Origin of the sequence: Paracoccus aurantiacus (assembly GCF_007993065.1) — a bacterium.
Classification (GTDB): Bacteria; Pseudomonadota; Alphaproteobacteria; order Rhodobacterales; family Rhodobacteraceae; genus Paracoccus; species Paracoccus aurantiacus.
In genome coordinates, this window is the sequence record NZ_VOPL01000009.1 from 56138 (window position 1) to 112593 (window position 56456).

55 protein-coding genes and 2 pseudogenes (2 of these 57 running past the window's edge) are annotated in these 56456 nt (G+C 63.0%); 39 read left to right on the forward strand and 18 right to left on the reverse strand.

Translation table 11 applies throughout. The features are described from left to right. A protein-coding gene (locus tag FQV27_RS16625) for an AMP-binding protein (protein ID WP_147100742.1) crosses the window boundary here: on the reverse strand, positions 1 to 1320 show its 5' portion. 369 nt of this gene lie to the left of the window's left edge; only the first 1320 of its 1689 coding nucleotides appear in the window; the start codon lies at positions 1318 to 1320; its stop codon lies off the left edge, out of view. A gap of 143 nt (positions 1321 to 1463) precedes the next feature. On the opposite strand from FQV27_RS16625, the gene FQV27_RS16630 reads away from it, so the two are divergent. The 3 genes from FQV27_RS16630 to FQV27_RS16640 all read left to right on the forward strand — a co-directional run bounded on the left by FQV27_RS16630 (position 1464) and on the right by FQV27_RS16640 (position 4017). After that, on the forward strand, positions 1464 to 1952 hold the full coding sequence (locus FQV27_RS16630; protein WP_186827343.1) for a MarR family winged helix-turn-helix transcriptional regulator: 489 nt from the start codon (positions 1464 to 1466) through the stop codon (positions 1950 to 1952). Between the two features lie 206 nt (positions 1953 to 2158). Then, a complete protein-coding gene (locus FQV27_RS16635; protein ID WP_147100747.1) occupies positions 2159 to 3181 on the forward strand; it encodes a zinc-dependent alcohol dehydrogenase family protein in 1023 nt (340 codons plus the stop codon). Positions 3182 to 3192: 11 nt separating this feature from the next. Continuing rightward, the gene (locus FQV27_RS16640; protein WP_147100750.1) at positions 3193 to 4017 is read left to right on the forward strand and encodes an SDR family oxidoreductase; all 825 of its coding nucleotides are present in this window, start codon (positions 3193 to 3195) and stop codon (positions 4015 to 4017) included. A 127-nt stretch (positions 4018 to 4144) separates the two neighbouring features. Here FQV27_RS16640 and FQV27_RS16645 read toward each other — a convergent pair whose 3' ends face one another. Further along, positions 4145 to 6145 carry a TonB-dependent receptor domain-containing protein gene (locus FQV27_RS16645; RefSeq protein ID WP_222611722.1) on the reverse strand — a complete coding sequence of 667 codons (2001 nt, stop codon included), beginning with the start codon at positions 6143 to 6145 and terminating at the stop codon, positions 4145 to 4147. A gap of 420 nt (positions 6146 to 6565) precedes the next feature. Between FQV27_RS16645 and FQV27_RS16650 the strand changes: the two genes are divergently transcribed. The 3 genes from FQV27_RS16650 to FQV27_RS16660 are packed head-to-tail and all read left to right on the forward strand — an operon-like array spanning position 6566 to position 9171. After that, on the forward strand, positions 6566 to 7738 hold the full coding sequence (locus FQV27_RS16650) for an isochorismate synthase (protein ID WP_147100755.1): 1173 nt from the start codon (positions 6566 to 6568) through the stop codon (positions 7736 to 7738). Between the two features lie 19 nt (positions 7739 to 7757). After that, the gene (locus FQV27_RS16655; RefSeq protein WP_147100757.1) at positions 7758 to 8411 is read left to right on the forward strand and encodes an isochorismatase family protein; all 654 of its coding nucleotides are present in this window, start codon (positions 7758 to 7760) and stop codon (positions 8409 to 8411) included. Continuing rightward, complete coding sequence (locus FQV27_RS16660; RefSeq protein ID WP_147100759.1) at positions 8401 to 9171, forward strand: SDR family oxidoreductase; 771 nt, start codon at positions 8401 to 8403, stop codon at positions 9169 to 9171. The genes FQV27_RS16655 and FQV27_RS16660 overlap by 11 nt, the downstream gene beginning before the upstream one ends. On the opposite strand, the gene FQV27_RS16665 is transcribed toward FQV27_RS16660, so the two are convergent. Then, a complete protein-coding gene (locus tag FQV27_RS16665) occupies positions 9168 to 9401 on the reverse strand; it encodes a phosphopantetheine-binding protein (RefSeq protein WP_186827344.1) in 234 nt (77 codons plus the stop codon). The genes FQV27_RS16660 and FQV27_RS16665 overlap by 4 nt on opposite strands. A 10-nt stretch (positions 9402 to 9411) precedes the next feature. Continuing rightward, positions 9412 to 10992, reverse strand: a complete 1581-nt coding sequence (locus FQV27_RS16670; RefSeq protein ID WP_147100764.1) for a (2,3-dihydroxybenzoyl)adenylate synthase — start codon at positions 10990 to 10992, stop codon at positions 9412 to 9414. Between the two features lie 179 nt (positions 10993 to 11171). Between FQV27_RS16670 and FQV27_RS16675 the strand changes: the two genes are divergently transcribed. Next, a complete protein-coding gene (locus FQV27_RS16675) occupies positions 11172 to 12500 on the forward strand; it encodes a condensation domain-containing protein (RefSeq protein ID WP_147100766.1) in 1329 nt (442 codons plus the stop codon). Here the strand turns inward: FQV27_RS16675 and FQV27_RS16680 are convergent. Continuing rightward, a complete protein-coding gene (locus FQV27_RS16680; protein ID WP_147100768.1) occupies positions 12497 to 12796 on the reverse strand; it encodes a DUF2218 domain-containing protein in 300 nt (99 codons plus the stop codon). The two genes, FQV27_RS16675 and FQV27_RS16680, sit on opposite strands and share 4 nt — an antisense overlap. A 552-nt stretch (positions 12797 to 13348) precedes the next feature. Further along, complete coding sequence (locus FQV27_RS16685; protein WP_147100770.1) at positions 13349 to 14146, reverse strand: ABC transporter permease; 798 nt, start codon at positions 14144 to 14146, stop codon at positions 13349 to 13351. Between the two features lie 367 nt (positions 14147 to 14513). Here FQV27_RS16685 and FQV27_RS16690 point away from each other — a divergent pair, with 367 nt between their 5' ends. Both FQV27_RS16690 and FQV27_RS16695 read left to right on the forward strand, forming a co-directional pair. Then, the gene (locus FQV27_RS16690) at positions 14514 to 15578 is read left to right on the forward strand and encodes a KpsE/RkpR family capsule polysaccharide export protein (protein WP_246133148.1); all 1065 of its coding nucleotides are present in this window, start codon (positions 14514 to 14516) and stop codon (positions 15576 to 15578) included. 11 nt (positions 15579 to 15589) lie between these two features. Then, complete coding sequence (locus FQV27_RS16695) at positions 15590 to 16249, forward strand: ABC transporter ATP-binding protein (RefSeq protein ID WP_147100774.1); 660 nt, start codon at positions 15590 to 15592, stop codon at positions 16247 to 16249. A 39-nt stretch (positions 16250 to 16288) separates the two neighbouring features. Here FQV27_RS16695 and FQV27_RS16700 read toward each other — a convergent pair whose 3' ends face one another. From FQV27_RS16700 to FQV27_RS19200, 8 genes and pseudogenes are all read right to left on the reverse strand, one after another. After that, on the reverse strand, positions 16289 to 16645 hold the full coding sequence (locus FQV27_RS16700; RefSeq protein WP_147100776.1) for an aldo/keto reductase: 357 nt from the start codon (positions 16643 to 16645) through the stop codon (positions 16289 to 16291). Beyond that, positions 16642 to 16839 carry a hypothetical protein gene (locus tag FQV27_RS16705; RefSeq protein WP_147100778.1) on the reverse strand — a complete coding sequence of 66 codons (198 nt, stop codon included), beginning with the start codon at positions 16837 to 16839 and terminating at the stop codon, positions 16642 to 16644. The genes FQV27_RS16700 and FQV27_RS16705 overlap by 4 nt, the downstream gene beginning before the upstream one ends. Positions 16840 to 17442: 603 nt before the next feature. Next, entirely contained in the window at positions 17443 to 18426 is a 984-nt protein-coding gene (locus FQV27_RS16710) for a hypothetical protein (protein ID WP_147100780.1), read from the reverse strand. Positions 18427 to 18588: 162 nt separating this feature from the next. Beyond that, positions 18589 to 19311: pseudogene (locus FQV27_RS16715) on the reverse strand (DEAD/DEAH box helicase family protein); the annotation flags it as partial. Beyond that, entirely contained in the window at positions 19308 to 20426 is a 1119-nt protein-coding gene (locus FQV27_RS16720; protein WP_222611724.1) for a restriction endonuclease subunit S, read from the reverse strand. The gene FQV27_RS16720 and the pseudogene FQV27_RS16715, both read right to left, overlap by 4 nt. Then, entirely contained in the window at positions 20423 to 21868 is a 1446-nt protein-coding gene (locus FQV27_RS16725) for a class I SAM-dependent DNA methyltransferase (RefSeq protein ID WP_147100782.1), read from the reverse strand. Before FQV27_RS16725 ends, FQV27_RS16720 begins: the two co-directional genes overlap by 4 nt. Before the next feature lie 147 nt (positions 21869 to 22015). Then, positions 22016 to 22282 (reverse strand): annotated as a pseudogene (locus tag FQV27_RS19195) (SOS response-associated peptidase family protein); the annotation flags it as partial. Positions 22283 to 22306: 24 nt separating this feature from the next. Then, entirely contained in the window at positions 22307 to 22984 is a 678-nt protein-coding gene (locus tag FQV27_RS19200) for an SOS response-associated peptidase family protein (RefSeq protein ID WP_246133150.1), read from the reverse strand. Between the two features lie 214 nt (positions 22985 to 23198). Here FQV27_RS19200 and FQV27_RS16735 point away from each other — a divergent pair, with 214 nt between their 5' ends. Continuing rightward, positions 23199 to 24509 carry a tyrosine-type recombinase/integrase gene (locus FQV27_RS16735; protein WP_147100784.1) on the forward strand — a complete coding sequence of 437 codons (1311 nt, stop codon included), beginning with the start codon at positions 23199 to 23201 and terminating at the stop codon, positions 24507 to 24509. Here FQV27_RS16735 and FQV27_RS16740 read toward each other — a convergent pair. Next, entirely contained in the window at positions 24472 to 25065 is a 594-nt protein-coding gene (locus FQV27_RS16740) for a hypothetical protein (protein WP_147100786.1), read from the reverse strand. The genes FQV27_RS16735 and FQV27_RS16740 overlap by 38 nt on opposite strands. A 135-nt stretch (positions 25066 to 25200) precedes the next feature. Then, a complete protein-coding gene (locus tag FQV27_RS16745) occupies positions 25201 to 26169 on the reverse strand; it encodes a hypothetical protein (RefSeq protein WP_147100787.1) in 969 nt (322 codons plus the stop codon). 196 nt (positions 26170 to 26365) lie between these two features. Here FQV27_RS16745 and FQV27_RS16750 point away from each other — a divergent pair, with 196 nt between their 5' ends. The 6 genes from FQV27_RS16750 to FQV27_RS16770 all read left to right on the forward strand — a co-directional run bounded on the left by FQV27_RS16750 (position 26366) and on the right by FQV27_RS16770 (position 30439). After that, the gene (locus FQV27_RS16750) at positions 26366 to 26605 is read left to right on the forward strand and encodes a helix-turn-helix transcriptional regulator (RefSeq protein WP_147100789.1); all 240 of its coding nucleotides are present in this window, start codon (positions 26366 to 26368) and stop codon (positions 26603 to 26605) included. 11 nt (positions 26606 to 26616) lie between these two features. Continuing rightward, positions 26617 to 26769, forward strand: a complete 153-nt coding sequence (locus FQV27_RS18915; RefSeq protein ID WP_186827345.1) for a hypothetical protein — start codon at positions 26617 to 26619, stop codon at positions 26767 to 26769. Then, positions 26766 to 27650, forward strand: coding sequence for a helix-turn-helix domain-containing protein (locus FQV27_RS16755; protein ID WP_147100791.1), 885 nt, complete (start codon positions 26766 to 26768; stop codon positions 27648 to 27650). Before FQV27_RS18915 ends, FQV27_RS16755 begins: the two co-directional genes overlap by 4 nt. After that, positions 27647 to 28222, forward strand: coding sequence for a DUF6362 family protein (locus FQV27_RS16760; RefSeq protein WP_147100793.1), 576 nt, complete (start codon positions 27647 to 27649; stop codon positions 28220 to 28222). Before FQV27_RS16755 ends, FQV27_RS16760 begins: the two co-directional genes overlap by 4 nt. Before the next feature lie 271 nt (positions 28223 to 28493). Further along, entirely contained in the window at positions 28494 to 29795 is a 1302-nt protein-coding gene (locus FQV27_RS16765; RefSeq protein WP_147100795.1) for a site-specific DNA-methyltransferase, read from the forward strand. A gap of 44 nt (positions 29796 to 29839) precedes the next feature. Continuing rightward, positions 29840 to 30439, forward strand: coding sequence for a hypothetical protein (locus tag FQV27_RS16770; RefSeq protein ID WP_147100797.1), 600 nt, complete (start codon positions 29840 to 29842; stop codon positions 30437 to 30439). A 168-nt stretch (positions 30440 to 30607) separates the two neighbouring features. Here FQV27_RS16770 and FQV27_RS16775 read toward each other — a convergent pair whose 3' ends face one another. Beyond that, on the reverse strand, positions 30608 to 31327 hold the full coding sequence (locus FQV27_RS16775) for a hypothetical protein (protein WP_147100799.1): 720 nt from the start codon (positions 31325 to 31327) through the stop codon (positions 30608 to 30610). 72 nt (positions 31328 to 31399) lie between these two features. On the opposite strand from FQV27_RS16775, the gene FQV27_RS16780 reads away from it, so the two are divergent. Genes FQV27_RS16780 through FQV27_RS16820 form a run of 9 tightly spaced genes read left to right on the forward strand, consistent with a single transcriptional unit; the run spans position 31400 to position 39519 of the window. Beyond that, a complete protein-coding gene (locus FQV27_RS16780; RefSeq protein ID WP_147100801.1) occupies positions 31400 to 32002 on the forward strand; it encodes an elements of external origin in 603 nt (200 codons plus the stop codon). Continuing rightward, positions 31989 to 33980, forward strand: a complete 1992-nt coding sequence (locus FQV27_RS16785) for a phage terminase large subunit family protein (protein WP_246133151.1) — start codon at positions 31989 to 31991, stop codon at positions 33978 to 33980. Before FQV27_RS16780 ends, FQV27_RS16785 begins: the two co-directional genes overlap by 14 nt. Further along, positions 33980 to 34183 carry a phage head-tail joining protein gene (locus tag FQV27_RS16790; protein ID WP_147100805.1) on the forward strand — a complete coding sequence of 68 codons (204 nt, stop codon included), beginning with the start codon at positions 33980 to 33982 and terminating at the stop codon, positions 34181 to 34183. Before FQV27_RS16785 ends, FQV27_RS16790 begins: the two co-directional genes overlap by 1 nt. Before the next feature lie 2 nt (positions 34184 to 34185). After that, the gene (locus FQV27_RS16795; RefSeq protein WP_147100807.1) at positions 34186 to 35736 is read left to right on the forward strand and encodes a phage portal protein; all 1551 of its coding nucleotides are present in this window, start codon (positions 34186 to 34188) and stop codon (positions 35734 to 35736) included. A 3-nt stretch (positions 35737 to 35739) separates the two neighbouring features. Further along, positions 35740 to 37749, forward strand: coding sequence for a prohead protease/major capsid protein fusion protein (locus tag FQV27_RS16800; protein WP_147100809.1), 2010 nt, complete (start codon positions 35740 to 35742; stop codon positions 37747 to 37749). A 31-nt stretch (positions 37750 to 37780) separates the two neighbouring features. After that, positions 37781 to 38149 (forward strand): DUF2190 family protein, encoded by a 369-nt coding sequence (locus FQV27_RS16805; protein WP_147100811.1) that lies wholly within the window; start codon positions 37781 to 37783, stop codon positions 38147 to 38149. Continuing rightward, positions 38149 to 38463 (forward strand): head-tail joining protein, encoded by a 315-nt coding sequence (locus FQV27_RS16810; RefSeq protein WP_147100813.1) that lies wholly within the window; start codon positions 38149 to 38151, stop codon positions 38461 to 38463. Before FQV27_RS16805 ends, FQV27_RS16810 begins: the two co-directional genes overlap by 1 nt. Positions 38464 to 38473: 10 nt before the next feature. Continuing rightward, positions 38474 to 39097, forward strand: coding sequence for a DUF6441 family protein (locus FQV27_RS16815; protein ID WP_246133152.1), 624 nt, complete (start codon positions 38474 to 38476; stop codon positions 39095 to 39097). Next, on the forward strand, positions 39094 to 39519 hold the full coding sequence (locus FQV27_RS16820) for an acyl-CoA transferase (protein WP_147100814.1): 426 nt from the start codon (positions 39094 to 39096) through the stop codon (positions 39517 to 39519). The genes FQV27_RS16815 and FQV27_RS16820 overlap by 4 nt, the downstream gene beginning before the upstream one ends. On the opposite strand, the gene FQV27_RS16825 is transcribed toward FQV27_RS16820, so the two are convergent. After that, positions 39516 to 39755, reverse strand: a complete 240-nt coding sequence (locus FQV27_RS16825; protein WP_147100816.1) for a BRCT domain-containing protein — start codon at positions 39753 to 39755, stop codon at positions 39516 to 39518. The genes FQV27_RS16820 and FQV27_RS16825 overlap by 4 nt on opposite strands. 63 nt (positions 39756 to 39818) lie before the next feature. Between FQV27_RS16825 and FQV27_RS16830 the strand changes: the two genes are divergently transcribed. The 14 genes from FQV27_RS16830 to FQV27_RS16895 form a co-directional block, all read left to right on the forward strand. Next, positions 39819 to 40757, forward strand: coding sequence for a phage tail tube protein (locus FQV27_RS16830; RefSeq protein WP_147100818.1), 939 nt, complete (start codon positions 39819 to 39821; stop codon positions 40755 to 40757). 3 nt (positions 40758 to 40760) lie between these two features. After that, positions 40761 to 41198 carry a hypothetical protein gene (locus FQV27_RS16835; RefSeq protein ID WP_147100820.1) on the forward strand — a complete coding sequence of 146 codons (438 nt, stop codon included), beginning with the start codon at positions 40761 to 40763 and terminating at the stop codon, positions 41196 to 41198. Further along, on the forward strand, positions 41195 to 41437 hold the full coding sequence (locus FQV27_RS16840; protein ID WP_147100822.1) for a DUF7697 family protein: 243 nt from the start codon (positions 41195 to 41197) through the stop codon (positions 41435 to 41437). The genes FQV27_RS16835 and FQV27_RS16840 overlap by 4 nt, the downstream gene beginning before the upstream one ends. Further along, positions 41430 to 43883, forward strand: coding sequence for a tape measure protein (locus tag FQV27_RS16845; protein ID WP_147100825.1), 2454 nt, complete (start codon positions 41430 to 41432; stop codon positions 43881 to 43883). The genes FQV27_RS16840 and FQV27_RS16845 overlap by 8 nt, the downstream gene beginning before the upstream one ends. Then, positions 43880 to 44509 carry a DUF2460 domain-containing protein gene (locus FQV27_RS16850; RefSeq protein ID WP_147100827.1) on the forward strand — a complete coding sequence of 210 codons (630 nt, stop codon included), beginning with the start codon at positions 43880 to 43882 and terminating at the stop codon, positions 44507 to 44509. The genes FQV27_RS16845 and FQV27_RS16850 overlap by 4 nt, the downstream gene beginning before the upstream one ends. After that, complete coding sequence (locus FQV27_RS16855) at positions 44506 to 45393, forward strand: DUF2163 domain-containing protein (RefSeq protein ID WP_147100828.1); 888 nt, start codon at positions 44506 to 44508, stop codon at positions 45391 to 45393. Before FQV27_RS16850 ends, FQV27_RS16855 begins: the two co-directional genes overlap by 4 nt. Then, complete coding sequence (locus FQV27_RS16860) at positions 45393 to 45866, forward strand: NlpC/P60 family protein (RefSeq protein ID WP_147100831.1); 474 nt, start codon at positions 45393 to 45395, stop codon at positions 45864 to 45866. The genes FQV27_RS16855 and FQV27_RS16860 overlap by 1 nt, the downstream gene beginning before the upstream one ends. 2 nt (positions 45867 to 45868) lie before the next feature. Beyond that, a complete protein-coding gene (locus tag FQV27_RS16865; protein WP_147100833.1) occupies positions 45869 to 49831 on the forward strand; it encodes a baseplate multidomain protein megatron in 3963 nt (1320 codons plus the stop codon). Between the two features lie 18 nt (positions 49832 to 49849). Beyond that, positions 49850 to 50593 (forward strand): DUF2793 domain-containing protein, encoded by a 744-nt coding sequence (locus FQV27_RS16870; RefSeq protein ID WP_147100835.1) that lies wholly within the window; start codon positions 49850 to 49852, stop codon positions 50591 to 50593. Next, entirely contained in the window at positions 50590 to 51027 is a 438-nt protein-coding gene (locus FQV27_RS16875; RefSeq protein WP_147100837.1) for a hypothetical protein, read from the forward strand. The genes FQV27_RS16870 and FQV27_RS16875 overlap by 4 nt, the downstream gene beginning before the upstream one ends. Continuing rightward, positions 50999 to 51295 (forward strand): hypothetical protein, encoded by a 297-nt coding sequence (locus FQV27_RS16880; RefSeq protein ID WP_147100839.1) that lies wholly within the window; start codon positions 50999 to 51001, stop codon positions 51293 to 51295. Before FQV27_RS16875 ends, FQV27_RS16880 begins: the two co-directional genes overlap by 29 nt. 83 nt (positions 51296 to 51378) lie before the next feature. Beyond that, positions 51379 to 52047: a YcbK family protein gene (locus tag FQV27_RS16885; RefSeq protein ID WP_147100841.1), complete on the forward strand. Its 669-nt coding sequence runs from the start codon at positions 51379 to 51381 to the stop codon at positions 52045 to 52047. A 141-nt stretch (positions 52048 to 52188) separates the two neighbouring features. Then, a complete protein-coding gene (locus FQV27_RS16890) occupies positions 52189 to 52434 on the forward strand; it encodes a hypothetical protein (RefSeq protein ID WP_246133153.1) in 246 nt (81 codons plus the stop codon). A 323-nt stretch (positions 52435 to 52757) separates the two neighbouring features. Then, a protein-coding gene (locus tag FQV27_RS16895; RefSeq protein WP_147100843.1) for an NACHT domain-containing protein crosses the window boundary here: on the forward strand, positions 52758 to 56456 show its 5' portion. It continues 540 nt past the right edge of the window; the window shows 3699 of its 4239 coding nt (coding positions 1-3699); the start codon lies at positions 52758 to 52760; its stop codon lies beyond the right edge, outside the window.

Here is a 56456-nt window from a genome sequence, read left to right on the forward strand (position 1 = left end):
CGCCAGATCACCGGAATGCAGCCATCCATCCGCGTCGATCGCCTCTGCGGTCTTGTCGGGCATGTCGTAATAACCCTTGGTAACAAGATAGCCGCGAATGCAAAGCTCCCCTTTTTCGCCCCATTCGCATGGTTGGCTTGTCTCTGGGTTGATGACGCGAATTTCGGTATGGGGCAGCGGCGTGCCTGCAGTAGATATCTGGACCTCAAACGGGTCGTCATAGTTGGTGACGGTAATGATGGGGCTGCATTCGGTCATCCCCATTATGATCATCGGATCGGCGCCTGTCGCCTCTTTCAGTTGCCGCATAAGGCTTGGCGGGATTGATGTGCCGCCAGCATTCGCCAGCCGCAGGCTGTCTGTCCGGCGGTCCTGAAAGTCCGGGTGGTGCAGCATCCGGCTATACATCGTGGGAACACCGTTGATGATCGTCGCCGCATGCTTTTCCCAAAGTGCCAGCATCTTTTCGGGATCGAATGCGTCCATGGTGACCAGACAGCCGCCCGCCGCCAGCATCCCGATCACATTGCAGACGCATCCGGCCGTATGGAAAAACGGCATCGCGCTCAGCATTACGTCATCGGCCCGAAATCCTGCCCGCTCGCCCATGAGACGGGCATTATTTATGGTGCTGTGATGGGTCAGCATCGCCCCTTTGGGCCTGCCCGTCGTGCCGCTGGTATACTGGATCTGCATGACGTCATGGGGGCTGACGAGCCGCTGACGCGCCGCCAGCGCGCTTTCGCTGACATGCCGCGCAAGATCTGTCAGGGCGTCGAACGGAAGCGCGATGCCCTTCGCATCGCCGATGACCGCAAGCCCGCGAAGCTTCGGGTAGACCTCGCTGGATACCGCACCCTCCCTGACGTCTGATCCCGCAAGCATATCAGTCAGCATTTCGACGATACTCATCTTGCGATAGCGCTCGGCGAAAATCAGGTGAGTGGCCTGACCCTGACGCAGCAAATAATCCAATTCGATAGAATGAAACGCAGGATTTACGGTGATAAGAACCGCGCCGATCTTCGCCAGCGCATATTCCAGCAGCACCCATTCCTGTCTGTTCGGGGACATGACCGCAACATGATCGCCCTTATCCACGCCCCACCCCATAAGGCCGCGCGCAAGGTTGTCTGCAGCTGATTTCAGGTCACGATACGTCCACGACGCGCAGATATCGCGGTCGAAATCATAGGTGATGACTGCGGGCCGATCAGAATACCGTGTCGCCTGATCGTCCAGCAATTGACCGAGGGTCACGTCCAGCAACGCCGGCTCTGAACCTGTCACTGGCCAATATGCATCGTCTCGCGACGTCATCACGCTGCCTCCCTCTGGCCAGATCGCTTGCTCCGCCTCCTCAGGCAGGGCAAATTAAAGCGATCACACGATTCGATTGCGATTAGTTCGACTTCGAATAATATTCGCATCGAACATTCGGTCAAGAAAAAATGAGGCCCGACTTGCCGGAAGACCGCACCACAGCGACGCAGAATGACGAAGACGGCTTTCTGTCAGCTACCGCTCTGGATCAGTCGCTTGGCTATAAATTGCGTCTTGCTCAGATACTTGCCTATCGAAGTTTTGAAGAGCAGATGACCGACTACGGGGTCGCGCCGCGATATCTGGGGCTACTGGGGATCGTAGCCGAAAACCCCGGCCAAGCGCAGAACCGCTTGGCTGACTCAATCGGCCTGCAGAAATCCAGCCTGGTAACGATTCTCGATCGACTGGAGAAGGACGGCATCCTTGAACGGCGCGCTTCAGCGCAAGACCGGCGCGCGAAGACAGTCTGGCTGACGAACAAGGGCGAGCAAGTCGTGGCAGAGTTGTTCCTGCATGCCAGGGATCATGAAGCAAGGATGGCCGCCGGCATTGACGACCACCTGCTGGCCGACGTCGTGGCAGCCCTTGATGTCATGATCGCCAACCTTCGCGGCTTGTCTGATTGAAGCATTGGATCGTCACGACAGGATGCAACCTACAGCTTCAATCGCACATTTGACTGAAACGCCGACTTCAGGCTGAACATATGCGCTGCGGGGATCGAGTTCACACTTCTTCAACACACGCCGCGTTCTCTTGCTCGCGCGGCCGGAATACCCGCACAGCCCGATCCATCCCTCGCTCTGCGTCACCCTAGGAAAGGAAGAACAGAATGTATGCAACCGTCATGCACGGCCCCGGCGATGTTCGCTATGAGCAGGTCGAAGACCCGAAGATCCTGAAACCCACAGACGCAATCATCAAGCTTGCTGCCACGTGCATCTGCGGATCGGATCTGTGGCCCTATCGTGGCCTGTCCGATCAGGATGGGCCCGCGCATATGGGCCATGAATATTGCGGCACCGTGGTCGAGGTCGGCAGCGAGGTCCGCAACATCAAGCCCGGACAGTTCGTCGTCGGCAGCTTCATTCTGTCCGACAATACCTGCCCGCATTGCGACTTCGGCTTCCAGTCCTCCTGTGTGCAGCGCGAGTTCATGACCGGCGCGCAGGCCCCCTATGCCCGCGTGCCACTGGCCGACGGGACATTGGTCGCGACGAACGAAATTCCTGATGCCGATATGATCCCGCACATGCTGGCGACCTCCGACGTGCTGGGCACGGGCTGGTATGCCGCCGATGCCTCGCAGGTCCGCGAAGGGGGCACCGCAGTCGTCGTCGGCGACGGCGCTGTCGGGCTGATGGGCGTGCTGGCCGCATCCCAGATGGGTGCGGGGCGGGTTATTGTCATGTCCCGCCACAAGGACCGCCAAAAGCTGGCGCTGGAATATGGTGCCACCGACATCGTCGAAGAACGCGGCGAGGATGGCATTGGCCGGATCATGGACCTGACCAACGGCGTCGGGGCGGAATCGGTGCTGGAATGCGTAGGGATGGAGGAATCCATGCACCAGGCCATGGGCGTCTGCCGTCCCGGTGGCACCATCGGCTATGTCGGCGTTCCGCATGGCGTCAGCTTCGACGGGCAGCAATTGTTCTTCGGGCAGAAGCGGATGCTGGGCGGCCCCGCACCTGTGCGCCGCTTCTTGCCCGACCTCATGGATCGCGTGCTGGCCGGAAAGATCGAGCCCGGCAAGGTATTCGATCTGGTGCTGCCGATCGCCGAAGTGGCAGAGGGTTACAAGGCAATGGACGAACGTCGCGCCATCAAGACCATGCTGCGGGTCGAGGAATAAGGAGAAATGCGATGACCGATGTCACCGTCGTCGTCGGTGCTGGCTCGATCGGGCAGGCCATTGCCCGCCGGGTCAGCAGCGGCCGCCATATGGTGCTGGCCGATCTGAAGCAGGAAAACGCCGACAAGGCCGCCGAGGCGCTCGAACTCGCGGGGTTCGAAAACACCGCCACGACCGTTGACGTATCCGACCGCAAGTCGGTGCAGGAACTGGTCAAGCTCGCTAGCGGTATCGGTGATGTGAAGGCGCTGATTCAAGCTGCGGGTGTGTCGCCAAGTCAGGCATCTGCCGAGACGATCCTGAAGGTCGATCTTTACGGCACCTCGATGCTGCTTGAGGAGTTCGGCACGGCAATCGCACCGGGCGGATCGGGCATCGTGATCTCGTCACAGTCGGGCTATCGGATGCCCGCGCTGACGGCAGAACAGGACGAACAACTGGCCACAAAGCCGGCCGAAGAACTGCTGGAACTTGATTTCGTCAAAGCTATCGATGACACACTTCTGGCATATCAAATGTCGAAGCGCTGCAATTCCCTTCGCGTCCGGGGCGAGGCGATCAACTGGGGCAAGCATGGCGCACGGATCAACGCGATCAGCCCCGGCATCATCATCACCCCTCTGGCACATGACGAACTGAACGGCGAGCGCGCTGATTTCTACCGCGACATGCTGGCAAAAATGCCCGCAGGCCGCGCCGGCACCCCGGATGAGATCGCGGCACTTGCGGCGCTGATCATGGGACCGGAAGGCGGCTATATCACCGGCAGCGACTTCCTGATCGACGGCGGCGCGACCGCCAATTTCTTCTATGGACCTGACGCGAAGAGGTCATGACCGGCACACCAAGCCGCGGTCACGCCTGACCTGTCCCCGGAGCTTTGGCCCCCGTCGATCAGCGTCCTCCGCTATCTGCTGACGGTGCAGATGCCCCCGAGGTCTAAGCGCCCGGGGGCATCAAGGTTCAGAAGTCCATATTCAGTCCCAGTGTCACGGTCCGGCCCGGCGCATAAAGCGGCTGGACGTCGCGTGGGCTGTATTGGACGTAGCTGGAGCGCTCGTAATAGGTCTTGTCAAACAGGTTATCGACACCCAGACGAACGACCACGTTCTGATGGCTTTCGGGTCGCCATTCTGCATAGGTGTTCACGACACCATAACCTGCATGATCCGAGAACCCGGCTTCGGTCAGGTAATCGCCGTCCAGACGGTCGGCCAGTTCCAGCGTGCCGCCCACACGCAGATTATACTGCGGAATGTCCTGGTCGACGAACAGCGATGCGACAGTGCCGATCGGCATGGCATCGCCGCCACTGGGCAGCGCGTCCTCGCCGTCATACTCGACATTCGCCTTCGTCACGCTGGCGCCGACGCGGCCGCTGCCCCAGCTATAGTTGCCCTGAAGGGTAAAACCGCGGCTGCGATATTCCTCGGCATTGTCCAATGTGTAGCTGTCATCGCTTTCGCGGTAATAGCTGTTCGCGAGGTTCTTCAATCGCGTGTCGAAGAAAGTCAGGTTGCCCGTCCAATCGCCCTGCGTCGCGTTCAGACCCAATTTGTAGTTGCGCGCGGTCGCCGGCTCGTAATCAGACGCGACGGCCATGCTGCTGTCGCGGGCGTGGAGATAGCCATATTCACCCAGGTCAAAGCCCATCCAGGTATGCGAGGCACCGGCAAAGACCTCGTATCCGGGCGCGAATTCGTAAGAAATCGTGCCGTTCACGCTGGCGCCGGTATCCGAGTGGCGTTCGCTGTTCCAGTCAGTAAAGCGCTGGTGATCCAGACGCGCACCGGTGGAAATGTCGATGCCATTGTCGAATTCGAAGCGGCCCTGAACAAAGGCTCCGACCTGCATCGTTTCCAGATTGTGGACGGGCGCATCGGTGTCGCCGTAATTGTCGATGTGATAATCGTCATAGGCCCAGTCGATTCCGGCGGTCACGCTGCCCGGTCCGACCTCGAATCGATTCTGAACAAGGCCGCCGACTGTTTCGGCCTTCATCCTGAAATCGCCGCGCGCGGCATCCTCAATGTAATCCGGCCGGTCGTAATTGTTCCGGCTGGCATAGATCATCACCTCGGGATCCCACAGCGCTGTGGGCGAAACCTCGGTATATTTCAGGCTGATGGTGTTGCGCGTAACTTTCAGCGGGAAAACCTCCTTGGTCTGCCCGACATCCATGTTCATCCGGGTCACGCGATCAGCGCTGTCCTTGTTATATTCGTAGGACAGTTCGACGCGGTGCCCCTCGAATTCATAACCCGTCTTCAGCAGCGCACCACTTGTGGCCGGCTTGCTGCCCACGACCTCGTAGCCATCGCCGTTTTCGTAATTGTCGCCGTCTGCGCGATGCAGCATCACGAACCAGTCGACGTTCTCATAAACGCCGTATCCCGCCAGATTCGCCGTCAACCCCCGCCCGTTCGAGCCATAGGACAGCCCGATCCGACCGCCCTTGCTGCGCCCATCGGTCAGCAGATCGCGTGCGCCAAGCGTTTCATAGCGAACCGCGCCTGCGCCAGCACCAAAGCCGGCATCGGCAGCCGCGGCACCGGACTCGACCTCGACCCGCTTCAGGAAGGCCGGGTCGATGACGTTCGATCCGCTGTGGTGCCAATTATCCTTGAACTGCGGCACGCCGTCGACCGACACCGCGAGGCTTGATTGTTCCAGACCAAAGACGTGAATCCTCTTGGACGGCCCCGCACCGCCCGACACGCTGACAGAGGCATCGCGGGCGAAAAGCTCTGACGCATCGGCGGGCTGCATGTCTGCGATATCCTGCTCGGTCACGACCGAGCCGCCTGTCGCCTCGACATTTTCCTGACCATCCGCGACCAGCGTGATCGGGTCCAGCATGATCGTCCCGGTGGGCAGCGGATCGGCCAGATCCTGTGCATGGGACGCAGCCGCGATCGCGAGCATCGATGCGCCAGCGAGCAGCAGGGAAGTTGGGTTGAGCATCAATGATATCCTTCGTTTTCGTTGCCCGAAGAGCATGTCGCAGCGCAACAAATGATTCTCAACTGTTTTTATCAGGTATTAATTTCACATGGGTATCGGTGTGACAAAACGGTCAATCGTTGGGGCTCTCCGGCAGCGGCACGACGGCAATTTATCTGAATTTAATTAGTTATATCAATATTTTGGGAAGATTCGCCGCCGCCGCAAAACGGCTGCGGCACTTTTCAAAAAATCATCGTCAGAGCTAAATCCTGACTTTTTTAATTGACTATATCCCGGCAACCAAGCTATTGCGCGGGCGAGTTGCGCGCAGCCTTGGTCCCTCTTGTCCTGAACGCAACTCGGCACCCGCCAGCAAGGCATCAGCCAGCCGTTAAGGCCGCAAGCGTTTCAGTCCATTTCAAAGCCGAAGGATTTCGCATGATGATGCCATCAGGCGTTGCAGAGCATATTGCCGCTTCGAAACCTGCCGAGGGCGAGTTCGCATTTACCGGACCTCGGGGCGCCGTTCGATCCGCGGGACGAACCGCTCCGGTCGCGTCCGGGACGCAGGACTCACTGGATGAGCGCATTGCGCGCGCGTTCCGTCATGCAGGACCGCGCGCCATTATCGGCGGCGCCCTGCCGTTCAGCCGGCATCAGGCCGACCATCTCTGGTGCGCGGAAGGCGGTTCAACCATGGTCCACGCTGCCGTCGGGGCGGGTCCTATCGCCACGACGCTGCGAATGAATGCCGCCCCGTCGCCGCGGGATTATGCAGGATCGGTGGCGAAGGCGCTTGAGCTGATACGTCAGGATGCCGCCCATCAGGATGGTCTGCGCAAGATCGTGCTGGCCCGGACATTGGCGGTCAGCGCGTCGGACCCGATTTCAATTGCAGGCCTTATGAGCCGCCTGGCCGACGATGACAGCGTCACCGCATTTCAGGTCGCCCTGCCGGGCAACGGACCTTCGCCGCGCCACCTTGTCGGCGCGACGCCCGAACTGCTCATCGAAAAGCGGGGGCGTGCGATCCTGTCAAACCCGCTGGCCGGCTCGATCCGGCGCTGCGCCGGCCCTGCCGAGGACGCGCAGGCCTGCGGCGAACTCGCGCGATCAGACAAGGACCGGCGTGAACATGCGATGGTCGTGGAATATATCTTGGATCAGCTTTCGCCCTGGTGCCGGCGACTGGGTAGCCCCGAGGGCACGCGTCTGACCTCGACGCGCAGCATGTGGCATCTGCATACCCGCATCGTCGGAGAACTTCTCGACGACAGCGTCCCGGTTCCCGTGTTGGCGGCGGCCTTGCATCCGACACCCGCGGTCTGCGGCCTGCCCTGTCAGCGTGCGGCGGATCTGATCAGCCAACTGGAGCCTGTCGCCCGCGATTTCTATGCCGGAGCGGTGGGCTGGTGCGACAACAGGGGCGATGGCGCTTGGTATGTCGCAATCCGCTGCGCCGATATCTGCGGCCGGGAGGCGAGGCTATATGCCGGTGCCGGCATCGTCGAAGGCTCTGACCCGATGATCGAGGCCGCCGAGACAGGCAGCAAATTCGCCGCAATGCTGGCGGCTCTGGGGCTGCCCGCCGATGCCGCACTTACTGACTGATCCCGAACAGAGAACGAATATGACCCTGCCGCAGATTTCCTCCTATGAACCGCCGCGTCTGACAGAAATTCCGCCATCCCGCGCCGATTGGCAGTTCCGACCGGATCGGGCGGCCCTGCTGGTCCATGACATGCAAGCCTATTTTTGCAGACCGTTTCCGCCGGATGCGCAACCTCTGGCCGGGCTTATCACGCAGATCGCGCGGCTGCTCGATGCGGCCCGTGCCGCCGGGATGCCGGTTTTCTATACTGCGCAGACAGGCGATCAGTTTCCCGCCGATCGAGGCTTGCAGGCCGATCTCTGGGGACCGGGGATGCGGGCCACGCCCGAGCATGAGGCAATCCTGCCCCAGCTTGCCCCGCAACATGGCGATCACTGTCTGGTCAAGCATCGCTATAGCGCGTTTCAGCGGTCGAACCTGTCCACGCTGATGCGCGCGCGCGGACGCGATCAGCTTCTGATCACCGGTATCTATGCCCATATCGGCTGTCTCTGCACCGCTGCCGAGGCCTTCCAGCGCGACATCCAGCCCTTTGCGGTGAGTGACGCGCAAGCCGATTTTGATCTGGCGCGGCATCGCATGGCCATGGCCTGGATCGCAGGTTGCAGCGGCGTCGTCACCGACACCGCGCATACCCTGACCGCAATCATGGGGAGCGCCAATGCAGCTTGATGGATTTCACGGTCGCTGCGCATTGGTGAGCGGCGCGGCGGGCGGTATCGGTCGCGCCGTGACAGCGGCCCTGCGCAGCGCTGGCGCGCGGGTACTCGCGACCGATCTCGCGGATGCCCTGCCTGTCGGGGACAACGGATCACATGGCCTCCTCTGGCACGCGATGGACGTGCGCGACAGCGCCTCGGTCGAGGTTGCGCTTCAGGCAGCCGAACACGCTTTCGGGCCGGTCACGCTTGGCGTTCACGCGGCGGGGGTCCTGTCCACAGGCCCGCTGGCAAAGATGACCGATGACGAGTGGCAGCGCGTCACCGACATCAACGCGGGCGGAACATTTCGCGTGACCCGATGCCTTGGCCGGCACATGGCAGGACATGGCGGCGGGGCAATCGTCGTCATCGGCTCGAATGCGGCCGGCATCCCGCGTCAGGAAATGGGGGCCTATGCTGCATCAAAGGCAGCCTCGGCCATGTTGACCCGATGCCTGGGGCTGGAGCTTGCCGCACAAGGGGTCCGCTGCAACATCGTCGCGCCAGGCTCAACTCTCACCGCGATGCAGACGGGCATGTGGGCAGATGGCACCGGCGCGGCGCGAGTGATCGAAGGCGATGCCGCCAGCTTCCGCACCGGAATCCCCCTGCGCAAGCTGGCAACGCCCGAAGACATCGCCAATGCGGCACTGTTCCTTCTTTCGGATCAGGCCGGCCACATCACCATGGCCGACCTGTATGTCGATGGCGGTGCGACGCTGCGGGCTTAGTTGCTGCGCTGGCGGATCAGGGCCTGCCATGCGTTCAGCGTCGGCTGGCCAAGCAATTCATCGAATTCCAGCATGACGCCCCGCTCTTCCAGCAGCATGACAAGCCGCATGACGCCCATCGAATCCAGACCGTAAAGCGTCAGGTCTTCGTCCGGGTCGATCGGTCCGTCCTCTCCGGTAATCTCGGCAACGCGGGTGTGCAGCCAGTCAGCGTCTGTTTCGGCATTCATTGTGGTATCCTCATGCGTCCAGTGTTTGTGCCAGTTTGCGTTTGTCGGGCTTACCGACATGGGTCAGCGGCAACGCGTCGATGAAACGGAACCTGTCGGGCAGCTTATAGTCGGCGATCCCCAACGAGATCAGGTGACGACGCAGGTCGATCCCCTTCAGCGGGCTGGAGGCCACGACAAATGCCACGCTTTTCTCGCCCAGCGTCGGGTCACTCACTGGCACCAGCGCGACGGCGGCAATTGCCGGATGCTGCATCAGCAGGTTCTCGACCTCTTCCGCCGCGATCTTTTCGCCGCCGCGATTGATCTGATCCTTCACGCGGCCGACAACCTGAAGGTTGCCGTCTGCGCGCCAGCGCACCAGATCGCCGCTGTAATAGAAGCCGTCGGAATCGAAGGCGCGGGCGTTCTGTTCCGGCGCGCGATAATAGCCGCGAAAGGTGTAAGGGCCGCGCACTGCCAGTTGACCCACCTCGCCCGGCGAAACGGGCTGGCCGTCTTCGCCGATGATCATGACCTCGTCATCTGGGCTGATCGGGCGCCCCTGGCTTTCAACGATCACGTCGTCAGGGTCATCCAGGCGGGTATAGTTCACCAGCCCTTCGGCCATCCCAAAGACCTGCTGCAAGCGGCAGCCCAAGGCTTGCGGAACGCGTTGCGCCAGCGCCGGCGCAAAACTAGCACCGCCGACCAGCAGATGCGCCAGCGATGCCGGTGCACCGCGCCGCTCGGCTGCCTCGACCCACAGCGCGACCGCGGACGGCACCAGCGCAGCCATATTCACCCGGTGCCGGACGATCAGGTCGAAGCAGAGCCGGGGGTCGGGATTGGCGGCCATCACGACCGTCCCGCCCGCATGAAAAACGCCGAGCGCACCCGGCGAGCTGAGCAGGAAATTATGCGGCGCCGGCAGCGCGCAGAGAAAGCGCGTCTCATTGGTCACGCAACAGATCCGGGCACTCTCACGAATGCTGTAGTCATAGTCGTTGTGCGTGCGCGGGATCAGTTTCGGCGTGCCCGTGCTGCCGCCGGAAAGCTGAAAGAACGCGACTTGATCCGGTGCCGTGGGTCCGCCCGTCAGCTGCAAATCCGTATCCGTCAGCCATTCCTTCAGACTGCGCGACGGGTCGTTTTCTCCTAATAGCAGCGCCTGAACCGGCGAAAGTTCCTCTATAAAGGCGTCATCGCCAAACAGTGCATGGCTGCGGTCAGCGACCAGCAGTTTCGGGCGTATCTGATCGGCGTAAGCAGTCAGTTCGACACGCTTATGACTGAAAAGCGCATTCAACGGCGCGACGCCGATCTTCATGAGCGCAAGAAAGACCACATAGAACTCTGCGATATTCGGCAGCTGCACCAGCGCCGTGTCGCCCTGCCCCAGCCCATGTGCCGACAACCGCGCGGCAAGGTTGTTCGCCATGCTGTCAAGCTGGCCATAGGTGATCGTCCGACCGCCACAGATGACCGCAACCCGGTCGGGATGCGCCATCGCATGGCCTTCCAGCGCAGCGCAAAGCGGCCTGCCGATCCAGTAGCCCTTCTGGCGATAGCGCGCCGCAAAAGGCTCGGGCCAGGGTGTAAATTCGATCACGGTCGCAAATCCTTGTCCGGGGATGTTCGGGGCTTTGCTGGATCGTCAGCGCGACAGATCTTGCTATGGCGAGCGCGTCAGGGCCCGACCGTTCTTGACGGCGCGCTATTCATAAGTATTTTTGTCGGATATTGTCAACGGCCGACTAGACGTCAGGCATGCATGGATGCGTCGCAGAGATGAACAAGATGGTATCCCCGACCTCTCCTCTGCCGCTCACACTTGGGCAACTTGACTTCTGGGAGGAGTTTCTGGCGCATCCGGGGCAGCCTGTCTCGACCGTTGCGCATTTGATCCGACTGCATGGCCCGCTGAACCACGACGCGATCGCACAGGCGATCACCATGATGGCGGCAGAGGCCGATGTCCTGTCACTGCAATTTCTTGATGGTGATCCGCCGATGCAAATTGTCGATCCTGACCGGTTGCCCGGTCTGCGTCAGCTTGACCTGCGCAGCCATCCCGCGCCCGAGGACGAAGCGCGCAGGATCATGCAGGCAGATATCGACCATCCGCTTGACCTGTGCGCCGCGCCCTTGTCGGCGCTTTGGCTGATCCGTCTCAGCGAAGATCACTGGATCTGGTATCTTCGCGGGCACCATATCTTTCTTGACGGCTATTCCATGGCGCTGATCGAGAAACGCGTCGCCCAGCTTTATGCGCATATCGCGCAGGGTGCGCCAGCCGGAAAATCCTTCGCAAGATTCGGCGATTATCTTGCCGAAGAAGCGGACTATCGCGGCAGTCCCCGGCATCAGTCAGCTCGCGAGTTCTGGCAAAGGCAGCTGGCCGCAGGGCATGCTCCGGCAACGCTGCGCAAGGGGTCCGAGGGCTATCCTGTCGTGCCCCACAGCGCAACGATCCCCTTGCAGCACTTGTCAGCCCGCCTGCTGCAATCCGCCCAGCGGTTTGAGATGGGCTGGCCCGATCTGGTGACGGCGCTTTGCACGCTATGGCTGTGGCGCGTGCCTGCGAGTGATGCGCGTGACAATGGGCTTGTCTGGCTGCCGCTGATGGGTCGCCTCGGCAGCGTCGCAGCAAATATCCCGGCCATGGTGCTGAACATCGCGCCGTTTCGCGTGACACCGAACCCTCGGGAAGGCCTGGCTGCAGTGCTTGGCGCGATGCAGCAAGATTTGAGGTCAGTTCGAAAGCATGGCCGCTGCCGGATCGAGCAGATCGCTGCGGATTTCGGCCTGAAGGACGACGAACGGTTCTTCTTCTCGCCGCTAATCAATGTGATGCCATTCAGCAATGCGCATTTTCCCGGCGGCGACTGTGAGCGAGAGGTTCTTGCCGCAGGCCCCGGCGATGGGTTCAACGTGACGATCAGCGCCGATCCGCGCGCCGAAGGTATGGTCATGCATCTCGACGCCGATCCGTCGCTTACATCGCGGACGCTTTTTGATCGCCACGTCGCCGGCCTGCCGGACTTCCTGAACCGATGTCTTTCGGCGGACGCGAATCTGCCTTTGCTGAGAGCTTTCCGCGACGAGGGCGCTGGCTAGGTGGCTGCGCCCCAGGTCATTCCACTGAAATCCTCGCGGAACGCGAAGCGCTGCAGGTGATCGTCGATGGTCTGCTGCATCTGCGCCAGCGCCTCAGCATCAGAGCCGGAAAGCGTCACCGTCAGAGCGGCATCATCCGCCACCATTACGGCTGCCCCGATTGCGAAGGTGACCTGGCCGCGATTCCCCTCGATGCTGGCCGGCACCTTGTGTCCGAAATGCTTACACAGCTGCGTGACGTACTTTGCTGCATTCGGGGTTTCAAAGCGTCCCGTCCTGAGTGATTGCTCCTGCATATCTCAAATCCCGACTTTTTTACTCTACATACCGCGAAATCACATTGAACCGCGCTTGCTGTCAAGCGCCTGATCTTCTTTTAGTCCGCGCTTGTAAGTTCGCTCTGTTCAGAGTTAGGCCCTCGAATGACGCTTGGTGATATTCCCGCGGGGTGGGCCCATCGAGGATGACGAGCCATTCGCCGGTCATGGTGGCGTTCTGGCGACGACAGAACTGGAGTTCAGCGAGGCAGGCGATCCGTTTGGGTATCGGTAGGGGTGGACTATACCGTCTGAACGACATCGACGTCACATCAGGCTCCCTGCGCGCGAAGGTGGAAGGAGCAGTCGCGGTTTGATGCAGGTCTTTTGATAGCATCGTGTCCACCGCTTCCAGAGAACTCTGCCGCAGTGCCGGGTACCACGCAAGGTTTCGCTGCAGGCGATTGCGCCCAGACAATCCTCCCTCCATGGACGACCAAATTCTGACTGACCCAAAACAGTCTGGCGCAAGTGGATACCGCTGCAGCATAGCGTCGCCCCGCGCGCCGAGGATCCGGCGTGCCTGAGGCATTACATATTGTTCAGAAGATCCCTGTGGTAGCGCAGCAGAAGCGCCAGACCGATGACGAGACCGACGAGACTTACGCCAAATACATAGGCCGGACTGACATAGTCGGCATGATAGCTTGGATAAAATCCATGCCGCATCTGACCGATAACGTGGACAAGCGGATTATACCAGAGATATCCTTGAATTGATTTCGGAACTGAATCAAAAACAAACAGGACGCAACTTATAATAAAAAGAGGCCTGTTTAAGATATTCCAGATCTTGAACCAAACCGGGAATGCCAGAAATAGATAGCAATTCAATGTGCCGACAGCAAATGCAAATGCGGTCGCCATGGCTATGCTGAGCCCTATGCTATCCAATTGAGGATCTGTTCGTGTGTCGAAGAAGATATATAACCAAAAGAAAATGACATAGACGACCAGCAACCCCGAGATCATATTTGTTATTAACCTGCCGGCCAGAGCATCAAAAAAAGTGACGGATGGGTATGCGAGGAGCGGTTTGGAGTAATTCAGAGACTGAGAGACCTTTTGTGCAATATCATTATAATAAATGAAGGGCACAACGCCCGTTGTATAAAACATGGCAAAGCTTGTTCCGATTGGCGGAGACGAGAATGCAAATGAAAAAACAAGGGTGAGCAGCGCAATCCCGCCCGCAGGTTCGAGGATCGCCCAGATATACCCCCCGGGCGTCCGCCCGTAGGTCGCGGACATTTCGCGCATGACCAGCGCCCCGATCGCACGAGCCGTGGAAAATTTTCGATCTGACACGACTGTACGTAGTTCTGCCATGACGACTTCCGAAGGGTGTGGCGCGGTCCCGTCTGCCTAGATGACAGGATCACGTCGCAGTGTGAGCTATGGACTTCCAACCGGTGATATGTAGGAAGGGGGGCGAAATTACAACGCCTGCGTCGCAACAGAAGGCATGCCATCCGTGTCGAACCCTAACTCGCTTCCAGTCTCAGGTCCGGGCGCGCCGAACCAGACTGGCGCTCCTGCCCCGGCATCTGAGAACAAGCCCAGACTACCAGGTACGGCCTCACCGCCACAGGCGAAGGCACAGGGTGCAACGAAACCGGCTGGGCAAGCGGGACAAAGGCCGGTTGGAAAGCCCGCGACACGCGCCAAATTCGAGCGCAGGCACCGCTTGGTTGGCTTGTCCTTCCTGCTGGTCGTCATCATTCCCCTGATCGCCTGTGGCGTTTATCTGAAGGGCTATGCGAAGGATCAGTACGCGTCCCATCTCGGGTTTTCCGTGCGCAGTGAAGGGTTGTCCTCGGGGACGCTGGAACTGCTCGGCGGGATTACCGGACTTTCGGAGAGCACGACTTCAGACCCGGACATCCTCTACAAATTTTTGACGAGCAGTGAGCTTGTACAGAGAATTGATGAGCGTCTCGATCTCGTTGCCATCTGGTCACGCGCCAAGGACGACCCTGTCTTTGCCTATCAGGGCGGACATACGATTGAAGACTTAGTCGCCCATTGGGAGCGGATGGTCAGCGTTTACTCTGATTCCGGCATGCTGGACGTTCGCGTCCTTGCCTTCGACGCCACGGATGCGCAGAAAATAACAGAGGCAATCTTTGACGAAAGCTCGTCCATGATTAATGATCTCAATGCCGTAGCGCGGGCTGACAGTATCCGCTATGCGCGCGAGGAGTTGGACAAGGCCGTCGAACGCCTGAAGGTCGCACGCCAGACCATGACGGAGTTTCGCAACCGCTATCAGCTCGTCGATCCTGTGGCGGATGTCCAGGGACAGCTGGGAATTCTAAGCTCGCTCCAGCAGCAGTTGGCTGAGGCCCTGATCAACCGTGGGATTCTTGACACCAATGCGCGCGAAGCAGATCCGCGTATTGAACAGGCGGATGTGAGGATCAGGGTCATACGCGAGCAGATCGAGCAGGAACGCCAGAAATTTGGCGGCCAGGCGACCGACGGCGAGCAGCTTTCATCTGTTGTTGGAGAATATGAGCGCCTCGCCGTCGACCGGGAATTCGCCGAAACAACCTATACAGCGGCATTGGCTGCCTATGACTTGGCTCAGGCCCAAGCCCAGCAGAAAAGCCGATACCTGGCAGCCTATGTCAAGCCAACCCTGGCGCAGACCGCGGAATATCCCCAGCGGCTGAAAATATTTCTGATCACAGCCAGCTTCCTGCTTCTGATCTGGACGATTGGTGTCCTGATTTATTATAGCGTAAGAAACCGTCGCTGATTGTTGAAAAAATGATCCGCCTGCAGAATGTAACAAAAACCTACCACCTTAACGGCAGAAGAAAAACGGTTGCCGACAATATAACGCAGGTATTTCCAAGCGGCGCTTCCGTTGCCCTGCTGGGGCGAAATGGTGCCGGAAAATCAAGCATGCTTCAGATGATTTCCGGAGAAATGCTTCCCACCTCGGGGAAGATTTTTTCTACCGGCAGCATTTCATGGCCTGTTGGTTTTGCGGGGTCATTTCACCCCGATCTTACAGGCGTGCAGAATACCCGGTTCGTCGCCAGGATTTATGGGCTGGATACTGACGAGGTGATAGATTTTGTCAGTGATTTTGCGGATCTCGGGGATCATTTCTTTCTTCCGTTCAGAACATATTCGTCGGGAATGCGCGCCAGACTGGCCTTCGGGGTGTCGATGGCTATTCCGTTCGACACCTACCTGATCGATGAGGTTACCGCTGTCGGGGACGCAAATTTCCGCAAGAAAAGCAACGAAGTGCTGCATGCCAGGCTTGCAAACTCTGGCGCCATAGTCGTCTCGCACAGCATGCCAACGCTAAACGAGATCTGCGATTCAGGGGCGGTTCTGGAAAATGGCCACCTGACCTTCTACAGCGACCTCGATGAAGCAATCGCGCATCATATGAGGAACATGAACCAGCGCTGACGCCGGATCGTTGGGCATTCCGGACTGTGTTCATCCTGATCAGCCCCACCTAGGTGGTCCAACTTGATTGTTAGTGCACGATCGGCCTACGGTCCATTGCGACGATGGTTTGCCGCGCGACCCGTCGGGGTGAATGTCAATGCCGAACTTGGTGGCAATTACGACCTTGTCGCGGATGGGGGCGACGAGCTCGCCCAGAAACTCCTCATTGGTGAAAGGTCCATAGTCCTCGGCGGTGTCGAAGTGGGTGACGCCCAGATCTTTGGCGTTGCGGATCAGCTGGATCATTTCAGCACGATCGGGTGCGGGGCCATAGATTTCGCTGGTCATACTCATGCAGCCAACCCCGAGGGCGGAGACCTGCGGGCCGTTCTGGCCCAGCTGACGGGTTTTCATAGCAGTTTTCGTCTCGGGAGAGTTTGGGTTTTCAAGGAGAGATGCAGCACTAGTATCAATGCGATTGCCAGCATGGCGGTCGCGGCCAACAGTCCCAGATGCGTGCGGTGCAGAAGCAGGGTCGCGCCTGTCAGACGACCCGCGCCTATGGCGGCAATGGCAGTTGTGATGCCAAGATCCAGCGCTATGCCCATCTGATGGATTCGCCACCGCGTGCCGGCGTCGATGCCGTCGCCGATCTAGCGGGCGAGACCGCGACTGGTTTACTCCGACTCGCCCGCCGAAGCACAAGAGCCTAAGCAGGAACCGGTGCGCTTAGCTGGTACCAGATCGGGCCGATCCGCTTGCGGATCGTGCTTTCGTCCGGAGCATCGCTATCCGCGCTGGTCTGAACGAACCATTCCTTCATTTCGACAACGAGTTCCGTCAGCGTCGCCGGCAACCCTCGCCATAGCCGCGCGGGTCCATCTCGGGAATGCCAACCATGCCGGTCGTGATGGTCGAGGTAACAAAGCTGCCGGTCATCGCCGACAACGTCGCGGCGAAATCCGATCTGCCTAGCCACAGCCGCCCGGCATCCGTTGCAATTCGCCAACATCACTATCGATCGTCAGTAGGCGCCACGAAGTCCCCCTTCCACCGTTTCCGATCTAATGGATACAAGCTGCGCTCTCGATCGGCCCGACCCTCCGGCAATCCCTCATCAAGTTGACGGAATAGTCGAGGCAGAAGCCCCGCTGCATGGTGCCGATCCCTGTTCGGGGCCACCGAAATATATAGGAGAATATTGTCCAAACTCAGATATATATCGCGGCGCGCTTCCCGGAGTCTCTGGTCGATGCCGTCAGCAGTGCTGAATTTCCATCTGCTGCCGCCAGCGCAAGTCCCAGACCATGCGTAGCCGCACCCAAATCACCAAATATAAGCGGCAGATGCAGGATCACGAGATCTTCAGCCAAGGCATATTGCAGTCGTAACTGGCAATAGGACAGTTCAGCCGCGCGATAGCGCCCATTGTTCCAGTCGGTCAGCCAGAGCGGAATTTCCGCCCGTTCACCAATTGAGCGCCGACTCGCCGTAGTAAGGGCAGCGAAATCGGTGCCGCCAAGGTCCATCTCACGCACCTGTTCGGTTTCGATGGCGACACCAGAAATCGTAGCGAGGGACGGCTTCGATGATCCGGCGACAAAAAGCAGCGCCGCGGCTGCCTCGCCGGGGATGATGCCATAGCGATCTCTTCTGCTGAACAGGCGTCGCGCCGATAAGAGCGCGCCAAGGCGACGACGGCAACGATAACTGTCCGTCGCCAGCACCAGCAGTGCATCGCCAGGCCGCAGCAGCGGCAGGCAGTCCTGCAGCGAAAGGGCAACGCCCGCGCTTCCGGCGTTGAACTGATGCAGCCTCGCCTCGCGACGTCCCAACCGCGCAAGAGCCAACTGAAGCAGCTTCTTGGTCAGCCGTGTCAGCAACGAGGCAGTCAGGCCTTCGGCCTCGTCAATCTCTGGCAGGGCGATGGCGATGTGCAATGATGCTTCTCCGTGCAGCGCTGTCAGCGGCTTCATATCTGCCAGTGCGGTCGTCGCGAGGGTCTCCATGCGTGTAAGGGCCGATTCAAAGCCAAGATTGCCATCAAAGGCCGCCAGTTGCGGCTTGAAATCGCTGCCGGTGAAATTGCGCTGACGGGAAAGCGCGTTGGTGCGTGCGGCGACCTTCTCCACATGGTTCTGCAGCCCGCTTCCGAAGCAGGAGGCAAGACCGACCGCTGCAAGATCAAGGTTCATGCGCTAGGCCTCTTCCTTCCCCAGCAAATGCGGCGGATAGCCGTTCGATATGGTCATGACTAACTCTGCCAGCCAGACTGGGCAATCATACCAACCGTCGACCACCAGCATGCCGTCGTGCCCAAGAAAAATCTCGGGCTCTGCCTCATCGGACCACTCACCCAGCCGGCAGAGCGCGTCCGGCGGAAATGCGCTGAAAGAGTTGTAGGCCTGATCTGCCAAGATGTTTCGGTCGGCAAGGAACAGGATGCGCGGGCGGCGTACCGGGTCGCGGCTTAGGTTCCAGGACGACTGGTAGAGCTTCCACGCAATCTGGAACGCAATGGAGGTTTTGCCGGTGCCGGTGGCAAGCGTCAAAAGAACGCGATCGCGGCCGCGTGAAATGGCCTCCAGCACCGCAGTGATCGCATTATGCTGGTAGTAGCGAGGCTCCCACTTGCCGCCTTCGGTCTCGAAAGGAACGGCGCCAAAGCGGTCGCGCCAGACGTTGCCTTCGGGAAAGCAGCGGTCCCACAGTTCCTGCGGCGAAGGGAAGGGCAGCGTGTGCGCACCCTCGGCGCCCGTGGCCATGTCGATGCCGTACCAGCCTAGGCCGTTTGTGGAATAAGCGAAGCGTGCCTTGAGGCGGGTGGCATAGTCCTTGGCCTGACCAACACCATCGGTTGCGCCAAGCCCTGCCCGCTTGGCCTCGATCACGGCCAGCTTGCGATCACGGTAGCTGAGCACGTAGTCAGCCGACAGCGGGTTGACACGCCCGCCGCCGGTGATGCGGCCGGGGCAGATCATCTCGCGACGGATCCTCGAGCCCTCGACGACGCCCCATCCGGCCTCGCGCAGGACGGGGTCGATGCGATTGGCGCGGGTGTCGGCTTCGGTTTCTGTCATGCGGTCAGTTGGCCCGAGAAGGCTTTTTGCAGGAGGGATTGGCGAAGGTCCGCGAGTTCGTCGAGCTTGGTTTTGTACTCTAATATCAACGTCTCGACCCGCTCGCGTAAAGCGCCGAGCTTCTCTGAGGCTGCATCTTGTTCCTTCAGGGCAGGCACTGGAACCAGCACAGGTGACAAGGACTGCCGGGTAATCTGAGGCTGTGCCGCGCCGGTGATTACCTCATCCCAGTCAACCGCGTCACGAAAGAAGTGCTCGAGGAAATCGGACGTGATCTTCGTGTCTTTGGGACGGACAACCATCGCATTGCCGGTGATCCACGAGAACGGCTCCGAAATGTTGATCTGACCGCAAGTCGCGCCGCGGCACGTCACAAGGAGCTGTGGCTCTGCGTGATTGTAGGCGTGGTAACGTCCTATCTTACCATTAGCGCCGAAGACGACGTATTCCCCGTCTGGTGACATTTCTTTCGCTGAAATAGTCTTTGGCTGATAGATCTCACAAAGCGAACCAAGCGGGCGCCACTCTGCCTCCAATGCATCGAAGGTCTCCCGGCTAGCGGAAAGGATGAGGTCATCCAAGTCGAGCAGATTAGCCTCGGCATGGGCGCGGGCGCGGTCGAGAGCGGCGAAGGCCTGATCGAGCACCGCGACGATCCGCTTCTGCTCCTCCAGCGGCGGGAGGGGGATCGGGATTTCGCGGAGCCTCCCTTGGTTTAGCTTCGGCACCGTCATGCCCGAGATGAAATCGGAAAGATCAGTCGCATTGAGGTAGTAGATCAACCAGTCATCAACAACTTGGTTTCGGTGTGGCCGCAAAACATGAGCGTGATTGTTCACCCACGTTTTCCCGTCGATCGCGAAAGCTGAGCTGTCGCCTGCACCCCATTTAGCGCCGTCCTCGCCAATCAACACGAGAGGCTCGTCAAAAAGGTAGTCCTCTACCCAGTCAAGCACTCCCGTGGCTCCGAAATATGGGTACGGACCGGAAACTCGGTCGCGCTTCGTGATTGGCTTCCGTCTGCTGTCGAGAACATCAACGATTTCGCCGAGTGGTGAAACTGGCCATTTAGAGGTTTCGGTCAGAACTTCGACATTTCTTGCGGCGTCCTTCACAGCATCCCCCGAATGTCTTCGAGAATTTCGGCCGTTTCGGCGTCGCGCGCCAGCATGGCGTCGATGATCTCCTCCGGGCTGCGCAGCGGCGCCTCCTCGGGTGCATTGGGGTTCTTGACCGACAGGTCCCATGTGGACATATCAAGATTGGCGACATCCACCGACCAGCTCCTAGCGCTGTTCGTCCGCTCGGGCTGCAGCGCGACGAAGTCTGCCAGGTCAACATCGTTCAGCGGGTTGGTCTTGCCGAGGGAGCGGCCCGGATCAAGCTGGTAGTACCAGACAGAGCGCGTCTTCGCCCCTTTCTCGAAGAACAACACCACCGTCTTGACGCCCGCGCCCTGGAACGTACCGCCGGGGCAGTCGAGCACAGTGTGGAGGTCGCAGCTCTCCAACAACTCCTTGCGAAGCGCCACGCTGGCCCCATCGGTGTTGCTCAGGAAGGTGTTCTTGATGACCACCGCGCCGCGACCGCCTGCCTTCAGCTTGCGAATGAAGTGCTGAAGGAACAGATAGGCGGTTTCGCCTGATTTGATCGGGAAGTTCTGCTGCACCTCCTTACGCTCGCCGCCGCCGAAAGGCGGATTGGCAAGGACGATGTCGTGACGATCCCGCTGCTGGATATCCATCACGTTCTCGGTCAGCGTGTTGGTATGCCGAATGTTCGGCGCCTCGATCCCGTGCAGGATCATGTTCATAACGCCAAGCACGTAGGCCAGTGACTTCTTTTCTTGACCATAGAATGTTCGACGCTGCAGCGTGTCATAGTCGGCGCCTGACAGATTGTCGTGCGACAGGTACTCCCACGCCTCGCACAAGAAGCCTGCGGACCCGGCCGCACCGTCGTAGATCGTCTCGCCTACCTTCGGATCGACGACCTTGATCATGGCGCGGATAAGCGGGCGGGGCGTGTAGTATTCGCCACCGTTGCGCCCGGCGTTGCCCATCCGCTTGATGCGGCTTTCATACAGGTCCGAAAGTTCGTGCTTGGCGCTCTGGGTGTTGAAGCGCAGGCTGTCCACGACTTCCAGCACGTCGCGCAGCGCATAGCCCGAGCGGAATTTGTTGATGATCTCCGAGAAGATCTCACCGATCTTGTACTCGATGCTGTCGGGGCTAGTCGCCGTCTGACGGAACTTGGTCAGGTAGGGGAACAGGTCACGGTTGACGAAGTCGATCAGATCGCTGCCGGTCACGGCGTTGTCGTCCAACCGGCCATTGATCTTGGGTGCCGCCCAGACATCCCAGCGGAAACGCTCGTCGAGGATCGGGCGATAGTCGCGGCCTTCGAGTTCGGCGGCATCCTGACGCTCGGCCTCTAGATCGTTAAGATACTTTAGGAAAAGGAGCCAAGACGTCTGCTCAGCATAATCGAGCTCGGACGCCAGCCCCTCGTCATTCCGCATGAATCGGTCGATGTTGTTAAATGCGTTCTCAAACATGCGGGATCTCCATCTGTTACTCAGCATTACGAAACGCGGAATGATCCGACAACCCTCGGCGGATGCATGCGGCAAACAGCCTGAATGGGCACTACAGATACTGCGGGTGTCGTATCGACATCCGCTTGGGTCCTCCCGGGGGCAGGTTCATTCGACCGGAGCATCCACCAGCGCCAGAGCCCCATCCGGCAGTGGCCGCTGCAGCTTCCCTGCGATCTCGATCGGTGCCGATAGCCAAGTCTCCCATTCGTCGGGCGCGGTCAGAATGACTGGCATCGCCTTCGGGTGAACCGTCCCTACCTCGGCATTCGGCGCACAGGTCAGGAAGGCATAGAGATCATCGGTCGTCTCGCCGTCCTTCACCTTACGGACCGATTTCCAGCCGCGGACTTCGATGCCGGCGAAGAACATAGGCCTGTCCGCTTCCTGCGGCGCGAACTACTGATTGCCGCCCTTGATCGGTTCGGCAAAGGCCGTCACCGGCACGAGGCAGCGATGCGCTGGACCCAGCCAGCGGCGCCAGTGCGGCGAGGCGAGGTTGCGGATGTTGGTAACGCCCGGATCCCGCGCCGTCTTCAGCACCGACGGCGGTGACGGCAGGCCCCAGCAGGCTTTCACCAACTCCAGCGCCTCACCGTCATGCCGGATGATCGGTGCCGGCTGGTCCGGATAGATCCTGCCCGGCGCGACGTTGCCGGCACGGTCGGTCATCTCCAGCCCCTTGAACAGCTGGCGCATCGCCTCCTGCGTCGTGGTCTGGTTGTACAGGTTGCAGATTGTTTCGTCCTCCTCGGATCGCCCGAAGGGCAGATGGGGCGAAGTGTAGCTGGACAGGCAGGTGCCGTCAGCCAGCTGCAGATCGGGAAACGCGGAGAGGCAGGCCCCGGCCGCTTCCGGCTCGCGGAAGTACAGAGCCACCCGGTCGCCGATACCGCCCCGACCTCCGCCGTGCCACGCATAGTTGCCGCGGCCTATACGGGTATCGAGCCAATGATACACCGCGTCCGACACCCTGCCGAAGCCCAGCGGCGGGACGCAGATCATCACCCGGACCGGAAAGGCCGCGTCGTCGATCTTCGCCTGGGGTGTGCTGCGCCGGGTTATAGACAAGAACAAATACGGAACTCTATGCGCGAATCAAGGTGATTTGAGGTCGCGACACGTCCGGTCCGTGACATAGCTACGTGACAAGGAACAGACACCGGAATTACTCAATGCCTCCCCGTTCCGATCCATTCCGGCCCGTTCCTGTATTCCGGTGCCCGAATCATCTCGTTGATAAGCCCGCGACTTTACGCATGTGTCGAAGGGACAAACGGGAGATCACGCCTTGCGCAACCGAGAGAAACTCACCGAAAAGCTGGTCCGCGCGGCCGAGACGAGACCCAAGGCCTGGCAGGTCTTCGACACCGACGTGCTGGGCCTGTCGATCTGCATCTATACCTCGGGCAGCCGATCCTTCATGTTCGACTATCGCACCGCCGGTCGGCAGCGCCGCTTCACCATCGGGCGCTGGCCGGAATGGTCTGTCACCGCCGCCCGCGACCGCGCCAAGGTGCTGCGGCGCGAGGTCGACAGCGGCATCGACCCGATGGCCGAGCGCGAAGATGCCCGCGAAGCGCCGCGTTTCCCCGATCTGGTCGAACGCTACCTGCGCGAGCATGCCGCTCATCTGGCTCCCCGCAACGCCGCGGATCAGGAATCCATGCTGCGCAAACTGATCGAGCCGCACTGGAAGCACCGGCTGGTCACCGAGATCGAGGCGGCGGATGTCGAGCGGGTCCTCAACCTGATCGCGCAGGGCCGCTCCCGCCCGGCCAAGAAGACGCCGAAGACCAAGCGCCGCGAGCCGTTGAAGCCGCCTAAGCCCACCCCGATCCGGGCGAACCGCGCCGGCGAGATGCTGCGCAAGGTCTTCAACCTCGCCATCGCGTGGAAGATGCGGTCCGACAATCCCGCACTGGGCTTCCGCCGCCGCATGGAGGTCGAGCGCGAACGGTTCCTGTCCATGGACGAGATCGCTCGCCTCGGCGATGCCCTGACGGCAGCCGAGGACCAGCGCGCCGCGGCCGTGGTGCGGATGTGCATGCTGACTGGCGCCCGGCTGGGCGAGGTCCGCACCTGCCGCTTCGAGCATTTCGATCTGGAACGCGCCATCTGGACCAAGCCCGCCGCCAACACCAAGCAGCGCCGCGTGCACCGCGTGCCGGTGTCGCTGGACACCGTGGCGCTGGTCCGCACGCGCATCGACGCGGTCCCACCCGGCTGCGACTGGCTGTTCCCCGGTGATGTCGAGGACAAGGACCAGCCGGTGCAGGAAATCCGTCGCTTCTGGATCGACATCCAGCAGCAGGCCGAAATTCCCGGTGTCCGCATCCACGACCTGCGCCACACATTCGCCTCGCTGCTGGTCAGCGGCGGCGCCTCGTTGGAGATGATCGGCAAGCTGCTGGGCCATTCGCAGTCCCGCACCACGCAGCGCTACGCCCACCTGATGGATTCGCCCCTGCGTGCCGGTGTCGACGCCGTGGCCGACATGATTCGCATCCGGCCGCGGCTGGTGCATTCGGCGCCAACAGCGGCCGCGAACGGGACGGACGCAGCTAAGCCGCGTCGCGTATCCGCTGCCAGATTGGGTTGAGCCGCTTGCGGATGGTGCTTTCATCCGGCGCCTCGCCCTTCGGGCTGTGTCCAATGAACCAGTCCTGTATGACGCCGATCAGCTCCGCCTGATTGGCCGGCAGGCCGTAGTCGCGGGCGTGGATCAGCATCGCCGCCATGCAGCCATCCCAGTCATATCTGCCTGAACCGACGCTGCTGTTTCCACGTGCCGACCCGACATATCGTCCTTCGAACGCGACAACGTCATCAGCCGCGATGAGAAGATCGAGCTGACCGATCATCACGCCCTTATCGCCTTCCACCGCAACCGTCCATTCCGGCTCGCCAGGATAGCGCATCCTCATGATGCGGACCTTGCCGGATGACCGATCAAAGCGGCGCAGCAACAGATGAATGTCGCTCGGTGCGACCTCGACCGCATCACTGAATACCCGCCCTCCGATAGTACAGGGAGGGATCAGCACAAGAATATGCAGGTGTCCCGCCACCGCCCAGTCAATGATGTCCGCCACGTCGCACTCCCAACGGGTGGCGATTTCGAAGGGCGAATAAAAGGGCCGGGGTGGCAAAGGCATGATGCAATCTCCTCATTTTCGTCATGAGGGAGAACAACCCATGTGCGTGAAACGGTCTGAAAATACTCACCTTGGGGCTGAAACCTTTGGACGCCACCGTTACACACAACGCTCGGCCAACAGTGTAGCCCCGCGTCAGGTCATCAGGACATCTATCAGTCGCTTGAAGCCTGCGTTGTCGTCAGCACCTTTCCAGCGGTTGATGAAACGGCAGACCACCTGCAGATTGCCTTGTTCATAGTGCGCAGCGCTGTCGATGCGATCCAGCGAAGCCAGCATCTCCGGATCCTCGTCTGGCTCGTCGAAATTCAATTTCAGCCCCGTCAGGGCACATTGCCCTTCTTGCAATTCGATCAGTTCTCGAATGTGAGCTTCAAGCGCAGTCGGGCTGCTGAACATGCAGTCCTTATTCTTAACGGTCTTTTCGATTTTCTGGCCGTTCGCATAAGCCGTCGTGTGAAACGCGGTGTTGGCCATACGCCAAATGCACTTGTCCAATCCTCCATAGATGCGGGCGCCCGTGTTCTGGTTCTTTGAAGCTTGAACTTTGGCTTTCCACACGGGGAGCGTATGCCACCGTTCGCGCGGTTCGCCGCGGATCAGCGCCATCGCGTAAGCCGCATTTTCGGATGTCAGTTTTTGTAGCGTTGCTTCCGTTGCCAAGAAATCCTTGGCTTTCGGGTGCAAGGCATCCCAGAGCAGCGGCGCGCCCTTCTCATCAAGGTTTTTCCACGGCTCACATGGCTTGTGGCATACGACCACATGCCGGCGCGGATGAACCGGCTCAACCTTCTCATAGTATGTCGCCGGATCGTCAATGGTTCGCGTCCAAAACAATCTAGGACCTTCCTTGTGGATCCAGATGTCTCCCACCGACTGGGTAATAATGGTCATGAGGTTATACCAGCGAGCGGCCACTGCGCGCGTCGGTTGCTTTCCCGCGACCGTCAGCCCAGCCATACGCGTCTGGATGTAGCCCTCACGGTCTCCAGCCTTCCAAAGATCGAACGCCTCAATTTCATTAACCGTCGCGATGGTCCCGCGTTTTAGGCACTCCGGCCACTCATAGTTCTGGACGCCGAAGTTCGCGATATAGACCGACATGCTGATACCCCATGGAAGGTTACCCCTAGCGTGATGCCAGCGAAACGGTGGGGCATCAATGGCGCAATAGAGCGTTAGAAAACGCTGGCAGGAATTGCCCTCGCCGTTTTCATTCCGGTCGGTTCCGGTCCATTCCGCGCATTCCGGTGCCCCCGCATGCACTCGCTGATCCCGTCTTTACCACGGGAACAGGATCATGACGGAACAGACGACAGGCACGCCGGAAGGGCTGCTGGATGATTGGATGCCGCGGCAGGAGCTGGCGGGCATCATCGGTGTCAGCAGCGACACGCTCAAGCGCTGGGAGACCCGGCGGATCGGGCCGCCCTGCATCCGCATCGGCCGCAAGGTGCTCTACCGCCGCGGCGCGGTAAAGGACTGGCTGCTGGAACAGGAGAGCCGCAAAGCCGGACCGCGTGCGAGGTCCGCGCGATGAGGGCGGTTATCGTGATCGTCATCTCCGCCCTCACCGCGTTTGTCCTGCTCGCCACCCTGCCCCGCGCGGGCTTCGATTGGACAGCCGTCCTGCGCTTCGTCGCGCCCACGGCCTTCGAGACCCGGCCGATCGAGGTCCTCATCGAAGGCGGGCAGCCTGAATGAGCCATCAAGCAACGAACTGGGCCTTCCAGCAGCGCGGGCTGGAGGCGGCGACTTGGCGCGTGCTGGTCATGCTCGCCGATCGGCACAACCCCGACTTCGGCTGCTTTCCCAGCCAGAACCAGATCGCCAGCGACGCCGAGATGTCGCGATCGAGCCTGAACGTCCACCTCGAGAAGCTGGAACGCGCCGGTCTGATCCGCCGTGAACGCCGCATCGACCCAGACACCCGCAAGCAGAGATCGACCCGTTACGTCCTCGCCTTCGAGGCCGAATTCGACTGCAAGCCGTGTCCGGATGCTGGACACGGGAATGAGGCTGATGACCCTATGAAATCGAGCGCCAAATCACCCGGAGCCGTGTCCAGATCCCGTGTCCAGAATCTGGACACTAACCCTGTAAGTATAGAACCTGTAATTACTACCGCGCGCGAGCTGGACACGGCTGCCGATCTTCCCGATCCACAGACCCGCTGTTTGGATGCCGGGGGACCGGGCCTGTGTCCGGCGTCGCGCGCCGCCATCACCGCCACCGCGGACGTCATCGACGGCTGGCTGAGAGACGGGTTGGACCTCGAGGCCGACGTTCTGCCCACGATTACACGTCGCAGGGTGCAGATCCGGATCAGCCCGATCCGGACATGGGCGTACTTCACCGAGGCCGTGCACGCGGCGAAGCAGGCTAGATTGCGCAGAGAAGCCGATCCCCGCATCACCGCCCAGCATCGGTTCTATGCCGACTGGATCAACTCGGATCGGTACCTGCCACCCAATGCCGTGACCAACACCATGGCCTGGGCGCTGCTGGGCTTCGAACTGGTAACCGCCGATCGGCTGGCCGCCCGCGGTGTGCCGGTGCCCGCAGACACGGGAGGGGCGCCATGACCCGGGCCATGACACCCCGCGAGATCGAGGACCGCCTCGAGGAGGCCGCGCTGACCCTGAAGCGCCTGCCGAACCCGCCCACCTCCGGCGCCCGCGGCTATGGCCGCTCCTGGCCGGAGTATGTCCATGAGGCGAAGCACGCCTACGGCTACGAGCCGGCCCGCATGCGGGTGATCCCGAACGCCCGCGAGATCCAGCGCATGGAAGAGGTGCTAGACTGGCTGGCGCTGATCGGCGGCGACAGCGACCAGCAGGCGGCCGACAACCGGCGCATCGTCTGGATGCGGGCCGAGGGGCACCGTTGGCAGACCATCTGCCGCCATGTCGGCTGCGTCCGATCCACCGCGTGGCGGCGCTGGACCGCGAGCCTCCTGACCATTTCCAAGACATTGAAAAAAAGCAACAATCCAGTATCAGGTGACGACGGCACAAAAACCACTCCTGCAGAACCGGGCGCGAAGCCGCGCGGCGGGGGCACAAGCGGGACGCGTGAGGGCGCGAAAAGGTCGAACTTAGGGCGCGACATTATCGGCCGTTCCGGTGCAGTTTATCCCTACGATGGCCAGAGGTGATCGAGGCCTTAAGCGGGCCGAAATCGCCGGGCGGTCAACGGAAATCGGAGCAATATTCTTGCTTTCGACAGGATATGAGGGTCGATCCGGTCCCTCCCCCTCGGCCTCGGTTCCTCCGCGGGATCGATCCTATGCGGGGGGCAGAGGCGCGCTAAGCCTCTAGCGTCAGGAGAAAATTCTGGGTTCGCGCCCCGGGTTCGCACCTTTGGGTTCGCAGGTTCGCGGACCGCCAGATAACACCTCGCCGGGCGTCCCACCGCCCGGCGTTTTCATGACCGCGGCGGCGGGATCGGAGGAGACGGGTTTGCAGATCGAGATGATGCCCGCGACGCGGCTGGTGCCCTACGCCCGCAATGCTCGTACCCATTCCGATGACCAGATCGCCCAGATCGCCGCCTCCATCGCCGAGTTCGGCTTCACCAACCCGATCCTGCTCGGCGGCGATGATGTCATCATTGCCGGTCATGGTCGCCTCATGGCTGCGCAGAAACTGGGATTGACCGAGGTCCCGGTGATCGTCCTCGATCATCTGACCGAGGCGCAGCGCCGGGCGCTGGTCATCGCCGACAACAGGATCGCTGAGAATGCCGGCTGGGACGAGGAACTGCTGCGCCTGGAACTGGAGGGCCTGCGCGACATCGACTTCGATCTGGACATCATCGGCTTTTCCGAAGCCGAGCTGGACGAACTGCTGGGTGATCTCGAAGGCAACGAAGATGGCGCCGTCGATGGTGAGGACGAGATCCCGGAACCGCCGGTCGATCCGATCTCGCGTCCCGGCGATGTCTGGATCATGGGCAGCCACCGCCTGCTCTGCGGCGATGCGACCATCGCTACCGATGTCGAAAAGCTGCTGGCGGGCGTAAAGCCGATGCTGATGGTCACCGATCCACCCTATGGCGTGGAATACGATCCAGCGTGGCGTAACCAGTCCGGCGCCTCGGCCACCAAGCGCACCGGCAAGGTGCTGAACGACGACCGTGCCGACTGGCGCGAGGCCTGGTCGCTGTTTCCGGGCGACGTCGCCTATGTCTGGCATGGCGCGCTACACGCCACTACCGTCGCCGACAGCCTGATGGCCTGCGGCTTCAACGTCCGCTCGCAGATTATCTGGGCGAAGGACCGATTGGTGCTCAGCCGTGGTGATTACCATTGGCAGCACGAGCCGTGCTGGTACGCGGTGCGCAAGGGCGGCAAGGGCCACTGGGCCGGCGACCGCAAGCAGACGACGCTCTGGCACATCGCGAACAAGGATCAGGATACGGAAACCACCCATGGCACGCAGAAGCCAGTCGAATGCATGCGCCGCCCGATCCTGAACAATTCCAGCGCTGGTCAGGCGATCTACGAGCCGTTCATGGGCTCCGGCACCACCCTGATCGCCGCCGAAACCACCGGCCGGGTCTGCTACGGCATCGAACTGAACCCGGCCTATGTCGATGTGGCCGTGGCGCGCTGGCAGAACCTGACCGGGGGCGTGGCGGTGCTGGAGGGAAACGGGCGTAGGTTCAGTGAGGTTCAGAATATCAAGGCAGATAGCCGAGAAGCTGATCACGATGACTTGTTACGATGACCTGCTCTCAGCATAGTTGCTCTTCGACATTTGTGGAGTGGGCAATGGATCGGCAGATTTTATGGGATCAGATCAGGAGCATGGCTGGCTGGGTAGCCGATAACAGTCTGATCCTCGCTCAGGTTTTCGCCGCCCTCATTACTGCGTTTGCCACCATCGCACTTTGGCGCGTGACACGCGTTTTAGCTGTGGAGACGGCCACATTGGCTAAAATGACGGCGCAACCGTTTGTGGTATGCTGGCTCGAGTCAAGTGCAGCAGATCCGATCGCCCTCAATCTTACATTGCGAAATACCGGAAACGCTACGGCGTTTGATATCAAAATGGAAGTGACGCCTGGATTGCCAAAGAAGCCCGGCATAGATGGGTCACCGCCAGAAGACGGTACAAAGACTGAGTTTAAAACCTCGCTACTCCCGCCCGGGCAAATGCTAAGCATACTCGGCACGATGGGACCTCAGGTCCATGACACACAGTTTGACGCAGTTGTCAGCTGGTCGACATATCCCGGAGCCGCGGACCGGCAAACATTAAAGTATACGTTCCAAGCGAAAGATGGCTTTAGGGGCGGATTCCACTCGAAGGGTGTACATCAAATCGCACAAGAGCTGGAGAAGATCAGGAAGCAGCTGCCGAGCCGGTAAAGCCTTTCGCACCTGCTCAGTCGCCTTGGTTATTTCATCGGAGCTGCCCATTAGCGCCGCGATTATTCGACAGTGAGTATTGTGGGCCACATGCCGGTGCGCAGGATGATCGCGACTAGCCGAACCAGTGTCGAGGCGACCGTCATTTACGCACCGATATCTGGTCAATCAGTATGGAACCGGAAAGGTATCCAGCGCCTCCTGCAGCAGTTGGTCGAACTCTCCGCCCGTCATGTGTCCTCGCATTATGAAGTCCAGACGTGCAGCGTAGACAGGGTTATTCGCACCTTGGAGCCGGGTCTTTCCGGTGAAATAGGTGATGGTATCATTGTAGGTTTGCCGCCCGAAGTGGTGACAGCGGCTCAGCAGAGCCTCGCTCATGCCGTGCGCTTGCAAGTAAGTTGCTGCCTGAACGATGTCTTCCGGCGTAAACTTTTGCACCGGCAGCGCAGGCTTCTTTCGAACAGGCCCTGACCGCACCGTCACGGTGGCAGTTTCAGGAGGTTTAGAAGGATCGTCGTGTTGATTGATGATCGCCAAAGCCTGCCGGTATGCCGCTTCAGGATCGATCCCGGCCAGCCACTCATTCAGGCGGCCGGACAATCCGCGCATACGGTATTTTCCGAAATGCCGATGCAACTTGCTTTCGATAGCCGCCGGGCCGGAAGATAGGCCCAGGACGGCGAACTGGACACGTTCGGACCCGAACGTCCGACAATAGCTGAGGTACCTGCTCCGGAGGTTCTGCGCGATGCCATACTTGGAGTTTTCACTGTTCACCATGATGCACCTATCGCGACGCTTCAGGTCATTATGATTGACAGAGATCAGTTCGTCGCCGGATAGGCGCACGAAATAAAGGCCGGGTTCGGCAGGTATCAAGTTCATTTTCGCGGTCCGGGTTCATCAGCGCACCCGCATTTTATCGGAACCGCGGCCCAACGAGAAGGATTTCTGACCATGGGCGTCTCGCGCCGCAGATATGCGTCGATGCGCGGCGTGAGCGACATGGCGGTTCGCAAGGCGATCGCCAGCGGGCGGATCAGCGTAGAGGCGGACGGCACAATCGATCCGGCGAAGGCCGATGCGCAATGGGACAGCCAGACCGACCCGGCCAAGCAGCGCGGCGTGCATGCACAGACGCTGGGCGCGCGGACAGCTGCAAGCACAGCCCGCGCCGCGGCGACAAAGCCGGTGCCCAAGGCCGCGATCGACGCGGTGAATGCCACGCTGGGTGATACCAGTGCCGAGGTCGGTACCGGCTCCGGCGGTGAGGTCTCCTTCCTGCGCGCACGGATGGCCAACGAAGTGCTGAAGGCGCAGACGGCGCGGGTGCGACTGGAGAAGATGAAGGGCGAGCTGGTGGATCGGGCGCGGGCCACGAACTCGGTCTTCGATCTGGCGCGCCGCGAACGCGATGCCTGGCTGAACTGGCCGCCGCGGGTGGCGGCGAACATGGCCGCGGAACTGGGTGTGGAAGCGCATGCGCTGGAGCAGGTGCTGGACCGGTTCCTGCGCGCGCATCTGGTGGACATGGCCGAGGTCAAGATTGACCTTCGCTGAATTCGACGGCGCCGAGGACATCCGCCGGGCATGGCGCGACGGATTGGCGCCGGATCCCAGCCAGACGGTCAGTCAATGGTCGGACCGGCACCGGATCCTGTCCTCGCGCGCGGCCTCCGAAGCCGGGCCGTATCGCACCGATCGCACGCCCTATATGCGCGGGATCATGGATGCGCTGTCGCCCGCCGCTGGCGCTCGCCGCGTGGTGTTCATGAAAGCCGCGCAGGTGGGGGCAACCGAGGCCGGCAACAACTGGATCGGCTTCTGCATCCATCGCGCGCCGGGGCCGTTTCTGGCGGTGCAGCCCACGGTCGATCTGGCCAAGCGCCTGTCGCAGCAGCGGATCGACCCGCTGATCGAGGAAAGCCCGGATCTTCGGGCGCTGGTGATGCCGTCGCGCTCAAAAGACAGCGGCAATACCATCCTCGGCAAGCGCTTCCCGGGCGGGCAGCTTATCCTGACCGGGGCCAACAGCGCGGTGGGCCTGCGCTCCATGCCGGCGCGCTGGGTGTTTCTGGACGAGGTCGATGCCTATCCGGGCGATATCGACGGCGAGGGCGATCCGATCGCGCTGGCCGAAGCCCGGACCATCAGCTTCGGGCATCGCAGCAAGGTGTTTCTGGCCTCGACGCCCACGGTGAAGGGGCTGTCGCGGATTGAACGGGAATACGAGATCTCGGACCAGCAGCGCTATCACGTGCCCTGCCCGCATTGCGGGGCGCTGCAGTGGCTGAAGTTCGACCGCCTGCGCTGGCAGCCGGGGCTACCGGAAACGGCGGAATATCATTGCGAGCACTGCGACGAGCCCATCGCCGAGCGGCACAAAACCGAGATGATGGACGAAGCCAATGGTGCACGTTGGCTGCCGACGGCCGAACCGGAGGTGCGGCGCCGGGCACAGGCGGCGGGGATCGTCGGCTTTCACATCAGCGGTCTCTATTCCCCGCTGGGCTGGCTCTCCTGGGCGGAGATCGCCCGGAACTGGGAGGCGGCACAGGGCAATGATGCCGCCCTGAAGACGCTGAAGAACACCGTGCTGGGCGAGACATGGCAGGAACGCGGCGAGGCGCCGGACTGGCAGCGGCTCTATGAACGGCGCGAGGATCGGCATCTGGGACAGGTGCCCGAAGGCGCGCTGATGCTGACCGCCGGGGCGGATGTGCAGCGCGACCGCATCGAGATCGACGTCTGGGGCTGGGGGCGCAATCTGGAAAGCTGGCTCGTGGACCATGTCGTTCTCGAAGGCGACACGGCACGCGAGGAGGTCTGGGCCGATCTCAGCGACTTCCTCGGTGAGACCTGGGAACATGCCGGTGGGGCACGCATGGCGCTGGCCCGGCTTGCGATCGACACCGGCGACGGCGCCACGACCGATGCGGTCTACAACTGGTGCCGCAAGATGGGACACGGGCAGGTCATCGCGGTGAAGGGCGTCGGTGGCTTCGACCGCGCAACGCCGGTGGATGGGCCGACCTATGTCGATGTCACCGAGGCTGGACGTCGCATCCGCCGCGGCGTGCGGCTCTGGAAGGTGGCCGGGGCGGTGTTCAAGTCGGAGACGTATCGGTTTCTGCGGCTGGCGGCACCGACGGACGAGGAGATCACCGACGGCACGGGATATCCCGCCGGCTTCGTGCACATCCCGCGCGGCACCACGGCGGAATGGACCAAGCAGCTGACGGCCGAGCAGCTGATGACGGTGAAGACCCGGCAGGGCTTCCAACGCCTCGAATGGCAGCAGACGCGGGACCGCAACGAGGCGCTGGATTGCCGGGTCTATGCCCGCGCCGCGGCCTGGCTGATGGGCATGGACCGCTGGAATGAGGACCGCTGGGAGGCACTGGCCGCGCAGCTTCTGCCCGGACGCACGGAAACGACAACGCTGCCGGCCGGACAGCCGCGACGGCCAAGAGATACCCCGCCCTCCCCCCGACCCTCGGGCTGGATGGGCGATCGCAGGAAAGGAAACTGGTTCTGATGGCCTGGACAGAGTCTGAGCTCGACGCCCTGCGCCGGGCCTATGCCGCGGGCACCACCCGTGTGTCGTACGACGGCAAGTCGGTCGAGTACGGCTCCGCCGCCGATCTCCTCGGCCGCATTCGCCTGATCGAGGGCGAGATGGCTGGTGCCGCTGGCCGTCCACGCCCGGTCGCCGGGTTCGCAGGCTTCCGCCGGAGCTGATGATGCCAGACAGCTCAAACCAGATCGCCCCGCGGGTTCGCTGGGGGCTGATGGATGCTGCGCTCTCCGCACTCGCGCCCCGGACGGCGGCGAAGCGCTACGCTGCCCGAGTGGCGATCAGCAATCTGCGCCGGGACTATGATGCCGCCGGCCGGGGGCGCGGCACAGCGGGCTGGAAGACCGGCGCCACGGCCGCGGATGCCGAGATCGCCGCCGATGGCCCGCTGCTGCGGCATCGCATGCGTGATCTGGTGCGCAACAATCCGATGGCGGCGCAGGCGGTGCAGGTGCTCGTGAACAATATCGTCGGCACCGGCATCCGGCCGCGGGCTGCGACGGGCGATGCGAGCCTGAACAGACAGGTCGATGCGCTCTGGAAACGCTGGGCGGCGGGCTGCGATCAGCATGGACACACCGATTTCCATGGCATCCTGGGGCTGGCCGTGCGCGAGATGATCGAGGGTGGCGACGTCTTCGCCATCCGGCGGAACGTGCGCGCAGCGAATGTCCGTGACGTGCCGCTGCGCATCGAGTTGCGCGAGGCGGACCATCTCGATGCCGGCCGCTTCGACAGCCTGGCCGACGGCGCCCGCATCAGTCAGGGCATCGAATATGATCGGAATGGCCGCCGCACCGGATACTGGATGTTCGCCGATCACCCGGGCGATACCGCGCCGGTGTTCTCGCGCCGCCTCGAATCCGCACGCCTGCCTGCCGATCGGGTCGCGCATCTCTTCGAACGCCAGCGGGTGCAGTCCCGCGGCGTGCCCTGGGGCACCCCGGCCATGCGGGCGATCCGCGATGTCGATGACTGGCAGCAGGCCGAGCTCGTGCGCAAACGCACCGAGGCCTGCCTCGTCGGCATCGTCTTCGGCGCGGACGAGGATCAGCAGTCCATCGCCCCGGTGGTCGAGGATGCCGCCGGCAACCGCATCGAGCAGTTCGAACCGGGCCTCATCGCTTATGCTCGCGGCGGCAAGGACATCAAGTTCAACCAGCCCGCCAGCACCGCCGGGGTCTATGAATGGCACCGCGTGCAGCTGCACATCATCGCCGCGGGTTTCCGCGTGCCCTACGCGCTGATGACCGGCGATCTCAGTCAGACCAGCTTCTCCTCCAGCCGGGTCGGCCTCAACGAGTTCCGCCGCATGGTCGAGCAGCTGCAGTGGCAGACCATCATCCCGATGTTCTGCGCGCCGATCTGGCGCTGGTTCGTGGATGCCGCGGTGATGGCCGGCCTGCTGCCCGAGGGCACCGAGATCCCCGCCGAGTGGGGCCCGCCGAAGTTCGAGAGCGTCAATCCGCTGCAGGATGCGCAGGCCGATCTGCTGGAGGTCCGCGCCGGCTTCTCCACCCTGCCGCAGCAGATCGCCCGACGCGGATATGATCCCGACGAGGTCTTGGCCGAATGGGCGGGCTTCGCCACCAAATCCGACGCCGCCGGCCTCGTCTTCGACAGCGACCCGCGCAAGGTGACCAAGGGCGGCTTGGTGCAGACCGCCGATCCGGCGACCGCGACATCATCGCCGACCGGCGCAGAAGAACAGGACTGACCCATGCCCCAAGACCAGATCATCGACCTGCCCGTGATCGGGCGGGCCGGTTCCCTGCAGGCTGTCGACGAGGCAGCGCGGACCTTCGAGGTCCTCTGGACCACCGGCGCGCAGGTGCGCCGCTATTCCTGGGCGCGGGACGAGGAATTCGACGAAGAGCTTGTCGTCTCGCCGAATGCCATGCGCCTCGATCGCCTGAACGGCGGCGCGCCGTTCCTGAACTCGCATGCTTCATACAGCCTGCGGTCCATCCTCGGTGTGGTCGAGGACGGCTCGATCCGCATCGAGGCCGGCCGCGCCTTTGCCCGCATCCGGCTGTCGGAACGCGACGAGGTCGAGGATATCTGGCGCGACATCAAGGCGGGCATCATCCGCAATGTCTCGGTCGGCTACCGCGTGCACCGCTTCGAACGCGTCGCCAGGGCCGATCGCAGCGACGGCGGCGCCCGCGCGCTCTACCGCGCCGTCGATTGGGAGCCGCTGGAGATCAGCGCCGTCGCCATCGGCGCCGATGCAGCCGCCGGCATCCGGGCTGAACGCGATGACCGGGAAACCCGCCTGCACCCCTGCACCATCACCACGAGAGGAACCACCATGCCCCAGACCGATCCGGCCGTCGTCGAGGACCGCGACGATCCCTCGGCCCGCCACGCCGATCCCGCACCGCAGGCGCCGGCCGCGCCTCCTCCTTCCCAAACCGCGCCCGACGCCGATACCATCCGTGCCGAAGAACGCCGCCGCAGCGCCGATATCATGGCGCTGTGCCGCCGCGCGGGCCTCGCTGATATGGCCGATGACCTGATCGCCCGTGGGGTTACCATCGATGACGCCCGCGCCGCCGTCCTCGACAAGCTGGTCGACAGCGACCCTGCAGGGCGCACGGCCGAGCCCGCCCCGGCGCAGGCCAGCGGCAGCGGCGCGGCCGAGATCGCCTATCGCGATGCCGTCTCGAACGCCCTGCTGCACCGCCACAATCCCGGCGCCCATGCGCTGGAGGCAGGCGCCCGCGAGTTCCGCGGTCTCACCCTGCTGGAAATGGCCCGCCACGCCATCGAACGTCGCGGCGGCAGCACGCGCGGCCTCTCGAAGATGGAGGTCGCCCGCACCGCCTTCGAGCAGCGCGCCACCGGTTATCACTCGACCAGCGATTTCCCGGCCATCCTCGCCAATGTCGCCAACACCACGCTGCGGCAGGCCTATGCATCGACGCCACGCACCTTCGGGGCCTGGGCCCGGCGCGCGACCATCACCGACTTCAAACCGGTGCAGCGCACCCAGCTCGGCGGCGCGCCCGATCTGCAGCGCGTGCTCGAGTCAGGTGAGTTCCAGTACGGCACCATCGGCGAGGGCCGCGAGGTCTATGCACTCGCCACCTATGGCCGCATCGTCGCCATCACCCGGCAGGTGCTGATTAACGACGATCTCGATGCCTTCACCCGCCTGCCGGCCTCCTTCGGCGCCTCGGCCGCCGATCTCGAATCCGACATCGTCTATTCGATCCTGATGCAGAACCCAGCCATGGGCGATGGCAAGGCGCTGTTCCACGCCGATCACAACAACATGGGTACGGCATCCAGCATCTCGGAAACGGCGCTGGCCTCCGCCTACCGTGCCTTCGGTCAACACAAGGGTCTGGAGGACCGGCTGATCTCGATCCTGCCGCGCTGGATCCTGACGCCCCCCGGCCCGCGCGCGATCGAGGCGCGCAAGCAGGTCACCGCCACCACGCCGTCCAGCACCGCCGAGGTCAACACCTTCTCCGGCCGGCTCGAGGTGATCGAAGAACCGCGCCTGATCCCGGCCAGCGGGCAGGATCCGTGGTTCCTCGCCGCGGATCCCGCGCGCATCGACACCGTCGAATACGCCTATCTCGACGGGCAGGAGGGTGTCTTCACCGAGACCCGCACCGGCTTCGAGGTCGACGGCCTCGAGATCAAGGCCCGCCACGACTTCGCCGCCAAGGCCATCGACTGGCGCGGGCTCTACCGCAATCCGGGCGCCGCGCCGGCGTGATCGTCGCAACATAGAGAGAGAGGACAGCCTCATGAAGAACTTTATTGCGCAGGGCGATTTCATCAACGTCCCCACCGACGAGCTGGTCCTCGGTGGCAGCATCATCGGCGGCACCGGCTATCTGCTCGGCGGTGGCCTGTTCGGCGTCGCGACCACGACCGTCGAGGTACCCGGCATGGATGCCGGGAAGGAATGTGTGCTGGCCCTGACCGGTGTCTTCGATCTGCCGAAGGCGCCGTCGCAGGCCTGGTATGTGGGCGCCCGCATCTACTGGGATGGCGCAGCCAGCCAGGCGACGACCACCGAGACAGAATACTACATCGGCATCGCGGTTCTCGCGACCGGCGCCACGGCGGCCGAGATCACTGGCCGGGTCCGGCTGAACGGGATCGCGGTCTGATGGAGGGGTTTGAACGCGCGCTGACCCGGGTCTTCGCCGATCCGAACATGGCAACGGACGGGCTCTGGCTGAAGAGCGGTGCGGAACCGGCTACCCCGATCCGCCTGATCCGCAAGGCACCGGACGAGGTGACGAGCTATGGCAGTGCACGGGTCTGGTCGGAAACGCTGCGGGCGGATGTGATGGTGTCACAGATGCCCGATCCCGCGCCAGGCGACAGGATCAGCATCGGGACAGACATCTGGGAGGTGCAGGGCAAACCTGTCCGTGATCGCGAGCGACTGATCTGGACGATGGACCTGCGACCGGCATGAGGATCGCGTAGTGAAGCTCTCGGCCTCCTTCACCGATCTGGCCGCGCTGATGCAGGCCGAGATCGACGCCGGAGAGAAAGCGGTGACGGCGGCTGTGAAGGATGCCGGCATCGCCCTGCGCGACGACTGGCGCAACCAGATCACCCGTGCCGGTCTCGGACCGCGGGTGGCGCGCACGATCCGATCCGCCACTTATCCGAAAGGACGCGACAGCCTCAATGCTGCCGCCATGGTCTGGTCGCGGGCCCCGGCGATCGTCGAGGCGCACAATACCGGCCCCCTCATCCGCTCGGCCGATGGCTTCTGGCTGGCGATCCCGACCGAGGCTGCGGGCAAGAGCCGCCGCGGTGGTCACATCACGCCGCTGGAATGGGAACAGCGGACCGGACTGCGCCTACGCTTCATCTACCGCCGCACCGGTCCCAGCCTGCTGATCGCCGAGGCCCGGATCAACAAGGGCGGACGTGCGGTGCGCTCCCGCTCGAAGACCGGCCGTAATGTCGCCTCCGTGCCGATCTTCCTGTTGGTGCCGCAGGTCCGGCTTCGGAAACGACTGGATCTGGAGAAACCGGCGCGGGCGGCACTCGCCGCCCTGCCCGCGGCGATCGTGCGGCGCTGGAGCCGGATCACATGACCACGCGGCGCGAGGAGGTGCTGAAGGCGCTCCATGCCCGGCTGCTGCTGATCCCGGGCGGCGTCACCATTCTGCGCAATGCGGTGCTTCCGGAGCGGATCCCGGAGGCCGGTCTCGTCATCCTGCGCGATGGCACCCCCGGCAGTCCGGACACGACCCTGTCACCGCTGCGCTATCACTGGCAGCACCGCGTCGAGATCGAGGTGTTCCTGCGCGCCGGCGATCTCGATGACCGGTTCGATGCGCTGACGGCCGCGATCGGCCGCGTCCTCATCACCCATCGCAGCCTCGGCGGCATCTGCGACTGGATTGAGGCGGACGCGCCCGAACCCGCTGACCTGCCAATCGACGGTGCCGGCACCATCCGCGCCGCCGTGCTGATCGTAACGCTGCACTACACCACCACTGATCCGCTCATCTAATAGCGGAGCATATCCATGAACTGCTTCTCGTCTAATTCCTCAGCGCCGAGGAGCTTCCCATGCAAGCGACGCTTCCCGGGCGTCGCTCCGACGACAACATAAGTTGTTGAGGTGCCAACCCGACCAACCACCGCGCCTCCGCGACTACGCACGGCTTCCTGCGCCTCAGCGCGTGAAAGATGTTCCAGTTGCCCGGAGAAAACAAACTCAAGTCCGTCAAATGGCATGTCGGTCATCGACAGCGCCTCCCCATACTCACTGTTCCACTATGCAAATAAATGAAGTTGAGAGGATATCCCATGGCCCGAGCCCAGGGAGCGCGATCGCAGCTGGCGGTCGCGTTCGAAACCACCTACGGCACGCCGCCCGCCACCGGCTTCACCCGCCTGCCCTTTGCGAGCTCCACCCTCAGCGCCGAACAGCCGCTGCTGTCCTCGGAACTGCTGGGCTATGGACGCGATCCGCTGGCCCCGATCAAGGATGCGATCACCGCCGATGGCGATCTGACCGTGCCGTTGGACGCCGCCTCGATCGGCTTCTGGCTAAAGGCGGCATTCGGCGAGCCGGAAACCACCGGCGACGGCCCCTTCACGCATACCTTCCGCTCCGGCAACTGGTCGCTGCCCTCGATGGCGATCGAGACCGGCATGCCCGAAGTGCCGCGTTTTGCCATGTATAGCGGCGTGATGCTGAACCAGCTGTCCTGGACCCTGCAGCGCTCGGGCCTGCTGACCGCCACCATGGGGCTGATCGCGCAGGGCGAGACGGTGTCCCCGGTCTCGCAGGCCGGGACGCTGGCCGATCTCGATCAGGCGCGCTTCGGACATTTCAACGGCGCGGTGGCCCGCAACGGCACCGCCCTCGGCAATGTCGTCTCGGCGCAGGTGACCTACAGCAACAACCTCGACCGCATCGAGACCATCCGCGCCGACGGCATGATCGACGGCGCAGATCCGACCATCGCTGCGCTCACCGGTCAGATCGAGGTGCGTTTCGCCGACAGCACGCTGGTCCAGCAGGCCATCGACGGTGCGCCCTGTTCGCTGGAGTTCGCCTATGCCCTGCCCAGCGACCAGAGCCTGACGCTGACGGCGCATGCCGTCTATCTGCCGCGCCCGCGCATCGAGATCAGCGGCCCGGCGGGCGTGCAGGCGACCTTCGACTGGCAGGCGGCCCGGGATCCGGTGGCCGGCCGCATGGCCACCGTCACACTCATCAACGACATCGAAGGTTACTGACCCATGATCCGACTGAACCTCTCCAACGATCCGCGCTGGCTCGACCTTGGCGCCGGCCTGCGCCTGCAGGTGGCACCGATCACCACCGCGATCATGGCTGCCGCCCGCAGCGACATCGCCGGGTCCGATGCGTCCGAGGACATGGCGCAGGAGGCCCTCGCCGTCATCATGGCCAAGGCCGTGGCGCGGCGGGTGATCCTCGATTGGGAAGGCGTAGGCGACGAGGCCGGAAATGCTGTGCCCGTCACGCCCGACGGCATCGACGCCCTGCTCGACATCTGGCCGGTCTTCGAGGCTTTCCAGCGCGACTTCCTCGCCCCTCATCTGATGCTCGAGCAGGAAAAAAACGCCTTCGCGCCCTCGCCGACTGGCAGTTCGGCGGCGGCGATCAATACTGCGCCGCCTGCCCCGGGCTCTGCAAAGACTGCCCCGCGCGCATGAACGCGCCGATGTCGGTGGAAGGCTGGCAGGTCTGGGATCTGGCCGGACGGCTCTCGGGCCAGCTGCGCGCCATTCCCGGCGCCGTCCTCGGCTGGGACATGGGAGCGGCACTGGCGCTTGGCGCGGCCCTCCGCATACCCGCCCTCGCCATCGCGGAACTGCTGCCGGTGATCGAGGCCGAGATGATCCGCCGCACCAATGAACGCATCAGCCGCGATCAGGACAATCACCATGGCTGAGAAGAAGGTCTCCGTCCGGCTCGTGGCCGAGAACGGCCGGCAGGTGCGGGCCGAGCTGCAAGGCGTCGGCGAGGCCGGGGCCAAGTCCTTCCGCCGCATGTCGGCCGAGGTCGACACCGCCGGCATCATGCTCCAGCGTCTTGCCGGCATCGCCGCCGGAGCCTTCAGCCTGCGACAGATCCAGCACTATGCGGACCAATGGACCGACCTGCGCTCCCGGGTCGATCTTGCCACCGGCTCGCAGGAACGCGGCGCGCTGGTGATGGAACGGCTGGCGGCGATGGCGCGGCGCACCTATTCCGATCTCGGCCAGACCACCGAGTCCTGGCTCTCGAATGCCACGGCTTTGCGCGAGCTGGGCCTTTCGACCGCCGAGAGCCTCGATTTCACCGAGGCACTGAACAACGCCATGGTGGTCTCAGGCGCCCGCGCCGAACGCGCGGCCTCGGTTCAGAATGCGCTCTCGAAGGCCATGGCCCTCGGCGTGCTTGCCGGCGACGATCTGAACACCGTCATCCAGTCCGGCGGCCGGCTGGCGGAACTGCTGGCCGAGGAGCTTGGGACGACGGTCTCCGGTCTGCGGGCGCTCGGCTCCACCGGCACCATCACCGGAGATGTCATCCGCACCGCGCTGCTCGGCAATCTGGAGCAGCTGCGCGAAGAGGCCGACAGCATGCCGGCCACGATCGGCGACGCCTTCACCCTGATCGGCAATGCCGCGCTGCGCCTCGTCGGCACATGGGATCAGATGACGGGCGCCTCATCGTCCGTGGCCGACGTGCTGATCATGGTCGCCGACAATATCGATCGGCTGACCGGCATCGCCACGGCCTTCGCCGCCTTCATGGCCGGCCGCTGGGTTGCCGCCTTCGTCGCGGCCCGCATCGCCACCTTCAGCCTTGCCACCGCGCTCACCGCCCTGCGCGTGGCGCTGATCCGCACCGGCATCGGTGCCCTGATCGTCGCCGCGGGCGAGCTGATCCATCAGTTCACGCAGCTGGTGGGCAAGGTCGGCGGCATCGGCAAAGCCTTCAGGCTGCTGGGCGGCATCGCATTGGAGGTGGCGCAGCGCATCGGTCTCGCGTTCCAGAGCGGCTTCGCGCTGCTCGCCGCGGGCTGGGAGGGCTATCGCGCGCTGGTCTTCACCGTGCTGGATCTGATCGTCGGCGGCACCGTGACCGCGGTCGATCGCACCGTCGCCGTCTGGTCCGGCGCCTTCGAGAGCGTCAAGGCGATCTGGGGTCGTCTGCCGGGTGCGATCGGGGATTTCGCGTTTCAGGCGGCGAACGGCCTGATCAGCGGCATCGAGGCGATGCTGAACGGCGTCGTCACCCGCATCAACAGCTTCATCGCCGCCATCAACGGCGCGCTGGAGATGCTGCCCGACTGGGCCGTAGGCGAAGGCGGCGCGCAGATCGGGAGGCTCGATGCCTTTAGTCTTGGCCGCATCGACAATCCCTTCGCGGGCTCGGCCTCCGAGGCGGGTACCGCCGCGGCCGATGCCTTCGCCGGGGCCTTCGGGCGGACCTATGTCGAGGCACCGGATATCTTCGGCGGCCTGGCGGATGAGGCAGCGGGTCGCGCCGGTGCCTGGCTGGATCAGTCCCGTGCCCTCGGCGCGGCCGCGACGCGTCCGCTCGAGAGCTGGCAGGCGCTGCAGGAGGCGATCGCCGCCGGCAGCGATGAGGGCACGGACGTACTGAACGATGCCGCGGCCGGGGCCGGTCGTGTGACTGACGCGCTGGACAGCGCTGCGGGCGCGGGCCGTCGCGCCGGTGCCGCCGGAAAGCAGGCCGGACAGGACGCAAAGGCCAGCGCCGATCAGGCGAAGCAGGGCTGGGACGCGGTCGCGGCCTCGCTCTCGGATTATGCCACCAGCGCGCGGGACATGGGCGGCAGCATCGGTAGTGCGCTGACCGGCGCGTTTCAGGGCGCGGAGAATGCGGTCGGCGAATTGGTCAGGAACGGCAAGGCCTCGATGCGGGATCTGGCCACATCGGTGATTGCGGATTTCGCGAAGATCGGTGCGCGGCGGTTCCTGCTCGGGCCGCTAGCCGGTGCCCTCGGGGGCCTGACCGCCGGGATGGGAGGCGGCAGCATCTTCGCCAGCGTGCTGCATGCCGGTGGCATGGTCGGCGCCGGCGGCACCGGGCGATCCGTGCCGGCCGCGGCCTTCGCCCATGCGCCGCGCATGCAGTCCGAGGGACCGTGGCCCCAGTGGGGCCGCGTAAGCCCGAAGGACGGTGGCTGGGCCGGGCTGCGCTCCGACGAGGTGCCGGCGATCCTGCAGCGCGGGGAACGCGTGCTGTCGCGCCGCGAAGTGGCGAACGGCAGCGGCGTCACCGTCAACATCCATTCCCGCGATGCCGAGAGCTTCCGGCAGTCGCGGGCGCAGATTTCCGCAGACATCGCCCGGGCCGTCGCCATGGGCAGGAGGGGCATGTGAGCGCATTCCACGAGATCCGGTTTCCGGACACTATCAGCCGCGGCGCCCGCGGCGGGCCGGAGCGACGCACGCAGATCGTCACGCTGGCCTCAGGTGATGAGGAGCGGAACGCCAGCTGGGCTAATTCGCGGCGCCGCTATGATGTCAGCTACGGCATCCGGCGTGCCGATGATCTCGCCGCAGTGGTGGCCTTCTTCGAGGCCCGAAACGGTCGCCTGCACGGCTTCCGGTTCAAGGACTGGTCGGATCATCGCTCCGGCGCGCCGTCACAGGCGGTGTCCGCGACGGACCAGCTGATCGGCACGGGTGACGGCACGACCGTGGTTTTCCAACTGGTGAAGCAGTACAGATCCGGAGCGCAGGGCTGGGTGCGCACGATCACCAAGCCGGTCGCCGGGACAGTGCGGATCGCGGTGAATGGCACCGAGCGCAGCAGCGGCTGGTCCGTCGATCCCGCCACCGGCCGGGTCACCTTCAGTACCGCCCCTGCGGCGGGCGCGACGATCACCGCAGGCTTCGAGTTCGACGTACCGGTGCGCTTCGACAGCGATGCGATGGATGTGACACTGGACATCGAGCGGCTGGGCTCGATCACCTCGATCCCGCTGGTGGAGCTCCGGCGATGAAGCGCGTCAGCCCTGCCCTGCAGGCGCATCTCGACAGCGGTGCCACCACCCTCGCGTGGTGCTGGAAGGTCATCAGATCGGACGATGTCAGTTTCGGCTTCACCGATCATGATTTATCACTGACCTTCGGCGGCCTCAGCTTTGAACCGGAAAGCGGCTTTGCCGCAGCCGAGATCCGGTCCGGCTCCGATCTCTCGGTCGATGCACAGGATGCCGAAGGCGCGCTCAAGTCCGACCGCATCACCGAGACCGACATTCTCGACGGCCGTTGGGACAATGCGCTGGTCGAGGTCTGGCGGGTGAACTGGCAGGACGTGCAGCAACGCGTGCTGATGCGCCGCGGCGCCATCGGCGAGCTGCGCCGCGGCCGGCTGTCCTTTGTGGCCGAAGTCCGCAGCCTGTCGCATCTGCTCGGCCAGACTGTCGGCCGGGTATTCCAGGGCACCTGCGATGCCGCCCTTGGCGATGGGCGCTGCCGGGTGAATGTGGAGGATGCGGCCTTCACCGGGACAGGCAGCGTCGATGCCCTGTTGCGTGATCGCGCTTTCACCACCACGGATCTGACGGGTTTCGTGGCAGACTGGTTTTCCTTCGGATCGCTGACATGGACCAGCGGCGCCAATGCTGGCAGGTCTGCAGAGATCAGTCAGCATGAGGTGAGCGGCAGTGCCGTCACCCTGACGCTGCTGGAAGCCCCGGTGCGCGGCAGCATCGCCATGGGGGACACGTTCCGCATCCATGCCGGCTGCGACAAACGCCTCGAGACCTGCCGTGCCAAGTTCGGCAATGCCATCAACTTCCATGGCTTTCCACATATCCCCGGACAGGATGCAATCATGCGCTATGCCAGGTCCGGCGGGCGCAATGACGGCGGTGTGCTGTGATGCCGGCTGCTCTCGTCGCTGGGGATGCTGCCCGCGTCGTCGCGGCTGCGCGGCTCTGGCTGGGAACGCCCTATCATGACCAAGCCAGTCTGCGCGGCGTCGGCTGCGACTGCCTCGGCCTGATCCGCGGCGTCTGGCGCGACATCGTCGGCCGGGAAGCGCTGCCGGTGCCGGCCTATCCGCGCGATTGGGGAGAGACCGGGCCGACCGAGGTTCTGGCCGCTGCGGCACAGCAGGTGCTGCTGCCGATCGACGTCGGGGAGGCCGGTCCGGGGGCGGTAGTGCTGTTCCGCATGCGGGCCGGTGCCATCGCCAAGCATTGTGGCATCCTGACGGACGGCGGCCGCTTCATCCACGCCTATGAGCGTCTCGGCGTCATCGAGGAGCCGCTGACCCCCGCCTGGCGGCGGCGCATCGCCTTCGCCTTCCTGTTCCCCGGCGGCGCGGCCGGCACATCCTCACGAGAGATCTGATCATGGCCACCATCGTTCTGGGCGCCGTCGGCACCGCCATCGGCGGGGGCTTCGGTGGCGCTGTGCTGGGCTTCTCCGGTGCCGCCATCGGCGGCATGATCGGCTCCACCGTCGGCAGCATGGTCGACAGCTGGATCGTCTCCTCGATGGTGCCGGGGCAGCGCATCGAGGGCCAGCGTCTCGACAGCCTGCGCCTGACCTCGGCCACCGAAGGCGTGGTCATCCCGCGGCTCTACGGCCGCATGCGCATCGGCGGCAACGTCATCTGGGCCACGGATTTCCGCGAAGCGGTCAGCACGCGGAAGCAGGGCGGCGGCAAGAGTGGCGGGCCCAAGGTCACCACGACCGAGTACAGCTATTTTGCGTCTTTCGCCGTTGCTCTGACGGAGGGCGCAATCACCGGTATCGGCCGCATCTGGGCCGATGGCGAGATCCTTGATCTAAAGGACGTCACGTGGCGCTGGTATCCGGGTGATGAGACCCAGACGCCCGATCCGTTCATTGCCACCAAGATAGGCTCGGATGCCACTCCGGCCTATCGCGGCACCGCCTATGTCGTGTTCGAGGATCTGCCGCTGGCGGGGTTCGGCAATCGCCTGCCGCAGTTGTCCTTCGAGGTGTTCCGGGCCTTGGCCGATCCCGACACCGCCGAGGGGCTGGTGCCGGCGGTGACGATGATCCCGGCCTCGGGCGAGTTCGCCTATGCCACCTCCATCGTGCGCAAGGCCGAAGGCGGCGCCGAGAACGTCAATGTCATGGCCGGCACCGCCGACATGACCGTGTCGCTCGATCGGCTCGAGGCGATGGTGCCCGCGGCGCAGTCGGTGTCGCTGGTCGTGTCGTGGTTCGGCGATGATCTGCGCTGCGGACAGTGCAGCATCCGGCCCAAGGTGGAGATGGCCGAGAAGAACACCACACCAGCCTGGTCGGTGGACGGCATCTCGCGCAGTGCCGCCCGCGTGGTCAGCCAGGACGCCGAAGGCCGCTCGATCTACGGCGGCACGCCGGCGGATTTTTCGGTGATCGAGGCCATCCGCGCCCTGAAGGCGCGCGGCCATCGCATTACCTTCTATCCCTTCCTGATGCTCGACATCCCAACCGGCAACGCCCTGCCCGACCCGTACTCGGATCATGCCGCAGCGATCGGTCAGGCTGTCCTGCCATGGCGGGGGCGCATCACCTGTTCGCCGGCAGCCGGGTTGGCCGCATCCGTCGACAAGACACCTGCCGCCACGGATCAGGTCGCGGGTTTCTTCGGCCGCGCGCAGCCCTCGGATTTCGCTGTGACCGACACCACCGTCACGTGGCGCGGCCCTTCCGATGACTGGGGCCTACGCCGGATGATTCTGCACAACGCTCATCTATGCGCACAGGCCGGCGGCGTCGATGCCTTCCTGATCGGATCCGAGATGCGCGGGTTGACCCAGATCAGATCGGCCGCCGCCAGCTATCCGGCCGTGGCGCAGTTCCGGTCGCTGGCCGCTGCCGTGCGCCAGATCCTCGGGCCGGAGACGAAGATCAGCTATGCCGCCGACTGGTCGGAATATTTCGGGCATCTCCCAAGCGATGGCAGTCGGGACGTCCATTTTCACCTCGACACGCTCTGGGCCGATCCGAACGTGGATTTCATCGGTATCGACAATTACATGCCCTTGTCCGACTGGCGCGAAGGCTGGGATCATCTCGACGCGCGGGCATGGCCGTCGATCTGCGACCGCGGCTATCTGCAGAGCAATATCGCCGGCGGCGAAGGGTTCGCCTGGTTCTATGCCAGTGCGGCCGATCGCGCAGGGCAGGTCCGCACGCCGATCAGCGATGGAGCTCATGGCAAGCCTTGGGTGTTCCGCTTCAAGGATCTGAAAGCGTGGTGGTCGAACCAGCATGTCGACCGGCCCGGCGGGATCGAAGCCGGTGCGCCGACAGCATGGATCCCGCAATCGAAGCCGATCCGCTTCACCGAGCTCGGCTGCCCGGCCATCGACCGCGGCAGCAATCAGCCCAATGTTTTCTACGACCCGAAGTCATCGGAAAGCTTCCTGCCGTATTTCTCGCGCGGCTGGCGCGACGATGCCATCCAGCGGGCCTATCTCGAGGCCACTTATCTGTTCTGGGGCAATCCTGCGAGCAATCCTACATCCTCCGGTTATGCCGGCCGCATGGTGGATGTCGCCGAAAGCGCCGCCTGGACATGGGATGCCCGACCCTACCCGTTCTTTCCGGAACTTGCCGACATCTGGTCGGACGGTGACAATTGGCGGCTGGGACACTGGCTGACCGGACGGCTGGGTGCGGTCTCGCTTGCGGCACTGGTCCGTCACCTCTGCCTGCGCGCCGGGATGCGGGAAGACTGGATCGACGTGTCGGGTCTGACCGGCGCCTGCGACGGCTTCGTCATCAACGCGCTGGAAGCGCCGCGCACCTCGATCACCGGGTTGGCGCGGCATTTCGGCTTTGATGCTGTCGAGAGCGAGGGCGTGATCCATTTCGTCATGCGCGGCCGGGCGCCGGTGGCCACGGTGTCGCCGGATGACATGGTCGCGATCGGTGGAAGTGCTGGAAGCAGCGGCGAGGTCATGGATCTGACCCGCGGGCAGGAAACCGAACTGCCGCAGGCGCTGAAGTGGCAGGTGGCGCGCGCCGACGAGGACTATGACGCCCTGACCGTCGAAGCGCGGCGCATCACCGTGGACGCGAGCCGCGTCGCTTCGGACAGCTTCGCAATCGCCGTGCCGACCGAGGAGGCCGATCGCCGCTGCCGCCGGGCGCTGATGGAAGCCTGGACCGGCCGCGAGACCGGTACCTTCCGCCTGCCGCCCTCGCGGCTGGCGCTGGATCCGGGCGATGTCGTGCATCTCGATCATGACGGCCGGCGGGCGGAGATGCGCATCCTGTCGATCGCCGATGCCGAGGCCCGCGCCATCGAGGCCATCCGGCAGGAGCGCGACAATTACGATCTACCGCCCGGCAGCCCGCGGCCCGCCGTGCTGGCGCGACCGGTGGTGTTCAGCCCGCCGGATGTGGCTTTCCTTGACCTGCCGCAATTGCGTGAGGATCAGGCACCGCATCAGCCGCTGCTGGCGGCCTATGCCAGACCGTGGCCCGGCACCATGGCAGTCTGGCGCAGCTTCGAGGCGTCCGGTTTCGATCTGATGACCACGTTCAGCAGCCGGGCGCGGATGGGGATATTGGCCGCGCCGCTACATGCTGGCCCGACCTCCCGCTTCGATCACGGCAATCAGATCTATGTCGACATGATCGACGACACGCTGGAGAGCGTCACCGACCTGCGGCTCTTCGCCGGTGAGAACGCCATGGCGGTGGCGCAGCCGGGTGGCGGCTGGGAGATCCTGCAGTTCGGCCGGGCTGAGCTGATCGCAGCGGGGCGCTATCGTCTTACGCGGCTGCTGCGCGGTCAGCGCGGCACGGAGAGTGACATGGCGCCCGTCGTCGCGCCCGGCGCCCGGGTGGTGATGCTGGACGAACAGCTGACCGCCCTGCCCGTCCCCGAGGCCGATCTCGGCCTGCCGGCGAACTGGCGCATCGGCCCGGCCTCTGAGCCGGTCAGCGATGCCAGCTATACCGCCGCCTCCCTCACGCCCGCCGGCATCGGCCTGTGCCCCTTTGCGCCGGTGCATGTTGCGCAACCATGGCGCTGCGGCCGCGAGCCGGGCGATCTGATAATCCGCTGGGTCCGCCGCGACCGCGCACTGGCCGCAGACAGCTGGAACGCCGCCGCCATTCCGATGTCCGAGGCGACAGAGGCATGGCAGGTGGATATCGTGATCGGTGGCACCGTGATGCGAACGCTGAGCAGCCCGACTGCTTCTGCAACCTACACGGCGGCGCAGCAGAAAGACGACCTCGACCGCCTGCTGGCCCCCGGCGACAACGTCGATGTCCGTATTGCCCAGATCGGTCAAGCCTATGGGCAGGGCACGGCGGCAATCACCACCCTCTGGTTCTGATCTTCAGGAGACAATCCCATGTCCGAGACCACGGCGCATCTGGCGCTGCCCTTTCTCATGGCCGCACAGGCGCAGAAGCATGTCACCCATAACGAAGCCCTGCGCATGCTCGACAGCATGGTGCAGCTCTCAGTGCTGGACCGGCATCTGACCGCACCGCCCGCGGTGCCAGCCGAAGGCGCGCGCTACATCGTGCCGGCGAATGCCACCGCGCTCTGGGCGGGCTGGGGAAACAGCGTCGCCTGCTGGCTCGACGGGGCCTGGACGCGCTTCATGCCGGCACCCGGCTGGCTGGCCTGGGTCGTCGATGAGGCGCAGGTGCTGGTCTGGATCGGTTCGGCCTGGGTGCCGATGATCTCGGCCATGGGCTTTGTCGCGCAGGGCGCTGCGGTGGCCGTGGCCAAAGGGCCTGATGGCGGCACTACCGGCATGGCAGTCACCGAACAGACCCTGTCGGGGCTATCGGGCGCCAGCCGCGACAGTGCAATCGTCATTCCGGACCGTGCCATCGTCCTCGGCGTCTCCTCCCGCACCGTCACCGCCGTCACCGGCGCCACCTCCTATGACTGCGGCATCGCCGGTGAACCGGCAAAATTCGGCGGCTCGTTGGGCGTGGCCGCCGGCAGCACCAATCGCGGCGTCATCGGTCCGCAGGCCTTCTATGCCGACACGAAGATCCGCCTCACCGCCCGCGGCGGCAACTTCACCGGCGGCGCGGTCCGCATTGCCATTCATATGCTGACCGTGGGCCTGCCGTCGTGAAGCTGTCGGACGTTCTACTGCAGCATGGCCGGGCGCTGGAATGGATGACCAGCGCGATGCTCTTGGCCTTCGCCGTCACCTTGGCCCTGCCCGGGGATACGCTGGCCGCCAGCCCGAGCTTCGCCAGCTTCGTCAGTGCCGGTCTCGACGAGGCGGCGCTGGCCATGCCGATCTCATGGATCGCCGCCATGCGCATGGCCGGGCTCTATGTGAACGGGGCATGGCGCAGATCGCCGCTGCTCAGGATGATCGGCGCGGTGCTGGGCGTCGGGGTGTTCGCGTTCCTCGCGACCATGTTCGCCCTGCCTTGGTTGACCGGGCAGCAGAGCGCGCTCGGCATCGGCGCCGGCGTCTATGCGGTCGCCTGCCTCTTCGATCTTCTCGCAGCCTACAGGACCGGTGCCGATGTTGGACATTCTGAACGGCTTGGATGAGGCCGCATGGGCCGGCCTGACCGCCCTCACGCTGGCGATCATCGGCGCGATCGGCGCGGTGCTGAAGGGCATGCGCCGCCATCCAGCCGAGACCGGCCAGCCGGTCATCGATCCCTTCGCCGGCTTCACCGCAGAGATCAAAGCGCTGGCGGAAAGTCAGGACACCACCGCGCTTGATGCCGATCGCCGCTTCGATCGCATCGACCGCGAGCTGGCCCGCATCCACACCGATACGCAGGTCATCCGCGAACGGTCCATACCACGCTGAGCGCACCGTCGACACTCCGCACGACCAGACCCAGCCGCAGTCCCCGATCCGGGGGCTGCGGCATTTTCACATGGAGATCCCGCATGACTTTCTATCAGCATTGGCGCAACGTCCCGGGCTCGGTATGGCGCTGGCCCGACTTTTCACCCGCCGAGATCGCCTGCCGCGGCACCGGCCGGCTTCTCGTCAACGAGAACGCGCTCGACCGGCTGCAGGCGCTGCGCACCGTCCTCGGCCGACCGATGATCGTCAATTCCGCCTATCGCAGTCTCGAGCACAACGCCCGCGTCGGAGGCGCCCCCAAATCGCAGCATGTGCAGGGCGCGGCCTTCGACATTTCCATGGCCAACCACGATCCGGCCGACTTCATCGCCGCCGCCCGCAGGACCGGTTTCCGCGGCATCGGCACCTATCCGCGCTCGAACTTCGTCCATATCGACATCGGCCCCACCCGCAGCTGGGGCGCGCCATTTCCGCCTCGCGTCTCGCGCTTCGCCGCCGACAGACCGCCCACGCGCGAACAGCTGGCGGAAAGCCGGACCATGAAAGGCGGCGGCACCGCCGGCGTGGCTACGATCGGCGCCGCCGGCATCGAGGTCCTGCAGGACAGCCTCGCCGAGGCACAGGGTTCCGTGCAGGCTTTGGTACCTTATCTCGATACTTTCCGCTGGCTCTTCATCGCGCTGGCGCTGGCCGGGATCGCGCTGACGATCCACGCTCGGCTCGATGACTGGCGGCGTGGCCAGCGATGATTGCTGCCCTCGCCTTGTGGCGGCGCACCCTGCCTTGGCTGGCGCTGATCGCCGCCATCCTTCTCTTCATGATCAGTGCACGGAGGTCCGGCGAACAGGTCGGCCGCGCCGCCGAACGCCTGCACAGCACGGAAAGGACGAATGATGCGCTACGCCGGATGCTGGAGGCCGGGGCGGATCGCCCCTGTGATCGCGATGACCTTGCTCGGCGCCTGCGGGATGGCCGGTTCTGAGCATCGCGCCTGCCCGCCGGTGGTGGAGTATTCGGCCGAGGAACAGCAGCGGGCGGCGGCGGAGGTCGAGGCGCTGCCGCAGGGGTCTGTCGTGTCAGGCATGATGGCGGATTACCATGTGCTGCGGCAGCAGGCGAGGGCTTGCCGGCTGTAGTGACCTTTGTTCGATTGTGAAGTGGAAGGCGAGAAAGCCGTAACTCGCTGCGGATCGAAGACTAAATACTCTGAGTGGGCAATCAGCAAAGCCGCGCCGCTGACATGGCATATAGCCGAGCCACACGTCCCCCTCGGAACAACTTGTTTGCCGTTTCGCTTCAACCTCTACCGCCAGATAGGCGTGATTGCTAACATATCGACTGCACGCACAGCCAAAGAGCCTCGCTAGACATTATGGCTGTCTGCCATTTAGGGTTCCCCTGATGATCGGACATCTGCGATTTTGGTCCATTTTCGGTCACATATCACAGAGAGGTTCGTATGGCCCAGTGGGTCGATCTTCACCGCAGCTTCCGAGATCTCAACAACATTGAGCATGATACCGACGATAGCGGCTTGAGCGCTAGATATCTTGGGCTGCGTTCGAGGGTGTCCTGGTCGGAGGTCTTGGAGCATCCACGCGTTGCTCTTTTGGCTGGTGCCGGTGCTGGCAAGACGAGTGAGATGCGCATGCAGGCGGCGCAACTCCGCGCCGAAGGCCAGGCAGCAGCCTTCATTCCCCTGGAAATGCTTGATAGACTTGCCTTGACAGAGGCCGCGGAGCCGGAGGATAAGGACGCGATCGAGGCTTGGCTTGCGAGTAGGGCGGGACGGCTAACCCTCTTCCTCGATGCTGTCGACGAGTTAAAGCTTGGTCGAGGATCGCTGGGTGCGGCGATGCGGAAGGTGCGCGCCGCGTTTCGGGATACGCTAGATCAGATCGCCGTAGTGGTGTCGTGCAGGCCATCGGATTGGCGGCCCGAAAGCGACCTCGACGCCTTTCGTCTTCTTGCTCCACCGACGCGCATGATCGCTACATCCGTCACCCATAACCTTTCGGCCGAAAGGTCGGACGGTTGTCTGCCGGATATTTTGGAAGAGAAGATCTCACCAGAAGCCTTCGAGCCACGGTTCTTCGGACTAAGGCCGCTCGACATGGACGACCTCCGGGGACTACTCGATGCTCACGACGTTCCCGATGGTGAAGCGCTGATTCAAAGGCTGAATGAGACTGACGCCCTTGATCGGATCGCCCGTCCACTCGACGCGCTGCGCGTGATCGATGGTTGGAAGCGAACCGGAGCGCTTCTGACCCGAACGGGGCAGATGGAGGTCGAGGTTGAGGCGGCAGTTAACGCGACACCGAAGGTGGCAGGGGGCGAAGGCGCGTCCTCGGCGGCACTGCGACAAGCGGCCGAACGTATAGCATTCGCGGTTGTCACCTCCGGCCGTCAGCACGTACGTGTTCCCGAAGGCGAAGCACGGGCGGATGAAGCCCACGAGGCCGCAGCGATCCTGTCCAATCTCGATTCGGCGCAGGTGGGTGTCCTGTTGCGGTCAAGCCTCTTCGATCCTGCAACTTACGGACGGGTGAAGTTTCGTCACAGATCAATGACAGAATATCTGGCCGCACAACATCTTCTAGGACGCCTGCGGGCTGGTCCGCGGCGCGCGCGAATTGACCGGCTTCTATTCCCAACAGTTTACGGTCATCGCGTAGTGCCACGGTACCTTCAGGCAGTGACCGCATGGCTTGCTCTATGGGATCGGCAGACCTTCGAGCGGGTGATCGCAGTAATGCCAGAGCTTCTGCTTGTCGGTGGAGACCCCGAAGGCTTCCCCCTCGACCAGCGGGAGGCATTGTTGGATGCAGTAGTCTCGACCTACGGGGATGGGACTTGGCGAGGAATCGACGCTCCCCGCTCCGAAATCATACGGCTCACCCATCCGCATCTTACAAGCGCGGTACGTCGGATGTGGCATACGCGCGGCTCGAACTTGGAGATCGCCGAACTCCTCCTGCGTGTAATGCGAGAAGGACGCATGTCCGGCTGTCTCGACATCCTGACGAATGCCGCGTGGGATAGAAGCATGTCGCCATCCGGACGGATCGTCGCAATCCGTGCAATCGCGGATTTCGATGACATCGATGGTCTTGCCGCAATCGCGCGAGCTATGTTGGACAGCCCAGGAGATTGGACCAACCGCATCCTCGTCGCAACGCTCGATACTCTTTATCCGAAGGGTGTGGATGAGGCAGGCCTTGCTCGTCTCTTGCTAAGAGCGCAGGCGAGTGGAGACCGCGTTAGCGTACGGCTTCGACTGACAGAGATCGCGCGGACGATCGATCCGACGAGCCCGGCGGCAGAGCAACTACTCCACGAGATGATGGCGCTCCTCGCGCAAGAAGCGCCTGGATCCAACAATCTGGTACGGCGCTCCGCCAATCCGGACGTCGCCGAGATGGTTGCAGCGCTCTGCCTCCGACAATTGGACATCATGGACTCGCCTGCGCTGCCCCCCGTGATCGATGCCTATCTCCTGCTTGCGGAGTTGGATCGGTACGATAACCACCCGGAAGAATACGTTAAGGCGCTTGCTGAACGCCTTAGAGGCAACGCAATTTACCGTCGTCCGACTCTGACCGCCGGGCTCAACCGTGCGAGAGTTTTCAATGAAGAGCCTCATGGCGTTGCATACCATGCTGATGCCTATGGCATCCTTTACATGGCGGAAGATAGGTCGTGGCTGCTTGAACAGATGGCCGTGCTGGATGACCCAGTTCTCCGCGAGGCATTAGCCCTCATAGTTGTACGGAGGACACCGAACGATGACCGCGACGCTGATTTCTGGGATAGTCTCGATAACGCAGCAAAAAATGATAAGCTCCTCTTAGACCGGCTCTACACTTGGCGCGAACCTCCCCTGCCTGATGAAAAAGAGGTCGTGCGGGAACAAAAATTTCGTGAAATGAGGGAGGAGGCCGCGAGAAAAAATGCTACTCGCGACGCATCTTGGGAAAGGTTCCGTATGGACCTTCAATCCAAACCCGCCGAAATGTTCTCCGAAGCGACCGCGTCAAATACCCTCTACTATCTATTCAATGACCCACGGCGCCGTGACGAGCGGTCAATTGACAGCTACATCTTCTTCGACCGCTCAAAGCTTACGTTGCTGTATGGGCCGGAGGTTGCGAAAACTGCTGGCGCCGCGCTTAGACGCGCATGGCGGTCTGTCCGAGCAGATGTCGAAACAACAGCATCACTACCCAACAAGACTAGCTGGAACGAGATTGTCGCACTGAACGGTCTCGTGGCCGAAGCGGAGGTTTTGGGCTGGGTCAGCGTCCTGACAGAGACGGAGTTCGACTTTGCCGTCCGCGTCGCTCAAACCCAACTGAACGGTTTACCCGCCTTCTTAGGCGATTTGGTTACTCACAATCCCGTCCGTGCGGCAAGCGTGGTGGCTGACGAGATAAGGGCAGAACTAGAACGCGAAGGTGACGGTCAGGGGCATGCACGTTGGACACAAGACGTCGCATACCACGATAAGACTCTTGCAAAAGCTATTGCCCCCTATGCTCGCCAATTCGTTATCGAAGGGCGTGCTGACCATGCTCGTTTCGATGTAGTAGAACAACTCGGACGAATTATGGGGGCAGATGCGGCGAAAAGTACCGCAGACTTCATAGACGCAGTCGCACGATTGGTTCGAACCTCTCGGGATCCGGCAACTGCCGGCGCGTGGTTCGCAGTCCTTACGTCTGCTGAGCCAGAAGCGGCAGCCGAGATACTTGATGGGTTCGCCCTCGATATCGCGGAAGGTCGCAACCATGTAGCGGCTCTTCTTGCGCACGCATTCGATCGTCACAGACACTGGGGAAACGTCGGCGCATTGCCAAATGACCCCGAAATCGCAAGGCGCTTCGTGAGCGTTGCCTACCGGGCAATCCGCCCAGCAGATGATGTGCGCCGAGAAGGAACCTATACGCCTGATGCTCGAGATCATGCGGAGGACGCGAGGAACACGCTTCTAAGTCATATCCTAGACCTCAACGGCCCGGAGGCCGCGGAATCGATATTAAAACTGGCCGCCGAACCAGCACTGTCTCATCTTCGCGATCGCCTCCCGCATCTCGTCAAAGCAAGGGCGGCCGAGGACGCGTCTCTGCCTTGGACCCTGGATGATCTACGGACCTTC

Excerpts from the sequence above, each read along its gene's own strand:
- FQV27_RS16635 (WP_147100747.1), top strand. The coding sequence starts at position 2,159 with ATGTATGCAACCGTCATGCACGGCCCCGGCGATGTTCGCTATGAGCAG.
- FQV27_RS16640 (WP_147100750.1), top strand. The coding sequence starts at position 3,193 with ATGACCGATGTCACCGTCGTCGTCGGTGCTGGCTCGATCGGGCAGGCC.
- FQV27_RS16645 (WP_222611722.1), bottom strand. The coding sequence starts at position 6,145 with ATGCTCAACCCAACTTCCCTGCTGCTCGCTGGCGCATCGATGCTCGCG.
- FQV27_RS16650 (WP_147100755.1), top strand. The coding sequence starts at position 6,566 with ATGATGATGCCATCAGGCGTTGCAGAGCATATTGCCGCTTCGAAACCT.
- FQV27_RS16655 (WP_147100757.1), top strand. The coding sequence starts at position 7,758 with ATGACCCTGCCGCAGATTTCCTCCTATGAACCGCCGCGTCTGACAGAA.
- FQV27_RS16660 (WP_147100759.1), top strand. The coding sequence starts at position 8,401 with ATGCAGCTTGATGGATTTCACGGTCGCTGCGCATTGGTGAGCGGCGCG.
- FQV27_RS16665 (WP_186827344.1), bottom strand. The coding sequence starts at position 9,401 with ATGAATGCCGAAACAGACGCTGACTGGCTGCACACCCGCGTTGCCGAG.
- FQV27_RS16675 (WP_147100766.1), top strand. The coding sequence starts at position 11,172 with ATGAACAAGATGGTATCCCCGACCTCTCCTCTGCCGCTCACACTTGGG.
- FQV27_RS16680 (WP_147100768.1), bottom strand. The coding sequence starts at position 12,796 with ATGCAGGAGCAATCACTCAGGACGGGACGCTTTGAAACCCCGAATGCA.
- FQV27_RS16685 (WP_147100770.1), bottom strand. The coding sequence starts at position 14,146 with ATGGCAGAACTACGTACAGTCGTGTCAGATCGAAAATTTTCCACGGCT.
- FQV27_RS16695 (WP_147100774.1), top strand. The coding sequence starts at position 15,590 with ATGATCCGCCTGCAGAATGTAACAAAAACCTACCACCTTAACGGCAGA.
- FQV27_RS16700 (WP_147100776.1), bottom strand. The coding sequence starts at position 16,645 with ATGAAAACCCGTCAGCTGGGCCAGAACGGCCCGCAGGTCTCCGCCCTC.
- FQV27_RS16705 (WP_147100778.1), bottom strand. The coding sequence starts at position 16,839 with ATGGGCATAGCGCTGGATCTTGGCATCACAACTGCCATTGCCGCCATA.
- FQV27_RS16710 (WP_147100780.1), bottom strand. The coding sequence starts at position 18,426 with ATGAACCTTGATCTTGCAGCGGTCGGTCTTGCCTCCTGCTTCGGAAGC.
- FQV27_RS16725 (WP_147100782.1), bottom strand. The coding sequence starts at position 21,868 with ATGTTTGAGAACGCATTTAACAACATCGACCGATTCATGCGGAATGAC.
- FQV27_RS16740 (WP_147100786.1), bottom strand. The coding sequence starts at position 25,065 with ATGCCTTTGCCACCCCGGCCCTTTTATTCGCCCTTCGAAATCGCCACC.
- FQV27_RS16745 (WP_147100787.1), bottom strand. The coding sequence starts at position 26,169 with ATGTCGGTCTATATCGCGAACTTCGGCGTCCAGAACTATGAGTGGCCG.
- FQV27_RS16750 (WP_147100789.1), top strand. The coding sequence starts at position 26,366 with ATGACGGAACAGACGACAGGCACGCCGGAAGGGCTGCTGGATGATTGG.
- FQV27_RS16755 (WP_147100791.1), top strand. The coding sequence starts at position 26,766 with ATGAGCCATCAAGCAACGAACTGGGCCTTCCAGCAGCGCGGGCTGGAG.
- FQV27_RS16760 (WP_147100793.1), top strand. The coding sequence starts at position 27,647 with ATGACCCGGGCCATGACACCCCGCGAGATCGAGGACCGCCTCGAGGAG.
- FQV27_RS16765 (WP_147100795.1), top strand. The coding sequence starts at position 28,494 with ATGACCGCGGCGGCGGGATCGGAGGAGACGGGTTTGCAGATCGAGATG.
- FQV27_RS16770 (WP_147100797.1), top strand. The coding sequence starts at position 29,840 with ATGGATCGGCAGATTTTATGGGATCAGATCAGGAGCATGGCTGGCTGG.
- FQV27_RS16775 (WP_147100799.1), bottom strand. The coding sequence starts at position 31,327 with ATGAACTTGATACCTGCCGAACCCGGCCTTTATTTCGTGCGCCTATCC.
- FQV27_RS16780 (WP_147100801.1), top strand. The coding sequence starts at position 31,400 with ATGGGCGTCTCGCGCCGCAGATATGCGTCGATGCGCGGCGTGAGCGAC.
- FQV27_RS16790 (WP_147100805.1), top strand. The coding sequence starts at position 33,980 with ATGGCCTGGACAGAGTCTGAGCTCGACGCCCTGCGCCGGGCCTATGCC.
- FQV27_RS16795 (WP_147100807.1), top strand. The coding sequence starts at position 34,186 with ATGCCAGACAGCTCAAACCAGATCGCCCCGCGGGTTCGCTGGGGGCTG.
- FQV27_RS16800 (WP_147100809.1), top strand. The coding sequence starts at position 35,740 with ATGCCCCAAGACCAGATCATCGACCTGCCCGTGATCGGGCGGGCCGGT.
- FQV27_RS16805 (WP_147100811.1), top strand. The coding sequence starts at position 37,781 with ATGAAGAACTTTATTGCGCAGGGCGATTTCATCAACGTCCCCACCGAC.
- FQV27_RS16810 (WP_147100813.1), top strand. The coding sequence starts at position 38,149 with ATGGAGGGGTTTGAACGCGCGCTGACCCGGGTCTTCGCCGATCCGAAC.
- FQV27_RS16820 (WP_147100814.1), top strand. The coding sequence starts at position 39,094 with ATGACCACGCGGCGCGAGGAGGTGCTGAAGGCGCTCCATGCCCGGCTG.
- FQV27_RS16825 (WP_147100816.1), bottom strand. The coding sequence starts at position 39,755 with ATGACCGACATGCCATTTGACGGACTTGAGTTTGTTTTCTCCGGGCAA.
- FQV27_RS16830 (WP_147100818.1), top strand. The coding sequence starts at position 39,819 with ATGGCCCGAGCCCAGGGAGCGCGATCGCAGCTGGCGGTCGCGTTCGAA.
- FQV27_RS16835 (WP_147100820.1), top strand. The coding sequence starts at position 40,761 with ATGATCCGACTGAACCTCTCCAACGATCCGCGCTGGCTCGACCTTGGC.
- FQV27_RS16840 (WP_147100822.1), top strand. The coding sequence starts at position 41,195 with ATGAACGCGCCGATGTCGGTGGAAGGCTGGCAGGTCTGGGATCTGGCC.
- FQV27_RS16845 (WP_147100825.1), top strand. The coding sequence starts at position 41,430 with ATGGCTGAGAAGAAGGTCTCCGTCCGGCTCGTGGCCGAGAACGGCCGG.
- FQV27_RS16855 (WP_147100828.1), top strand. The coding sequence starts at position 44,506 with ATGAAGCGCGTCAGCCCTGCCCTGCAGGCGCATCTCGACAGCGGTGCC.
- FQV27_RS16860 (WP_147100831.1), top strand. The coding sequence starts at position 45,393 with ATGCCGGCTGCTCTCGTCGCTGGGGATGCTGCCCGCGTCGTCGCGGCT.
- FQV27_RS16865 (WP_147100833.1), top strand. The coding sequence starts at position 45,869 with ATGGCCACCATCGTTCTGGGCGCCGTCGGCACCGCCATCGGCGGGGGC.
- FQV27_RS16870 (WP_147100835.1), top strand. The coding sequence starts at position 49,850 with ATGTCCGAGACCACGGCGCATCTGGCGCTGCCCTTTCTCATGGCCGCA.
- FQV27_RS16880 (WP_147100839.1), top strand. The coding sequence starts at position 50,999 with ATGTTGGACATTCTGAACGGCTTGGATGAGGCCGCATGGGCCGGCCTG.
- FQV27_RS16885 (WP_147100841.1), top strand. The coding sequence starts at position 51,379 with ATGACTTTCTATCAGCATTGGCGCAACGTCCCGGGCTCGGTATGGCGC.
- FQV27_RS16890 (WP_246133153.1), top strand. The coding sequence starts at position 52,189 with ATGATGCGCTACGCCGGATGCTGGAGGCCGGGGCGGATCGCCCCTGTG.